Origin of the sequence: Candidatus Villigracilis proximus (assembly GCF_016717045.1) — a bacterium.
Lineage (GTDB): Bacteria > Chloroflexota > Anaerolineae > Anaerolineales > Villigracilaceae > Villigracilis > Villigracilis proximus.
Genome location: NZ_JADJUO010000019.1, coordinates 1 through 57,671, shown reverse-complemented (window position 1 = coordinate 57,671; position 57,671 = coordinate 1). Strand labels below are relative to the sequence as shown.

Annotated in this window: 57 protein-coding genes and 3 pseudogenes (1 of these 60 running past the window's edge); 23 read left to right on the top strand and 37 right to left on the bottom strand. The window is 49.1% G+C overall.

Features of this window, described 5'->3' with window-relative positions; genetic code table 11:
• Both IPL71_RS18905 and IPL71_RS18900 read right to left on the bottom strand, forming a co-directional pair.
• On the bottom strand, positions 1-124 hold the beginning of the coding sequence (locus IPL71_RS18905) for a hypothetical protein (RefSeq protein WP_345324318.1). Its footprint begins 614 nt before the window's first position; the window shows 124 of its 738 coding nt (coding positions 1-124); it begins with the start codon at positions 122-124; its stop codon lies off the left edge, out of view.
• A gap of 11 nt (positions 125-135) precedes the next feature.
• Positions 136-1,143 (bottom strand): hypothetical protein, encoded by a 1,008-nt coding sequence (locus IPL71_RS18900; RefSeq protein ID WP_345324317.1) that lies wholly within the window; start codon positions 1,141-1,143, stop codon positions 136-138.
• Positions 1,144-1,282: 139 nt separating this feature from the next.
• On the opposite strand from IPL71_RS18900, the gene manA reads away from it, so the two are divergent.
• A complete protein-coding gene (manA, locus tag IPL71_RS18895; protein ID WP_345324316.1) occupies positions 1,283-2,272 on the top strand; it encodes a mannose-6-phosphate isomerase, class I in 990 nt (329 codons plus the stop codon).
• Here manA and trhA read toward each other — a convergent pair whose 3' ends face one another.
• The 8 genes and pseudogenes from trhA to IPL71_RS18855 all read right to left on the bottom strand — a co-directional run bounded on the left by trhA (position 2,273) and on the right by IPL71_RS18855 (position 6,731).
• Positions 2,273-2,971 carry a PAQR family membrane homeostasis protein TrhA gene (gene trhA / locus IPL71_RS18890; protein WP_345324315.1) on the bottom strand — a complete coding sequence of 233 codons (699 nt, stop codon included), beginning with the start codon at positions 2,969-2,971 and terminating at the stop codon, positions 2,273-2,275.
• Positions 2,972-3,063: 92 nt separating this feature from the next.
• Positions 3,064-3,870: a TapB family protein gene (locus IPL71_RS18885; RefSeq protein WP_345324314.1), complete on the bottom strand. Its 807-nt coding sequence runs from the start codon at positions 3,868-3,870 to the stop codon at positions 3,064-3,066.
• A gap of 118 nt (positions 3,871-3,988) precedes the next feature.
• A complete protein-coding gene (locus IPL71_RS18880; protein WP_345324313.1) occupies positions 3,989-4,453 on the bottom strand; it encodes a hypothetical protein in 465 nt (154 codons plus the stop codon).
• An 18-nt stretch (positions 4,454-4,471) separates the two neighbouring features.
• A pseudogene (locus IPL71_RS18875) lies at positions 4,472-4,633 on the bottom strand (DUF6295 family protein); the annotation flags it as partial.
• 20 nt (positions 4,634-4,653) lie between these two features.
• Complete coding sequence (locus tag IPL71_RS18870) at positions 4,654-5,409, bottom strand: dienelactone hydrolase family protein (RefSeq protein WP_345324312.1); 756 nt, start codon at positions 5,407-5,409, stop codon at positions 4,654-4,656.
• A gap of 48 nt (positions 5,410-5,457) precedes the next feature.
• Positions 5,458-5,877 carry an SDR family NAD(P)-dependent oxidoreductase gene (locus tag IPL71_RS18865; RefSeq protein WP_345324311.1) on the bottom strand — a complete coding sequence of 140 codons (420 nt, stop codon included), beginning with the start codon at positions 5,875-5,877 and terminating at the stop codon, positions 5,458-5,460.
• Positions 5,878-5,932: 55 nt separating this feature from the next.
• Positions 5,933-6,298: pseudogene (locus IPL71_RS26140) on the bottom strand (SDR family NAD(P)-dependent oxidoreductase); the annotation flags it as partial.
• 280 nt (positions 6,299-6,578) lie between these two features.
• Positions 6,579-6,731, bottom strand: coding sequence for a DUF559 domain-containing protein (locus IPL71_RS18855; protein ID WP_514130815.1), 153 nt, complete (start codon positions 6,729-6,731; stop codon positions 6,579-6,581).
• A gap of 683 nt (positions 6,732-7,414) precedes the next feature.
• Here IPL71_RS18855 and alaS point away from each other — a divergent pair.
• Positions 7,415-9,058: an alanine--tRNA ligase gene (alaS, locus tag IPL71_RS18850; protein WP_345324307.1), complete on the top strand. Its 1,644-nt coding sequence runs from the start codon at positions 7,415-7,417 to the stop codon at positions 9,056-9,058.
• On the top strand, positions 9,055-10,146 hold the full coding sequence (locus IPL71_RS18845) for a DHHA1 domain-containing protein (RefSeq protein WP_345324305.1): 1,092 nt from the start codon (positions 9,055-9,057) through the stop codon (positions 10,144-10,146). The genes alaS and IPL71_RS18845 overlap by 4 nt, the downstream gene beginning before the upstream one ends.
• 66 nt (positions 10,147-10,212) lie before the next feature.
• Here the strand turns inward: IPL71_RS18845 and IPL71_RS18840 are convergent, their stop codons facing one another.
• The 3 genes from IPL71_RS18840 to IPL71_RS18830 all read right to left on the bottom strand — a co-directional run bounded on the left by IPL71_RS18840 (position 10,213) and on the right by IPL71_RS18830 (position 14,511).
• Complete coding sequence (locus IPL71_RS18840; protein WP_345324304.1) at positions 10,213-11,013, bottom strand: S-layer homology domain-containing protein; 801 nt, start codon at positions 11,011-11,013, stop codon at positions 10,213-10,215.
• A gap of 129 nt (positions 11,014-11,142) precedes the next feature.
• Positions 11,143-12,474 (bottom strand): hypothetical protein, encoded by a 1,332-nt coding sequence (locus IPL71_RS18835; RefSeq protein ID WP_345324302.1) that lies wholly within the window; start codon positions 12,472-12,474, stop codon positions 11,143-11,145.
• 438 nt (positions 12,475-12,912) lie between these two features.
• On the bottom strand, positions 12,913-14,511 hold the full coding sequence (locus tag IPL71_RS18830; protein ID WP_345324300.1) for a glycoside hydrolase family 13 protein: 1,599 nt from the start codon (positions 14,509-14,511) through the stop codon (positions 12,913-12,915).
• A gap of 235 nt (positions 14,512-14,746) precedes the next feature.
• Here IPL71_RS18830 and IPL71_RS18825 point away from each other — a divergent pair, with 235 nt between their 5' ends.
• Positions 14,747-16,204, top strand: coding sequence for a vWA domain-containing protein (locus IPL71_RS18825; RefSeq protein WP_345324298.1), 1,458 nt, complete (start codon positions 14,747-14,749; stop codon positions 16,202-16,204).
• The gene (locus IPL71_RS18820) at positions 16,177-16,344 is read left to right on the top strand and encodes a hypothetical protein (protein ID WP_345324296.1); all 168 of its coding nucleotides are present in this window, start codon (positions 16,177-16,179) and stop codon (positions 16,342-16,344) included. Before IPL71_RS18825 ends, IPL71_RS18820 begins: the two co-directional genes overlap by 28 nt.
• A gap of 108 nt (positions 16,345-16,452) precedes the next feature.
• On the opposite strand, the gene IPL71_RS18815 is transcribed toward IPL71_RS18820, so the two are convergent.
• The 3 genes from IPL71_RS18815 to IPL71_RS26135 all read right to left on the bottom strand — a co-directional run bounded on the left by IPL71_RS18815 (position 16,453) and on the right by IPL71_RS26135 (position 19,017).
• Positions 16,453-17,352, bottom strand: a complete 900-nt coding sequence (locus IPL71_RS18815) for an S-layer homology domain-containing protein (RefSeq protein WP_345324294.1) — start codon at positions 17,350-17,352, stop codon at positions 16,453-16,455.
• Between the two features lie 173 nt (positions 17,353-17,525).
• Positions 17,526-18,863, bottom strand: a complete 1,338-nt coding sequence (locus IPL71_RS18810; protein ID WP_345324293.1) for an amidohydrolase — start codon at positions 18,861-18,863, stop codon at positions 17,526-17,528.
• Entirely contained in the window at positions 18,814-19,017 is a 204-nt protein-coding gene (locus IPL71_RS26135; RefSeq protein ID WP_514130814.1) for an amidohydrolase family protein, read from the bottom strand. The genes IPL71_RS18810 and IPL71_RS26135 overlap by 50 nt, the downstream gene beginning before the upstream one ends.
• A gap of 271 nt (positions 19,018-19,288) precedes the next feature.
• On the opposite strand from IPL71_RS26135, the pseudogene IPL71_RS18800 reads away from it, so the two are divergent.
• From IPL71_RS18800 to IPL71_RS18775, 6 genes and pseudogenes are all read left to right on the top strand, one after another.
• A pseudogene (locus tag IPL71_RS18800) lies at positions 19,289-19,833 on the top strand (MnmA/TRMU family protein); the annotation flags it as partial.
• A gap of 102 nt (positions 19,834-19,935) precedes the next feature.
• The gene (locus IPL71_RS26130) at positions 19,936-20,355 is read left to right on the top strand and encodes an aminomethyltransferase beta-barrel domain-containing protein (protein WP_514130817.1); all 420 of its coding nucleotides are present in this window, start codon (positions 19,936-19,938) and stop codon (positions 20,353-20,355) included.
• Between the two features lie 99 nt (positions 20,356-20,454).
• On the top strand, positions 20,455-20,679 hold the full coding sequence (locus IPL71_RS18790; RefSeq protein WP_345324288.1) for a hypothetical protein: 225 nt from the start codon (positions 20,455-20,457) through the stop codon (positions 20,677-20,679).
• Positions 20,680-20,778: 99 nt separating this feature from the next.
• Entirely contained in the window at positions 20,779-21,423 is a 645-nt protein-coding gene (locus IPL71_RS18785; RefSeq protein WP_345324286.1) for a DedA family protein, read from the top strand.
• Positions 21,424-21,425: 2 nt separating this feature from the next.
• Positions 21,426-21,824, top strand: a complete 399-nt coding sequence (locus IPL71_RS18780) for a VanZ family protein (protein WP_345324284.1) — start codon at positions 21,426-21,428, stop codon at positions 21,822-21,824.
• Between the two features lie 38 nt (positions 21,825-21,862).
• Positions 21,863-22,222 carry a VanZ family protein gene (locus IPL71_RS18775; RefSeq protein ID WP_345324282.1) on the top strand — a complete coding sequence of 120 codons (360 nt, stop codon included), beginning with the start codon at positions 21,863-21,865 and terminating at the stop codon, positions 22,220-22,222.
• A gap of 1,065 nt (positions 22,223-23,287) precedes the next feature.
• Here IPL71_RS18775 and IPL71_RS18770 read toward each other — a convergent pair.
• The 15 genes from IPL71_RS18770 to IPL71_RS18700 form a co-directional block, all read right to left on the bottom strand.
• Positions 23,288-27,379: an InlB B-repeat-containing protein gene (locus IPL71_RS18770; RefSeq protein ID WP_345324280.1), complete on the bottom strand. Its 4,092-nt coding sequence runs from the start codon at positions 27,377-27,379 to the stop codon at positions 23,288-23,290.
• Between the two features lie 510 nt (positions 27,380-27,889).
• Positions 27,890-29,560, bottom strand: coding sequence for a penicillin acylase family protein (locus tag IPL71_RS18765; RefSeq protein ID WP_345324278.1), 1,671 nt, complete (start codon positions 29,558-29,560; stop codon positions 27,890-27,892).
• 11 nt (positions 29,561-29,571) lie between these two features.
• Complete coding sequence (locus IPL71_RS18760; protein WP_345324276.1) at positions 29,572-30,462, bottom strand: penicillin acylase family protein; 891 nt, start codon at positions 30,460-30,462, stop codon at positions 29,572-29,574.
• An 82-nt stretch (positions 30,463-30,544) separates the two neighbouring features.
• Positions 30,545-33,073, bottom strand: a complete 2,529-nt coding sequence (locus tag IPL71_RS18755) for a glycoside hydrolase family 113 (protein WP_345324274.1) — start codon at positions 33,071-33,073, stop codon at positions 30,545-30,547.
• 40 nt (positions 33,074-33,113) lie between these two features.
• Positions 33,114-33,608 (bottom strand): twin-arginine translocase subunit TatC, encoded by a 495-nt coding sequence (gene tatC, locus IPL71_RS18750; RefSeq protein ID WP_345324408.1) that lies wholly within the window; start codon positions 33,606-33,608, stop codon positions 33,114-33,116.
• Positions 33,577-34,101 carry a twin-arginine translocase subunit TatC gene (locus tag IPL71_RS18745; RefSeq protein ID WP_345324272.1) on the bottom strand — a complete coding sequence of 175 codons (525 nt, stop codon included), beginning with the start codon at positions 34,099-34,101 and terminating at the stop codon, positions 33,577-33,579. Before IPL71_RS18745 ends, tatC begins: the two co-directional genes overlap by 32 nt.
• Positions 34,094-34,507 carry a twin-arginine translocase TatA/TatE family subunit gene (locus tag IPL71_RS18740; RefSeq protein ID WP_345324270.1) on the bottom strand — a complete coding sequence of 138 codons (414 nt, stop codon included), beginning with the start codon at positions 34,505-34,507 and terminating at the stop codon, positions 34,094-34,096. The genes IPL71_RS18745 and IPL71_RS18740 overlap by 8 nt, the downstream gene beginning before the upstream one ends.
• Before the next feature lies 1 nt (position 34,508).
• A complete protein-coding gene (gene nusB, locus IPL71_RS18735; RefSeq protein WP_345324268.1) occupies positions 34,509-34,970 on the bottom strand; it encodes a transcription antitermination factor NusB in 462 nt (153 codons plus the stop codon).
• Between the two features lie 4 nt (positions 34,971-34,974).
• Positions 34,975-35,322, bottom strand: a complete 348-nt coding sequence (locus IPL71_RS18730) for an Asp23/Gls24 family envelope stress response protein (protein ID WP_345324266.1) — start codon at positions 35,320-35,322, stop codon at positions 34,975-34,977.
• A gap of 96 nt (positions 35,323-35,418) precedes the next feature.
• Positions 35,419-36,177: a 3-oxoacyl-[acyl-carrier-protein] reductase gene (gene fabG, locus IPL71_RS18725; RefSeq protein WP_345324264.1), complete on the bottom strand. Its 759-nt coding sequence runs from the start codon at positions 36,175-36,177 to the stop codon at positions 35,419-35,421.
• A 70-nt stretch (positions 36,178-36,247) separates the two neighbouring features.
• Entirely contained in the window at positions 36,248-36,931 is a 684-nt protein-coding gene (locus tag IPL71_RS18720; protein WP_345324262.1) for a TIGR01906 family membrane protein, read from the bottom strand.
• Between the two features lie 172 nt (positions 36,932-37,103).
• The gene (locus tag IPL71_RS18715) at positions 37,104-38,513 is read right to left on the bottom strand and encodes an alpha/beta fold hydrolase (protein WP_345324261.1); all 1,410 of its coding nucleotides are present in this window, start codon (positions 38,511-38,513) and stop codon (positions 37,104-37,106) included.
• Positions 38,514-38,599: 86 nt separating this feature from the next.
• Positions 38,600-40,039 (bottom strand): proline--tRNA ligase, encoded by a 1,440-nt coding sequence (gene proS / locus IPL71_RS18710; RefSeq protein ID WP_345324259.1) that lies wholly within the window; start codon positions 40,037-40,039, stop codon positions 38,600-38,602.
• A gap of 78 nt (positions 40,040-40,117) precedes the next feature.
• Positions 40,118-40,645 carry an LOG family protein gene (locus tag IPL71_RS18705; RefSeq protein WP_345324257.1) on the bottom strand — a complete coding sequence of 176 codons (528 nt, stop codon included), beginning with the start codon at positions 40,643-40,645 and terminating at the stop codon, positions 40,118-40,120.
• Positions 40,646-40,674: 29 nt separating this feature from the next.
• Positions 40,675-40,998: a nucleotide pyrophosphohydrolase gene (locus tag IPL71_RS18700; RefSeq protein ID WP_345324255.1), complete on the bottom strand. Its 324-nt coding sequence runs from the start codon at positions 40,996-40,998 to the stop codon at positions 40,675-40,677.
• A gap of 1,350 nt (positions 40,999-42,348) precedes the next feature.
• Between IPL71_RS18700 and IPL71_RS18695 the strand changes: the two genes are divergently transcribed.
• The 6 genes from IPL71_RS18695 to IPL71_RS18670 are packed head-to-tail and all read left to right on the top strand — an operon-like array spanning position 42,349 to position 47,012.
• A complete protein-coding gene (locus IPL71_RS18695) occupies positions 42,349-42,960 on the top strand; it encodes a nucleotidyltransferase family protein (protein ID WP_345324254.1) in 612 nt (203 codons plus the stop codon).
• Complete coding sequence (locus IPL71_RS18690) at positions 42,852-43,577, top strand: tRNA nucleotidyltransferase/poly(A) polymerase-related protein (protein ID WP_345324407.1); 726 nt, start codon at positions 42,852-42,854, stop codon at positions 43,575-43,577. The genes IPL71_RS18695 and IPL71_RS18690 overlap by 109 nt, the downstream gene beginning before the upstream one ends.
• A 44-nt stretch (positions 43,578-43,621) precedes the next feature.
• The gene (locus IPL71_RS18685; RefSeq protein ID WP_345324253.1) at positions 43,622-44,653 is read left to right on the top strand and encodes an SPFH domain-containing protein; all 1,032 of its coding nucleotides are present in this window, start codon (positions 43,622-43,624) and stop codon (positions 44,651-44,653) included.
• An 8-nt stretch (positions 44,654-44,661) separates the two neighbouring features.
• On the top strand, positions 44,662-45,600 hold the full coding sequence (locus IPL71_RS18680; protein ID WP_345324251.1) for a diacylglycerol kinase catalytic domain-containing protein: 939 nt from the start codon (positions 44,662-44,664) through the stop codon (positions 45,598-45,600).
• Positions 45,601-45,604: 4 nt separating this feature from the next.
• On the top strand, positions 45,605-46,372 hold the full coding sequence (locus tag IPL71_RS18675; RefSeq protein WP_345324249.1) for an inositol monophosphatase family protein: 768 nt from the start codon (positions 45,605-45,607) through the stop codon (positions 46,370-46,372).
• Positions 46,373-46,421: 49 nt separating this feature from the next.
• The gene (locus IPL71_RS18670) at positions 46,422-47,012 is read left to right on the top strand and encodes a DUF2726 domain-containing protein (protein ID WP_345324247.1); all 591 of its coding nucleotides are present in this window, start codon (positions 46,422-46,424) and stop codon (positions 47,010-47,012) included.
• A gap of 38 nt (positions 47,013-47,050) precedes the next feature.
• Here the strand turns inward: IPL71_RS18670 and IPL71_RS18665 are convergent, their stop codons facing one another.
• The 6 genes from IPL71_RS18665 to IPL71_RS18640 form a co-directional block, all read right to left on the bottom strand.
• Positions 47,051-47,953, bottom strand: a complete 903-nt coding sequence (locus IPL71_RS18665) for an SDR family oxidoreductase (protein WP_345324245.1) — start codon at positions 47,951-47,953, stop codon at positions 47,051-47,053.
• A gap of 9 nt (positions 47,954-47,962) precedes the next feature.
• Positions 47,963-48,493, bottom strand: a complete 531-nt coding sequence (locus IPL71_RS18660) for a GbsR/MarR family transcriptional regulator (RefSeq protein WP_345324243.1) — start codon at positions 48,491-48,493, stop codon at positions 47,963-47,965.
• A gap of 131 nt (positions 48,494-48,624) precedes the next feature.
• Positions 48,625-49,092, bottom strand: coding sequence for a hypothetical protein (locus IPL71_RS18655; protein WP_345324241.1), 468 nt, complete (start codon positions 49,090-49,092; stop codon positions 48,625-48,627).
• 118 nt (positions 49,093-49,210) lie between these two features.
• On the bottom strand, positions 49,211-50,401 hold the full coding sequence (locus IPL71_RS18650; protein ID WP_345324239.1) for a M20 metallopeptidase family protein: 1,191 nt from the start codon (positions 50,399-50,401) through the stop codon (positions 49,211-49,213).
• Between the two features lie 70 nt (positions 50,402-50,471).
• The gene (locus IPL71_RS18645; protein WP_345324405.1) at positions 50,472-51,125 is read right to left on the bottom strand and encodes a PIG-L deacetylase family protein; all 654 of its coding nucleotides are present in this window, start codon (positions 51,123-51,125) and stop codon (positions 50,472-50,474) included.
• A gap of 158 nt (positions 51,126-51,283) precedes the next feature.
• Complete coding sequence (locus IPL71_RS18640; RefSeq protein ID WP_345324237.1) at positions 51,284-52,213, bottom strand: PSP1 domain-containing protein; 930 nt, start codon at positions 52,211-52,213, stop codon at positions 51,284-51,286.
• Positions 52,214-52,317: 104 nt separating this feature from the next.
• Here IPL71_RS18640 and IPL71_RS18635 point away from each other — a divergent pair, with 104 nt between their 5' ends.
• The 6 genes from IPL71_RS18635 to IPL71_RS18610 form a co-directional block, all read left to right on the top strand.
• Positions 52,318-53,628, top strand: a complete 1,311-nt coding sequence (locus IPL71_RS18635; protein ID WP_345324235.1) for an efflux RND transporter periplasmic adaptor subunit — start codon at positions 52,318-52,320, stop codon at positions 53,626-53,628.
• 1 nt (position 53,629) lies between these two features.
• Positions 53,630-54,346 (top strand): ABC transporter ATP-binding protein, encoded by a 717-nt coding sequence (locus IPL71_RS18630; RefSeq protein ID WP_345324233.1) that lies wholly within the window; start codon positions 53,630-53,632, stop codon positions 54,344-54,346.
• Between the two features lie 123 nt (positions 54,347-54,469).
• Positions 54,470-55,711 carry an ABC transporter permease gene (locus IPL71_RS18625; protein ID WP_345324231.1) on the top strand — a complete coding sequence of 414 codons (1,242 nt, stop codon included), beginning with the start codon at positions 54,470-54,472 and terminating at the stop codon, positions 55,709-55,711.
• A 49-nt stretch (positions 55,712-55,760) separates the two neighbouring features.
• Entirely contained in the window at positions 55,761-56,474 is a 714-nt protein-coding gene (locus tag IPL71_RS18620; RefSeq protein WP_345324404.1) for a response regulator transcription factor, read from the top strand.
• Position 56,475: 1 nt separating this feature from the next.
• Complete coding sequence (locus IPL71_RS18615; protein ID WP_345324229.1) at positions 56,476-57,525, top strand: histidine kinase dimerization/phospho-acceptor domain-containing protein; 1,050 nt, start codon at positions 56,476-56,478, stop codon at positions 57,523-57,525.
• On the top strand, positions 57,479-57,671 hold a 193-nt coding region (locus IPL71_RS18610), incomplete at its 3' end, for an ATP-binding protein (RefSeq protein WP_345324227.1). The genes IPL71_RS18615 and IPL71_RS18610, both read left to right, overlap by 47 nt.

Here is a 57,671-nt window from a genome sequence, read left to right as displayed (position 1 = left end):
CGGGGAAGCGGTCTGTAAAATCTTCAAGCGCGGAATTTGCTGCCCAGGCCATTGTGCCTTTGTATTTGATCTGTGCCCATTCGATGCCGTTCTTTTGATCTTTTGCACCGGTAAATTCGACCACCGCGCCACGGTCTACTTTGAGAGTTTTTCTTCCAGCGGGAGCATCGGCAAATTCACCAGCTTTGACAACCCATTTTTTAAAGCCTGCCTCTGCCAGAGTGACAGGTTTTGCCTGCTTGCGTTTGATCCATAAACCTGTGTATGTGCCGCCGCCAAAGGAACTGATGAAACTTCTGTATGAATATTCCTGTCTGCGATTCGTGAATGGATTGTAAATCTCAACCCGGCCATATTCGGTATTATTCGAGAGACCTTATCCAGCACCACCCAATGGTTGGTCCAGTTAACCTTGGATGGCTCATCGGCGATCAACTTGCCGGTTGATTTATTGATGACAACATTGGCGATCAGATAATGTGTTTCAAGAAATTTTTGGAATCTGCCCGGCGTAATATTTTGGCCTTCAAAGATCGGCCCATTCAGTGAGTCTGTAAAATTAACCACATTGCCTTTGTCGGTGCCGAATCCATACGGGAAGAGCATGTTCTTTAAAACAGAGGCGTCCGTCGTTTTGTCACTGATCCCGCCCAATGTCCACTGATATAAACTGCCGGGGCTGTTCTTCCAGTCGCTTAAAAATTTCTTGATCCCCACTTCCATCACAAAGGCCACACAGATCTCGCCGCAAAGATTGTACTTAATGATATCTTCGCCGCGAGTGGTTTTTCCCAAAACCATATACTGTGCTGGATCATTTGGATTCGGGCTTGCGTATGGGAACGGGTCTGCGGGATCTGCGGGCGCATCGGGAATATCTACTTCGAGTTTTGTGAATGTTTCCATATAGTCATCAAATAAAGTTTCGCGCACCCAGCCAGTTTGTATCCCCCGGCTGTTTTTGTAAGTTACCTTCAGCCATTTCATGTCATGCATTTTGTTGTCATTCCCACGCATTAAAACATTTTGGCTTTCACCCGTGGCTTCCACTTGCGAGCCGATAAAAAGATCAAAAAGTTTGGGGCCGTTTGGAATTGCACAAAATGAGGCCTGATTTACAACACACCATTTTTGAGTTGCCATGTTTGCTCCTGCTATAAATTGGAAGGAATGTGTAATCTGTAATTGGAGAAAATCTTATACTATTATGTCATGAAATCAATACATGGGTCAACACCCAGTTTTTCCCGTTTAAGATAGAATTTTGAGAAAGGAAACTGCCATGACTTTTTTACCCAAACCCTATGTTCTGACTAACACCATTCAGCCGTACGCCTGGGGTGAGCGCGGATCTTCAGCCTTTATTCCGAAATTTTTGGGGATGAAAAATGCGGATGACGCTGCGCCCTTTGCCGAATTGTGGATGGGCACGCATCCACTCGGGACCTCAAGCCTGATCCACAACAACAAGCAGACTCTACTCTCTGAGCTGGTTCAGCGTTATCCGCTGGAGATTCTCGGTTCGCGGGTTGCATCTGCTTTTGAGAATCAACTTCCGTTTCTGTTGAAAATTCTTTCAGCTAATGAACCGCTCTCCATTCAACTGCATCCATCAAAGGTGCAGGCTGAAACGTTGCATGCAAAAGACCCGGCGAATTATCCCGATGCCAATCATAAACCTGAGATCGCCATCGCGCTCGAAGAATTGCGTGTAAAACTTAATAAGAAAACCAGCCTGACCTATCGTGAAAAACTATTTCTGGAAATGAGTCTCAAATATCCGGGTGACGTGGGTCTGCTTTCCATTTTCTTTTTGAAACTTCACAGCCTCAAAAAGGGACAGGCCATGTTTATCCCCGCTGGAATTCCGCACGCCTATCTAAAAGGCAACATCGTGGAATGTATGGCTTCGTCAGATAATGTCATCCGCGCCGGGCTGACAGGTAAATTCAAGGATATTCCCGCCTTGCTTGAAGTGTCGAATCAAAAATCCGTTGTTAAGTTTTCGCCCAAATCGGCCAACTATGTTTATTCCGCATCGGTGCGTGAGTTCCGCGTTACAAAAATGGATATGAAAGCCGGTAAAAAACAAACCGAGAAAAGTGATAGTGTGCGCATGTTACTGATCCTGCGCGGCAAACTCAAATTAACATGGCGCGGCGGCGCGCTAAACATTCAGCAGGGACAGTCTATTCTGCTGCCTGCAAATTTAAGCGAAGTTGGCATCGAATGTCTGGAGCCGGCTGAGCTCTATAAAGCGGACGTGCCTTAATTATCCGGTTGGGTAGGGCAACACATATAGATACATCACAAGAAACATGATCGCGTTGCCAGTCAGCACGCACAAGTGCCAGATTTCATGATTGCCAAAATATGGCGGGAAGGGATTTGGTTTTCCGTTTGCAAAGATCAACGCACCAACTGTGTAGAAAAGTCCGCCGGTGATGAGCAGGGAAATGGCGCCGATGCCGAGTTGATTGTAGATCGGGCCGATCAGAAAGACGATGATCCAGCCCATCAACAGAAAACTGATATTCGACATCAAGACCGAAATTTTGGCGAAGAAAATCGATTTGATCGTAATAAAGAAAACCGCCAGACTCCAGATGATTCCAAAAAGCAGCCAGCCGGTTGCACCGTTGAAGATCGTTAGGCAGAATGGGGTGTAGGTCCCTGCGATGAGCAGGTAAATGGCATTATGGTCGAGAATGCCGAAGATGCGCAGATACTTCCCAAAAAGCAAAAAGAAATGTAAAAGACAACTGAACAGCAGGGACAGAAACAGACTGGTGCCATAGATCGCGAATCCGATCACGTGCGCGGGCTTGTCATCCAACGCGGCCAACGTGACCAGCACCGCCAGCGCCGAAATGGACAATATCGCGCCGATCAAATGGCTGATGGAGTTGAAGTACTCATTGCTGTCTGGCGCAGAGATCAAAGGGTCAAGGTTTGGTTTTTGTATGCTCATGCGCGCGAGTATATCTTATTGAAGGTCATAAATCAAAATCGGGCAGTGCCGGTATTATGGCACTGCCCGATTTTGATTTACTGTTGTATGGTCTAGGGAATGTTATATGAAGTTAGCTCAATCGTGCTGTCAAACCCTTCGCCAGTGGTGGTGGTTTTTATCAGTCCGATGTTCTCCGCATGCCAGTTGATGCTGTTGATCGTGATCGTGGTCTCGATCGGATTATCCTGCATCGAAAGGGAGATGTTCATCACGGTTTGACAGTCAAAGCGCATCGCATCGAAGGTGCCGGCTTCCACGGTCACAGATTCGATTCCGATGGCTGTGCAGGTGGTGGAAAAATGATTTTTGACAGGAACTTGAGTTCCGCCGATATCCTGTATGCCTTCGAGGGTTGCAGTTTGATTCCAGGTATCACCGGGGTTAAGATTTGCCGGAAGGGTCACGCCGTTTAACTCGGTGGTTTGAAAATCAACAGACAAGCCTTCTGTGTTGATGCTGGACGATCCGCCGCCTGATGATGGATTGAGCGCGATCAAATTTCCGTTGTCGCATTTCCACTGGCTCTGACGGGTAACACCTGTGCCGAAAACATCCTGATCCGTATATTCATTTTCATTAACAGAAAGAATGCTGCGGACAAATGTATCAGGTGTCAGGCCGGTAAGTTTGTAATTCCATGAGGCGCCTGCGATGATCGGCTGGTAAGGATTTTCACATGCGCTCGTTGAAGCGGATGAATCTTCCGCGGGCGTTTCGGTGGCCGGTGCGCTTTCAACTGTCGCTTCTCCGGGCGGAAGGGGGATGGCGGGATCCGGGCTTTTTCCGAGATTACAAGCCAGTGTGGACAGAATAAGGAACCTCGCTGCGATCCAGTAAGATGTTTTGTTTCGTTTCATTTTTTTCTCTCTTCCTTTGTTTATAAATTTCATGCCAGATTTGAGTATAACGTCTGAAAAATGGAAAACTTCAAATTTAGGAAGAAAGAGGGATATGGCGATTTTTTATCTCATAAGTCTATTCTGAAGATCCTTGTTTAACTCTGATCTCCAGCGGATTAACTTCGATCTCAAGCGTGTCACCGTAGTGAATATCTGCGATCTCATACGCGATGACTTCGATCAATGATGAATTTTGGAAATGAGTTTTCTTGGTTTCAGGGTGCGGATAATATACCCAGCCTGCGTATTCCGTTCCTTTGAATTTAACTGTACATTTTGAAAATGAAAACGTCTCCGGCGGATGCAAGTCTGTCCACTCGACGAGGGGAAAAGTGAACTCTGGTTTCATCATTTCAAATTCAAGCGGCGCAATCGAAATATTTAACGTCCCGTTGAAATAAGGATATAGATCAAGACCGAGCGTCTTGAAATATGGCTTCTGCTTTTCAAGCGAGCTATATGGATATGCCGCCGAAGGCCGCGACGCCACTTGATGTCCGCGTATGAGGGTGCCTGTGAGGTGAGTCCATGAAGCGCTCATATTGTATTTCGCCTTTGTTTATAAATGTCCGCCCGCTTCGGCCTGATCGAGCACAGCCAGAATGGTGCGGACCAATTCGCGCGCGGCGGATTCGCTCAACTCCACGGCCACGCGTGCCGAAGGGCCTTGCGACTCGTTCACGAAGTCGATATTCAGAGCATGTTCGTAGGGAGCATTAAAAGGGTGGTCGTAGTCGTCTCCTACACCAGATTCTTTTCAAGAAAAGCGAAGACTTTCTTCCAGCCGTCCACGGCTTGCTCCTGCCGGTAATTGGGACAGTCGTAATAGAAGAAGCCGTGTCCAGCTTTTGGGTACATGTGGAACTCGTAATTTTTTCCGTGCTTCTTGAGTTCTTCCTCGTGCAACTTCACTTGTTCGGGGGTAGGGCTGGAATCGTCTTCGCCAAACAAACCTAAAATGGGGCAGGCCAGCTCACGGGTATAGTCCAGAGGCGAGACGGGGTATTTATCGTTCAATTGATCAGGAGTCATCACAACGCGTCCGCCCCAGCAATCGATGATCGCGTCAAATCCCGGGGTTCGGCAGGCGGTGAGATAGGCGTGACGTCCGCCGGAGCAGGTGCCGAAGATGCCGACCTTGCCGTTGACGTAGGGCAGCGCGCGCAGATGTTTCATCGCGCCTGCGAGATCGCCAACCGCCTGATCATCTGCCACGCCTCCATCCGCGCGGACTTTTGCCGCTACATCTTCGGGAGTTCCGTGGCCCGAGCGGAAGTACAAATTCGGGGTGATGGTCACGTAACCGTGTTGGGCGAATTTGTACGTCGCTTCGCGGTACCACTGATCCCAGCCGGGCATGTGATGTGCCAGCACCATTGCGGGGAATTTACCTTCGCCCAATGGCCGCGCCATATAGGCGTTAATCGAGTTTCCGTTCGCTCCTGTCATGGTGACGGTTTCAGCGAGCACACCTTCGTACATGTCTGTTGTATACATATAAAGTCTCCTTGATAGGATTGATTATATTCAATAAACGACAGAAAATTAACTTGTAGCGTTTTCGCTGAGTTCCCAAAGTTTTGCTGCGTTGCGGTCGTTATCAAAACTCTTGGTTCTGCGGACCTTGCGCCTTTGCCAATATTTTCCATTGCTGTTTTTTGCAGACGGGTCTTCCGCGAGAAATACGCCGGTGTCAGCACCCGCTTCTGAGTCGATGGTGAACAGGGCTTCCATCCAGCGCGGATAGAATGACCCCTGCGATTGCTGGCCGCGCGTTTGCTGGCCAAAATCCGAGCGGACGAATCCCGGATGATAGCAATGTGCGGTAATTCCTTTGCCGCCAACCCGATGGGCCAGTTCGCGTGTGAACAGGATGTTGGCAAGTTTGCTCTTGCTGTAGGCTTTGAATGATCTGTATGTACTTTTCTCGTCCATCCAATCGTCCCAGTTGAAAGTGCCCATCATGTGTGCGCCGGGAACTGGTGGTGATGATTCGGCCTTGAGTCTGCTCGATAAGCGGGAGCAGTTCACGGGTCAGTACGAACGGGGCGAGGTGGTTGATCGCCATCGTCATCTCCCATCCATCCACGCTGACTTTGCGCTCGTTCAGCATCAAGCCTGCGTTATTCCAGAGGACATCCAAAGTCTTCGTCTGCGCTTTGACCTGCTCCGCAAGTGACTTGACTTCGGCCATCGAAGAAACATCGCCGGTGACCAGTGAAAAATCCGCGTTCGGCGCGGCTTGCTTCAACTCAGCCAAAACGGGGTTTCCGCGTGCCTCTGAACGCGCATGGACAAAAACCTTCCATCCCCGCCGCCCCAACTCCAGCGCGCCCGCCTTGCCAATTCCCGTGGACGCGCCTGTGATTAATATTGTTTTGCTCATTGTGACTTCCTTTTGTGTTGTTGTGTGTGCAGGATATGGATTGTACGTGAGGAGATTGTCTTTCCCCGTTGTCTGATAGGTTTGTGAGAGTTTTTTGGAGAGAAGACACCCGCCGTTTGGGCAGGTGTTTGTTGGTTGGGTTATGTATTTAGCAGTTCTTGAATTCTATGCAAAACAGTAGGAGATTCTTGAATACTTCTTCATTCCAAAAGTGAATAATTTTCAGCTCCCATTTCTTTTAAAACATTCTCCCGTTCAATATCTATTCTTTTGCTCAGGTTCATTGTGAATCCCCATCAACTTCAATGACAAGGCTTGCTGAATGGCAATAAAAGTCAGCGATAAATCTTTCAATGACCTGCTGCCTGCGAAAGTGAACGCCGAGTTTGTTCCTTCGTAATTCTTCCCAGAGAATCTTTTCGGCAGGCGTCATGTCACGACGCAGTTCACGCGCCCGTTCGAGTTTGTATTCGGTGACATGTTGTCCGGTGACGATGTTTTTACGGGGGGGGCCCTCCCCCCGGCCTCCCCTGTGGGGGAGGGACTGTTCATTGCTAAGCGGTTTAGCTTTGTATAGTCAGTACGCCGCCCTTGGGGGAGTTCATTTTGCTAAAAAAACTGCTGGAGACTTTGTTGGATAATCGGAAACCCATAAAGCGTAAGCCCCCCTCTCCCTTGGGAGGGTGAGGGAGTGGTTCTCTGTGTTTAGGTAGGTCAAGGATAAGTAATTTGTGTAGACGTTTTCGGTTCAAAACCTGATATTTATTGGGGTTTTTAGGAACCCCCCCCCCCCCCCCCTTTCTTCCTTTTTTCTCTCCTTTCCCCCCCCTTTCGCCCTTTTCCTCCCTCCCCAAAATTCAATGTGACCTGTATAATCCCAGCCATGAAACAAAACCTCAAGCAAGCCGCAGCAACTCAAGCCGCCGCCGCTACATGCGCGACCTAGGAACCTGCCACGGCTTGAGACGGATGAAGAAATCCAGTCCCGAAACCAACAGGTTCGGGACTTTTCTTCCCTGACACCTGACTTTCGACTTTCCACCTCATAATTCTCTTCGTCATTCCGCATTCTGCATTTATAATTCGCCAGTCATTTCATCTTTTCGGAGCATTCTCATGAGCAAAAAACTAACAGGCAACCAGATCCGCCAGGACTTCATTGATTTCTTCGTCGAACACGGACATACTGCCGTGCCATCGATGTCCCTTGTGCCGGGCGGGGATGGCACGCTTCTTTTCACAAACTCAGGCATGGTCCAGTTCAAAGACGTATTCGTCGGGACGGATTCCCGCCCTTACTCCCGCGCCGTTGACTCACAAAAGTGTATGCGTGTGGCAGGCAAGCACAATGACCTCGAAGATGTAGGTCGCGATGACACGCATCACACCTTCTTTGAAATGCTCGGCAACTGGTCCTTTGGCGATTATTACAAAAAAGAGGCGCTCGCCTGGTCTTGGCAGCTATTAACCGAAGTCTGGGGTTTGCCGAAAGACAGACTCTACGCCACTTGTTTCAGAGATGACAAAGGCAATGTACCGCAGGATGATGAAGCGGCAAATATTTGGAAGGAACAGCCTGGCTTCGATCCCGAGCATGTTTTATTCTTTGGGCGCAAGGAAAACTTTTGGCAGATGGCAGAGTTTGGTCCATGCGGACCGTGCTCCGAAATCCACTATGATCTCGGCGAAGAACGCGATAATCTGCGCGGCACAGACCATGTCTGCGGCGTGAATGGCGAATGCACGCGCTTCCTCGAACTTTGGAACAACGTTTTCATTCAATACAATCTCTTTGAAGATGGCCGTCTCGAACCATTGCCCGCCAAGCACGTTGATACCGGCATGGGCTTTGAGCGCATCGTCTCCGTTTTGCAAGGCGTCGACTCCAACTACAAGACCGATCTTTTCGCGGGTTCGCTTGAAGTACTGCGCTCGCTCACGGGTCACAGCGAAAAAGAAATGCTCGCCGACTTCACGCCCTATCGCGTCATCTGCGACCATGTCCGCTCCGCCGCATTCCTCATCGCCGATGGCGTCGTCCCTGGCAACGCAGGCCGTAACTACGTCACCCGCATGATCATCCGCCGCGGCGCACGCTTTGGAACGAAGATCGGACTCACCGAACCCTTCCTCGCAAAAGTTGCCGAAGCGGTCATTGCGGAATACGGCGATTTTTATCCCGAACTCGAAAAGAACAAGGCGACCATTTTAGATCTTCTGACTCGTGAGGAAGTCCGCTTCGCTCGTACCGTTGAAGCTGGTACTGCTCACTTACAGAATCACCTCGACGAGATTCGCGCATCAAATAAAACCTCCCTCGATGGACACATCGCCTTCGACCTCTACGCCACCTACGGCCTGCCCTTCGAAATCAGCCGTGACATCGCCCGCGAGCAAGGTCTTGATATTGACGAAGCAGGTTTCACCCAAGCAAAAGAAGTCCACGCCAAAGCCTCCGGCGGCGGCAAGGCCATGGGCAAACTCGGCGGCGAAGATTCTGAATACTTCGCCAACATCCTGAAAGACCTGCAAGCCAAAAAGAAACTCGGCGCCGCTGGCGTTGAGTATGACCCATATAACAGTCCGCGTGTGGAAGGTGAAGTCCTCGCTCTGGTAGTCAACGGCGAATCAGTTTCCTCCGCTTCTCTCGATGATGTCGTCGAAGTCATCCTGCCTAAGACTGGTTTCTACATTGAGTCTGGTGGTCAGGTAAATGATGAAGGTTACATCCGCTCGGCAATGATTGGGAAATCGAAGTGACCTCCGTCCGCCGTGCTGCGGCTGGGACGATCACCCACATCGGGCAGGTCATCTCTGGTCAACCCAAAGTGGGTGACAAAGTTGTCGCCGAAGTGGACACCGTCCGCCGTCACAACATCATGCGCAATCACACCGCCACGCATTTGCTTCACAAGGCATTGCATGAAATTCTCGGCGACCATGCCCGTCAGGCAGGCTCACTCGTCTCTCCCAAATACCTGCGCTTCGACTTCACCCAACCCGACGGCATGACCCCCGAACAAATTGAACGCGTCGAGAAAATGGTCAACGAAGCCATTGCCGCGGATATGCCTGTGGTCAAAGTGACCAAGTCTCTTGACGAAGCCAAGAAGGAAGGCGCGATGGCTTTGTTTGGTGAAAAATACGGCGAGACAGTTCGTACGATCTCCATTCTGGACTCAGATAGTTCGCTTGCCGAAAATGCAGGAAAGCCAAAATACTCCTATGAACTCTGCGGCGGAACGCACATCGACCGCACTTCAGACATCGGCGCATTCATCATCGTCAGTGAAGGTTCTGCGGCGGCGGGCATTCGCCGCATCGAAGCGGTCACTGGCCGCGGCGCGTACGAACTCATCAACAAGCGCTTCAAGACATTGAAGCAAGCGGCGTCTATCTTGAAATCGAATGTAGATGAAGTGCCGCAGAAAGTGGAAAGTGGTCAAAGTGAAATAGCGGAATTGAAAAAGGAACTTGCCAACCTCCGCACGCAGGCCGCTCTTTCTACTTTCAACTCACTACTTTCCACTGTTCAAACCGTGAAGGATGTAAATGTTCTCGCGGTAGAAATTTCAAACGCTGACACAGACACCTTGCGTTCACTCGCCGACAAGTTCCGCGAGAAATATCCCAAAGCGGGAGCGGCTGTCCTCGTAACAGGAGCAACTGTCATCGCGGTGGTGACCGAAGACCTCGTCAAGCGCGGACTCAAGGCTGGCGATCTCATCACCGGCATCGGCGGCAAAGGCGGCGGACGTCCCAATTTGGCGCAAGGCAGTTTGCCTGAGGGAAATGTCGGCGAGGCGCTCGGTAAATTATCAAAGATTGTGGAAGAGAAGTTGAAGTAAGGTGCACATAAAAAAACATTCCCCAGATTTCTTTCTGGGGAATGTTTTTTTATGATTGGATGAAATTTAAGGAGCCGAAGTATCGAATTCTGGAGAGATTGGCTCCTCTTGACGATCTTGAATTGTTTGCGGCGCAGCAGGAGGGGCTGCAATCGTGGTCGTGGGTTCAAAGATAAAAGTAGTTCGCCCAATCGCGAATTGTGAAGCCGCTGCAGCCCAATTAACTTGAATATAGAAATTAACTCCATCGTCTGCGGTCAACACAATGGGAGAAGATAGTGTGTAGAGACGGCACTGGTTGCCGGTGCGAGTCGTGGGGTCTGAGAATCTGAGATTTCTCCCAATGGACCCGGTGGTATGCGAATAAGTATTGATCTCAACATAATTAAGCGATGTACTTGCAAATGTATCGAAACAAAATTCAACCCCCTTGAATTTCAGACTCTTTCCGTATAGCACAGTCGGAATATCTGGGTTGATGGATAAAAAGCTTGAGCCAATAGATGATCTGGATACCTGTGTTTGGCTTGAGAAATAAGTATATGACAAAGGGTCGGTTGAATTAAAGGGATGCCAGTTCCCAAAGCCAGCGCTGACCAGAATATTGCCTGTGGATAGGGCGCTATCGGTGTAATCTTTCGCTGCGACTAGGTTGGCTGCATCCGCTGCGTTGGCTTGGGCGATTGCAAGTTCATCCAGCTTTTGCATAAAAACGGCCATTTCTGCACGGGAGACGTTGTTATTTGGGCTATATGTTCCGCCTCCAGTGCCGGTGGTGATGCCGTTGTCTTTCATCCAGCAAATGAAGGTCTCAGCCGGTGAAACAACCAGTGGGCAAGTGTACATTGGTAGTAAGTTTATGTTCATATTTTAATGTTCTCCTTTGTTCTAGTTGATAAAAGTTAACCCTGACAGAAAATGAATTGTATAGGGAATTTGATAAATTGCAATTCACTCTTTTGGGGGATAAAACACGTGCTTGATTTTTTTTATTTATTACGGAAGGGGAAATTGGCGGAGAATGAATTTGATAAGTCCATCGTTTGTAGATAATGCAAGAAGTGTGCTAAGTAAAATGGACATGCCTGCAAGGACAACCCCGCCATTTGTGTATATCCTTTTCATTAAAGATCTGTGCGTTAATGCTTGATGTCCCTGCCAAAATCCAATAACGCTGAGAGTCATTAAAGAGGGGGTGACATCTCCCAGGTAGCGCATTCCAACCCAAAAGAACATCATTAAAAGAACAAGGGCGATTACAGAATATCCGCCTAAGCCGAGGGTAAGTAGATGCAGCGGCATGGGATTGTTACTTTCCACGGAGGTTTGATTTAATTTCTTTTTAAATCCATGGATAAGGAACGGCACAATTGCAAAGACTGCAAAGGGAAAGGTGCATAACAATCCGCTAACCGGCTGCGCATTATAAATTTCCGGCACAGTATAAAAAGGAAGGACTGGGATTTCGCTTCCGCGGGTCATAAAAACGAAAGGAAACGTTGATGTAAATTCAATCGGGTTGAAGAGGTAGTTCTGTATGTTTTGAAAAATATAGGTTGGAGAGAAAAGTTCGTCATAATGATCGCGGATATTCCAGCCGGCCAGTTGATAATATAAGCCGGTTTCTGTTACTGAGCCAAAGCGGGCCCAGTTGTACCACCCCAAACATACAAAGCCGAGCATTAAAGGCAGCCCGAGCGGAATCAATGTCAGCGCGGATTTTTTGAATGACCAGAGATTGGTTTTGAAAGCCCAATATATAAGCAGTAGAGTCATAAACCCAATGGGTACAGCTAAAATCTGTCGGGAGCCGATTGCCAGCGCCCAAAAAATTCCCGCACTGGCAAGTTTCCAGCCTGTGAAGGTGGAGCTTATCATGGCAAAAAATGCCATCAGCGCCCCTGCCATAAGAAACAATTGCCCGCCTGTTATTGCTGCTTCATAGATGACAGCGCTTTCGTAGTTATGCCTTAATAACATAAGCGGCCCTGCCAGTCCCATGACAGGAATGGAAATATGAAAAAGCCATGCTGGTAAATTACGAAAGTAATGTTTCCATACCGTAATGAGCAGCCAGACTTGTAATATAAATATCCCGCAGACAAAGATAAATGTCAAAGATAGATCGCCGATCTTGTCCGGAGAGAAGGCATAGATCGCCGTAAGGATCAAAGCCGGAGCCGGCCCCCAATACATGTAGAATTTTCCTTTGTATAGGGTAAGGTCCACCGGCACATCAATTCCCTTTCGTGCAACGGGGTCGTATGGATTCAGCAGCGCTAATAATTGGGGATCAGGCTCGATGGAGAGATGGAGATTTGCATTCAAAAACCCCCTTGCCAGACTGTCATAATAATGAGTATGTGATTTCCATATACTCCATCTGCCTGAACTGCCAAACCATGCGTATGTGATGAGGACGATCAGGACGATCGGAAAGGTAAGGTATTGAACAGGAACACTTTCAATTTTGCTCTGTATTTTTCGTGCAAAAGCGTGAATTTCATCCAAATAGCGATAATACAAGACGGAACACAATACAATTAAAATTCCAAAAAACAAGAGTTCAAATCGAGATTTGCTCCACCCAGGATTTTTATCTAACCCCAAACTGTTGGCAAAAATTGCAACGATTGCGATGCTCAAGCCAAGAAAAAACAAAATGATGGATAAGATCGAATTTTTTTTCATAGCGCCTACTATACCATAAAGAATTTTATGCAATTTTGGGGCACAATAAGTTCAATAGAAACAAACGTGAAAGCTTTATTTCAGTATCATTCCGCCAAAGCTGCTTAAATAGACGGATTTTTTGGCTGCTTTATCTTTGGGGAATAATTTGAAAATACAATGCGTATTTTCAAATTCAAATTGTTTTTCTTTTTTGTCAAAATTCAACAGAATAATAATTTTCTCATCCTCAAATTTTCTGATGTAGCCAAGCACACCATTTGGCAGGTCTGTGAGCATCTCAAGTGTGCCTTCCCGCAGGGACTTTTCTTCGACGCGGATTTTCATTACGGCGCGGATGGTGTTCAGCAGCGAGTTTTCATCTTCGCTTTCCGTTTCCACGTTGATCGTTTTGTAGTTTTTATGCACGGGCAGCCACGCTTTTTGCGCGGACGAAAAGCCGGCGTTCGCAGTTTCATCCCATTGCATCGGGGTGCGGACTTCGTCACGGTTTATGGTCAGGCCGATCATGTCGAAGAGGAGGGGCGGTATATGTTTGAATTTGCGCGGAATTGGGTCCAGTGCTGTGGCGAAGGATTGCTTTAAGTTGGTCATGCCGATCTCTTCGCCGTAGTACAGGCACGGCACACAACGGACTGTCAATTGCAGCATGTGGAGCAGTTTGGCTTTTTGCAAGTCGTTCCCGAGCCTGTCAATGCTTCTGCGCCGGTCGTGGTTGCCAAAGACATATACCGGCATAAATGGATCGGGGACATGCGCTTCAATTTTCTGTATCAACTCGCGGAAATATTCGGCTGTGAATTTGAAGGTCAGCATGTCAAAATCGAATGCAAGGGTTAGTCCGTCGTTTGTTTTTGTGCCGAGAAACTTTTGGGCCGTTTCACGGTCACCGCTGATCTCGCCCAGTAGTAATTTTTCGCCAAATTCATCGCAGACGGCACGTAATTCTTTTGCGAAGGCAAAACTTTCGGGCTGATTCAATGTGTACTTTGCTTCTTGAAAAAATCCAGATGGATTGGTTTCAGTGGGTGCAAGTTGAAAGGTGAAGGGATTATCGCGAAACTCTGCGTCTTTATAAATAACATTAAAGATGTCGAGCCGGAATCCGTCCACGCCTTTGCTAAGCCAAAAGCGGACTGCATCGAGCATGACCTTTTTTACTTCGGGGTTGCGATAATTCAAGTCTGGTTGAAATGGGAGGAAGCTTGACCAGAAATATTGACCGCGTTCTTTTGCGTAATGCCAGCCGCTGCCGCCGGTCATACTTTTCCAGTTGTTGGGTTTGTCGCGCCAGAGATACCAGTCCGCTTTGGGATTGGTGCGCGAGGAGCGTGATTCTTTGAACCATTCATGTTCGGTGGAGGTGTGGTTCATCACCATGTCGAAGACGATCTTCATGCCGCGTTTGTGTATCTCTTCGATCAAGAGCAGGGCATCGTCCATGCTGCCGTATTCGGGAGCGATGTCGGTATAGCTGCTGATATCGTAGCCAAGATCAGCTTGCGGTGAGGAGAAGAACGGGGAAATCCAAAGTGTCTCGAATCCCAATTCGGTCAGATAATCCAGTTTTGAGAGAATGCCTTTTAAGTCGCCGATCCCATCGTGGTTGCTATCATAAAATGAGCGCGGATAGATTTGATAGATGCTTGTTTTGTGATACCAGGATTTTGTCATGTCGATATTTTATCAGCAATGACTTATCAAAACTGCAGATTGTTTTCACTGGGGAACTTTCACCGCAAGCGATGCGTCATTCAAATATCTTTTAGAGCAACAGACTCGAAGTCATAAAAAAAGAGTCGAATTAGGATGGAGGGCTGATGAAATAATTTGTGTACATAAGACCTGGCGGGACGCCGCCCGCTTTGGTCTGCATCTACTGTCGTTAAAAAATCTTAGGAGAAGAAAAATGAAAACCTTACGCAAAGCCGTTGGCTTGAGTGTTCTATTTGTGCTGTTGTTTTTATCTGCTTGTGGGGGTGGGGCTGCCACCGAAGCACCGCTGTATACGAATGATTATGAAGAAGCTCCGGCTGCCACTGAAGCACCTGCAATGTCTGAGCCGTTCGTGAGTCAGAATCCTGCTGAGGTGCAAAATCCGGCCCTTTCGGGCGCACCCACCCAAACGTCAAATAATGAACCGTATGATATGTTCTTCGAAGACTATGGCGTGAATCCATCCATTGATACTGAAGATGATAATCTTTCCACTTTTGCGTTGGATGTGGATACGGGTTCATATACTGTTATGCGTAATTATTTGAACGACGGAAATTTACCGCCCGCAGATTCTGTGCGCGTGGAAGAGTATGTAAATTATTTTGAACAGGGATATGCCATTCCGCCCGCGCATCAGGCTTTCGGCATCAGCATGGATGCTGCGCCTTCGCCTTTTACTGAAACCGAACGTTACGATATGCTGCGTATCGGCATTCAGGGCTATGATGTTTCTGATGAAGACCGCAAGGATGCCGCGCTTACTTTTGTGATCGATGTTTCCGGCTCGATGGATATGGATAATCGACTCGAGCTCGTCAAGCGTTCATTGGAATTGCTGGTTGAACAACTGCATCGGAATGACACAGTCAGTATTGTTGTTTATGGATCAAGTGCGCGCGTCGTTCTCGACCCGACGCCTGGTTCTAACACGGGAGAGATTCTCAGGGCGATTCGGAATCTCGAGCCTGAAGGAGCCACCAATGCCGAAGAGGGGATTCGGCTCGGGTATCGCATGGCGATGCAGGCTTATAACCCAAATGGCATCAATCGTGTGATCCTGTGTTCTGACGGCGTTGCCAATGTGGGCAACACCGAAGCGGAAGTGATCCTCTCGGAGATCAAAGGGTATGTAGACGAAGGAATCACAATGGCGACCTTCGGCTTCGGCATGGACAATTACAACGATACATTAATGGAACAACTCGCGGACAATGGCGATGGTTTCTATGCTTATATTGATGATATGGATGAAGCCAAGCGACTCTTTGTCGATGAGTTGACTGGTACACTGCAAACCATCGCGATGGATGCCAAAGTGCAGGTGGATTTTAATCCGGCGGTTGTGATGCGCTACCGTCTGGTTGGTTTTGAAAATCGCGCTATTGCTGATGATGAATTCCGCGATAACACGGTAGATGCAGGTGAGATCGGTGCCGGGCATACGGTGACAGCCTTGTATGAGATCAAGTTGTATCCCGAAGCCTATGGCCGTGTGGCAACTGTCTACATGCGTTGGGAAGACCCGGATACACGCGCGGTGACTGAAATCTCAAAGATTTTGACGCGAGCGAGATCGCCTTTGATTTCCGTGAAACTGATCCTTATTTTCAACGTGCCGTGGTGGTTGCTGAATATGCCGAGATATTGAAGGATAGTTACTGGGCTGAAGAAGGTTCGCTTTCCGCAGTTTATAAAGAAGCTGAACGTATCAGTGAGTATCTTTATCGTGATGATGTCATGGATGAATTTGTGGATCTGGTGCGTCTGGCACGCAGGATACGAGAGTAACAAGAAAACGGCTTCCTGTTGATGTGAACAGGAAGCCGTTTTGTACGTTTTTAAAACAATGTCAGGAATTTAATTCTATGTGCCTGAACTTGTATGATAGAGCTTTTTCTATTTACCCTGCGTGCTTTCCGGGGATGATGGCTCTGGAGCTGCAGGAGGAATTGCCGGTGTAGTTCCGTCTCCGGCAAATGGGACGAATTGCACAGTAATGCCGCCAGACCATACCCCGGTTGATCCGCCAGAACCGGAACCATTAGCGACCTCAAGATAGATTGTATGAACGCCAGCAGCTACTGGAATATAGGCTGTATTGCTTGAATTCCATGCCGCGTCATTGGCACTGTTGTCACCTCCATCGACGGCATAGTACTGGCGGTTATATCTCGTTCCGTCTACATTTATGTAAGTACCGCCGTCACTTTGTAAGCATGTGCCAAATAGACCAAAGGAACAAAATAAGTTCAGTGAACCATTAACGAGTAGTGCACCCTGAGCCGGAGCCGTGATGGTTACAGTTGCAAAGGCTGCTGAACTGTCAACTGCGACTCCACTGCCCAAAAGTAACTCGAACTGCGTACCTGTTGCGCGGTTTAAAGCGGCTGTATTTTTCAGCATCACTGCCATTTCGGCGCGGGTAATGTAGCTGTCCGGGTGGTAGCCGCCGTCTGCGTAGCCTGAAGAAACGTTGTTGTCTTTCAGCCAGCAAATGAAGGTCTCAGCCCAATGACTGTTGGTGTCATTGAAACAGCCAGTGGAAGCCGAGGCTTTGCCAACTATAAAGGCAGACAATACCATGGCAATGGTCAAGGTGAGAAGCAGGATCGTTGATCTTTTTTTCATACTATTCTCCTTTAAAATTTGTGGGTTCCTGAATTTACTTTGCAGGGTTAATTCATTGTAAAGTTGCTTTTTGAAAACCCCAATCCCTCTATTGGGGGATGAAAAGACGCTGATCATAGGATAAATGGGCGATTGAGAATCAAAAACAGGAATGAATATAAGTCTCATTCCTGTTTTTGATTGATTAAATAATATTTTTTCATCACCTCCTTTATTTATATTTCCAATTCTGTGCGCCCCAACTCATGGAACCCCATGTGCTGAGAGTGTAGCGGTCTAAGGATTTGTAGATCCGTAATTATTCCGGAACAAATATAAATAAATCTGTGGAACGTCATCAATCATAGCCTAACCGATTTTAAGGGAGTTTCAAAAACAACTTTTCCATTCACCATGGTCAGCGCGGATTTGGCGGTCATAATATCTTCAGACTTCAACGCAAACAGATCGTGCGTGAACAAAACCAGATCCGCCAGATAGCCTTCCTTGATCTGACCTTTTTCATTTTCCTTAAATTCAGCATAGGCTGCATCACGTGTGTAACCGAGAATACATTCTTCCAAAGTTAAGCGCTGATCGGGGTCAGTGGGTGACCACAACTCACGATTCATCGCGACGTGTAAATTGATCATCGGGTCGAAGGGCGCCACGGTCCAGTCACTGCCGAGGGCCAGATGTGCGCCCGCATTTTTGATATCACGCCATGCAAAAGAGCGCGGCCAGCGTTCGCTGCCAGTGCGTGCCGGCCACACGTCACCTTCGGACATGCTAAAGGGTGCGTGACTGGTCTGCATGGACGCGATGACTCCCAACTCTTTAAAGCGCGGCAGATCATCAGGATGGATGACTTCGATATGCTCCACCCGATGACGGCTATCCCGCTTCCCATTTAACGTTTGAACTGCTTCGTATCCATCGAGCACCCGCCTCACCGCTCCATCTCCGCAGCAATGGACGAAGATCTGCAGTCCCAACTTGTCGCAGGCGGCAGCCATACGTGTGAAATGTTCGAGTGAGAAAATACCATCAGGCTGTGCTTCTGCATTATCCGCGTATGGATCGAGATTTAGCGCGGTATATGATTCCCAAACGCCATCCATAAAGAACTTGGCCGCACCGCCGCGGGCATATTCACCTTGTATCTTCGCCATTTCAGCGGCTTCTTTGAATACTTCTTTGCTCATACCCGGTTTGATCCAGAATGGAGTATAGACTCGCAGAGTCATCTCGCCCGCATCTTCAAGCGCGGCGTAGACCATCAACTCTTCCATATCTCCATTCATATTATGCACACTGGTGACGCCGGTTGCGTTGATCTTTGCAATCGCCATCTTGAGCAGTTCGCGTTTGCGGGCCTCACTTGGTTCAGGGAGCAGGTCAGAGACCAGATTCATGGCGGTTTCGCGCAACTCGCCGGTGGCAAGTCCATTCTCATCGCGGACCACCATGCCGACCCCTGATGCTTCCTTGCCGGGCTGCAAAATTCCGGCCATTTCAAGCGCTTTGGTGTTGGCCCATGAAGTATGTCCGTCATAAGCATTGATATAAACCGGACGGTCTGAAACGATCTCGTCCAATGCCTGACGTGAAGGGATGATGCCGTATTTAATTCCGCGTCCGTCTACCCATTCATTGGTTTGGTTTTGCGCTGCAAAAGTTTGCAGCGCTTTTTTCATCATCCATATTCCTGGCTTCGTAGAGTTGCGCGCTTCCTATCCAGATCGAGCCCCACAATAAATGGAAGTGCAGATCGATAAAGCCCGGGGTCACGGTGCGGCCTTCGCCGTCGATCACGCGGGTTCGACTCGCCCTGAAATTCACTCGCCCCGTCATTTGTCCCTACGAACACAATACGATTGCCTTTTACCGCAACCGCTTCGGCCTGCGGATTGGTTTCGTCGCTCGTAAAGATACGGGCATTTTTGATAATGAAGTCAGCCTTGGATGACATTTCACTCTCCTCTTGATTAAGATTTTTTATAATAAATATTTATAGACTTCAGAGAGGCTCCGAAGTCTATGTAGTTTGAATATATATGATAAAAGGGTGGAGGTCAAGACAATTCACAGATGACACAATTAAGAGTTTATAATCACTCAACTTATGAGTAAACAAAAAGTTGTTGTCGCCATGTCCGGCGGCGTGGATTCCTCAGTAGCGGCGGCTCTGCTCAAACAGCAGGGCCATGATGTTACAGGTATGATGCTGCGCCTTTGGTCCGAACCCGGCAAGGAAGAGTCCAATCGCTGCTGCACGCCAGATGCAATGGCGCAGGCGCGGCGCGTGGCCGGTCTATTGGATATCCCCTTTTATGTGATCGATGCGAAGGATGTTTTCAAGGAAACCGTTGTCCAATATTTTCTGGATGGATACGCACGCGGCGAAACGCCAAATCCGTGCCTGATGTGCAATCGTCAGATCCGCTGGACCTTTCTATTAAATCATGCACTGGCCCTCGGCGCTGAATTTATGGCAACCGGACACTACGTCGAAAGCAGACCCCGGACGATGGACGACACGAACTTCTGCGCGCTGTTGACCATTCAAAAGATCAATCCTATGTTTTACATGTCTTAAGACAGCATCAACTTGCTCATGCGCTTTTTCCTGTGGGTGAGTTTCCCAAGCCCGAGATTCGGCGCCTCGCCGCGGACTTTGGCCTGCCGACTGCTTCGAGAGCAGATTCTCAAGACTTGTGTTTTCTGGCTGGCGATGATTATCGTAATTTCCTGAATCGTAACGCATCAGAGATGCTCAAGCCCGGAGAGATTGTCACCACGGCTGGTAAATCCATCGGTCAGCATAGCGGACTTGCAAACTACACCATCGGTCAACGCAAGGGATTAAATCTTGCATCGCCGGTTCCGTTGTATGTCATCACGAAACAGGCCGCACAAAATACGCTGGTGGTTGGCACATTGGAAGAACTCGGCTTCACAGAGTTGATCGCACGCGATGTCAACTGGCTTTCGGGTGAAACTCCGCGCGAAACTTTCCGCGCGCTGGTGAAGATCCGCTATTCGGCGAAAGAGGTCGAGGCGCTGGTCAGCCCATTGGAAGGGGATCAGGCATCAGTTAAGTTTGATGCGCCGGCCCGGGATGTGACAGCGGGTCAGGCGGCGGTTTTCTATCAAGATGAGTTAATGCTCGGCGGCGGAATCATATCTTAATCCCTGCGCGTAGCCAGAATATCATAGTGCTTCATTTTGCAATGTATTCCTTAGATCGCAACCTCAATTTCTTTCATCTTTCATAATTCACCCTTTCCCATGACCATTCCAACTCTCATCCTCGCTTTGTTGATCTCTCTCCTGTGCGGCGCGCTGTATCATTTTGCGCGCGGTGGAAATGGCTGGCGGCTGCTCCTGTATTTTGGGGCGAGTGCGTTGGGGTTTGCAGTGGGGCAGTGGATTAGTTTGTGGCAAGGCTGGACTGTATATAAATTTGGTTCGCTGGAAATTGGCATGGGTGTGCTGGGTAGTTTTCTGTTTTGATGCTTGGTGAGTGGCTGAGCCGCATCGATGTGAAGCAGGAAAGCAGTGTATAATTTTATGCCGTTATAAAATAATAATTTAAAAGAGAGTAAATAAAACATGGAAATTTTGAAAAGTTTGATCGATCTGTTTTTGCATCTGGATGAATATCTGGCGAAGATCATTACCGATTACGGTACATGGACCTACGCTATTTTGTTCGGAGTGATCTTTGTGGAGACTGGGCTGGTTATCATGCCCTTCCTGCCCGGCGACTCGTTGTTATTCGCTGCCGGCACGTTTGCGGCGCTTGGCGCGTTGAATATCTGGTATCTGGTGGCGTTGTTGATGGCTGCCGCAGTTTTGGGCGACACGGTCAATTATTCCATTGGACATTATCTGGGCGAACGCGCCTATAACATCAAATGGATCAAGAAGGAATATTTCGATAAGACCCACGCCTTCTTTGAAAAGCACGGCGGCAAGACCATCTTCCTTGCGCGCTTTGTTCCGATCGTGCGCACCTTCGCTCCGTTCGTGGCGGGCATTGGCAAGATGACCTACGGGTATTTCATTACCTATAACATCGTGGGCGGCATTGTCTGGGTGCTGCTCTTTACCTTCTCTGGTTATTTCTTTGGCAACATTCCATTCATGCGCGATAACTTTGAATATGTGATCATCGTCATTATTCTGGTTTCTGTGCTGCCGATGGTCTACGAAGCCTGGAAGTCACGCAACGAAGCAAAGGCTGAAAAGAAATAGTTGTGATCTTGGTCACGGTTTTATTCACAATTTTCATTGTTGGCTTGATCGTGCTGGCCGATATGGGAAAAATGCGTTTTCTCTTATGGCTGTTGAGCCGGTTTCCGTATGGCGATAAGATCGTACATTTTGGTTTGATCGGCGGATTGAGTTTTCTGTTGAACACGACCGCGATGCAGTTACTTCCCAAACAAAGCCCAAGGCGTGTTTCTTTAATTGTGACTCTTTTCCTGCTTGTGGTTTTCACGCTTGAAGAAATTTCTCAAGGCCCCATTCGAGGCCGGGATGCTTCGCTTTCTGATCTGGCGGCAAACTATGCGGGCATTATTACTTTCGCCTTACTTGCATACTTGACACGGAAAAAGACGCAAGATACTTTGTCTGTGAAATCAGTGGATTAACAGGGTAGGCTGGGTTCTCAAGCCCGGCCTATTTTTTTATGAAAATCATCAGTGTGTTGTTTTTTATTTTTATCGTCGGTGTCATCGTTCTTGCAGATAATGGCGGTCTGCCGCGTTCGATACGCTCGCTCTATGATTTTCCGAATGGGGATAAGCTCGGACACTTCATCCTTTACGGCCTCTTGAATTTTTTTATCACTTACGCATTTCTCTCCGCGCGTCTTTCCCAATCTCGAAGCTGGATGACTCTTTCAGTGGGTTTTGTTTTGGCCCTATTGATCGGCGTGGAAGAATGGTCACAGCAATTCTTCTCCACGCGGACTTTCGACCTGATCGATCTGTCAGCGAGTTATCTGGGCGTTGTTGTTGGCGGATGGATGGCGTATAAGTGGAAGTAATTCAGGCTGTAGATATATGAATTACGGCAGCAGGTATGTTTGCTTTGTATAATGTAACTTAATCAGTGGAGCCCGCTACCAAGCTGGGGCAATGTTCACGGGGTATGGGTTCGATGGCCAACTCAGTTATCAGTCTGGTTTTGGACTGCGTATGGCGAAGATATAAAGAAAAATTTAGCTTTCATTACCAAGTGGTATTTTTAAGTAACTAGAAAAAAAACGGGATCATATTTAATATCACGAAATACCGAGTAAGAGTCAAATAATGAAAAATATTTTAAAATCGAATATCCTGCACAAGGTTACTATGCCAACATAGGGGAAGGTGAGGGCTACTACAAACCAAAGTGTGAACAATGTGGATATATTGAGTCAAAAGGCCTTTGTCAATTAATTTTATGGACTCTAGACCACTTGGGGATTTTAATTGGTTGACTGATATAGTAGTAACAGAAAAATGTAAAAAAATATTAGAACAACATGATCTAAACTTAATTTTTGGAAGACCGATAATAAGAGGTGCTCGTCAGGAAGATGTTTGGGGTTTAGAGATATTAGACAGATGTAAGTCGGCCCCAGAATGCGGGATAAAGCTTGTGTCTAAGTGTAATTTGTGTGAATATGAGATTTATTCGACCTGGAAAATGGACCAGAAATTGATGATAAATGTGTAGCAGATTTTTGTCTTTATGAATTTCCTGGAATAAAAATAATTAGCGAGCGCGTAAAAGAAATCATCCTAGAAGAAAAACTAACGAATATTGATCTCGTTCCAGTCGACAAGTTTGTTGATAAGTTTGCTTGGATGCGTCCATTTCCAAAAGAGTAGACTAAACTAAACACATAAGAGAGCTAGCTGCGGACTTTCGACCTGATCGATCTGTCAGTGAGTTATCTCGGCGTTCTGGTTGGTGGTTGGGCGGCATATAAAATAAAAAAAATGTAGCATTGCAAAAAGAATAGTGCCGTGAGACTCTAGTCTCACGGCACTATTGATTCTTACGTCCTGAGCGGAGCCGCCGATCTTGCTGCGAAGCCGAAGGATATCCAGAGTTTGTCGAATGGTTACGGCAGATTAAAGGTCTTCACTAAAAAGACTGCCATCTGCGCGCGGGTCAGCGGACTCTCGGGACAGTAGTTTCCGCCGCCGCATCCGCTGGTGATGCCTTCCGCGGCCAATTGTTCGATCCAGGCGGCCGCCCAGTAACTGGTGGGCACATCACTGAAAACACCGCTCGCTGCGGGGGGATTATAGCTCGCACCATATCTGGCTCTCAAGAGGAAGACCGCCATTTGCGCGCGGGTGGTCGCTGTCTGGTCGGGACAGAAATTCAGCGGGCTTGTGGTACAGCCAGAGGTGATGCCCTCCGCGTAGAAGCGTTCGATAAAGGCTGACGCCCAATAGCTGAGCGGCACATCGCCGAAGATCAGACCTGTCGCTGCGGGCGGGGTATAAGCTGGGCCATGGATGCCTTTCAAAAGGAAGACCGCCATTTGCGCACGGGTCACTTCGTTGTCTGGGCAGTAATTCAATGGAGTGGTTGTGCAGCCGCTGGTGATACCGGCCTGATACAGGCGTTCGATATAGTTGTTGGCCCAATGGACATAAGGCACATCAACAAAGATTGGAGTGAGAACAACATCCGTTGTCCACTTGGCGTAGACCGTGACATCCGCTGTCACCAGAGTGGCTGCCGTAAATTGTGTGCCGCCTCCATTGAGTGCTGTGTACCAGCCGCCAAAGGTGTTTCCTGCTTTGGTCGGAGCGCTCGGCAGAGTGACGGTCGCGTTGTAGGCGACGCCGGTGATCGGGTTCGTGGTTCCCGTTCCGCCGTCTTTGTCGAAGGTTACGGTGTAGGTGCCTGCTGTCCACTTGGCGTGGATCGTGGTGCTCAGTCCCATTGTGCTGAAGGTATAAGCGCTCAGGAAAGTTCCATCATCGTTGAACCAGCCCGCGAAGGTATAGCCCGCACGGGTCGGATTTGTCGGAGCGCTGACCGCAGTTCCAAAGTTCTGGGTGATGGCTGTGACCGCCGTACCGCCATTACTGTTGAAGGTCAACGTCTGGCTGTCTGCTGTCCACTTGGCGTAGACTGTGATGTCCGCGGTCACTGGAGTGGACGCGGTAAATTGTGTGCCACCGCCGTTGAGCGCCGTGTACCAGCCGCCAAAGGTATTGCCTGCTTTGGTTGGAGCGCTCGGCAGGGTGACGGTCGCATTGTTGGCAACACCCGTGATCGGGTTCGTGGTTCCCGTGCCGCCGTCTTTGTCAAAGGTCACGGTGTAGGTGACCGGCGCAGGGAATTCTTCGCATAATGCTCCAGCGACGGTTGGTGCGCTGGTCTGCCATTCGCCTGTGGGCGGATTCCCCGTGCTCGACAAATTCACATCGACCAGAATGTTCCCGCTGACCGTATCGCCATTGCCGTTGATCGTGTCACCGTTGCTGAGTGCGCTTCCGCCGCCTGCTGCCGTGATGTGGGGACCCCAATTGGTCCCCCACCAGTTGGAATTCGCCACATTCCCGCCGCCCGTCGCATCAATCGTTCCGGCATCACTGCTATCGAATATGGCGGTCGCGCTATTGCTGGTGATGCACGAATTGCGTATCGTTGACACGCCGGTTGTTGCTTCGTTGTAAATGGCAGAACCATTTACAGTCGCGCTGTTTGAGATAATACGGCTGCCGCTGAGATTAATCGTTCCAGTATCAATGGAAATCGCCCCACCAAAGCTCCCCGACGTGTTGCCGCTGAATAGGCTGTTACTGATGGATACAACCGGGCTACCGCCAACCAGCGCAAGAGCGCCGCCGTAGGCTGCACTTGACGACGATGTCACCGAGTTACCCGTGAAGGTGCTGTTCGAAATCGTGTAAGTGCCGGGCTGCTCGATAGTCATCGCAGCGCCATAGGATGGCCCTCCGGGGTTGCTGGCAGAATTGTTGCTAAAGGTTGAGCCGGTGACAGACAACGTGCAACTGTTGCAATACACGCCCGCAGCGCCATTTACAGCGAAGGATTGGTTAACGACATTGTTGCTGATGGTTGTGCCGGTAATGGTTAAACTGCACGTTGAGCAATAAATTCCAGCGCCAGTGAATACGGTTTTATTGCCGCTAATTGTGCTGTTCGTCAGCGTGATATTCGACCCAGTGTTCGCATAAACGCCACCGCCGCTGCTGCCAGCGTAACAATTCTGGATGCTGCTATTCTGTACCATCAGCGTACCACCACCACCATTCACGAATATGCAGGCACCCAACGTTGGCGTGCTGCCATTTCCCCCGTTCTGCACGGTGACATTATCCAGCGTAAGGTTGCTTGGTGTGGCAACGGAAAAGATACGATACGCAGCAGTATCAGCGGCGGCATTTGCCTGAATAATTGTATTGGCGGTGCCATTCCCGGTGATGGTCAAAGTGCCGTTATTGGCGATGCTGGGAAGACTGCTTGTCACTGTGAACGCACCATTCAACGCAAAGGTGATGGTGTCATTGGATACGGCGGCATTTGCCGCTGTGATCGCTTCACGCAGCGAACAATCGGCATCGCAAACGCCGTCATTGGTATCGGCGGTCTTTGTAACGATAAAGCTGGCGGCTGTTGGCGCAAAGATATAGGCCGCGCCAGCGTTCCCTGCCAGGTTGTTGCTGCCATCACCATCCACGCCAGTGGCATTGCTGTCTTCCAGCCACGCGCCAAGGATGACGGTATCGCCATCGATGCCGATTTGTGTCTGGCTGAAATCGTCACCGGGGCTGGTATTGTATGCTTTTAGATATTGCTGCTGAGTCCATGTGACGCCGCTGCGGGTAAAGAGATAGCCCGCCCCGGAGTTTAATGCCGTATTGTTGGTTTGATCTCCGTTGATACCGGTGGCGTTTCCGTCTTCGCCGGGTGCGCTGACCAATGCGCTGTCGCCAGAAATTGCAACGGCCACACCAAACCCATCGCCCTGGGAATCGCCAAAGGTGGTGTTGGCGGCTTTAAGGTAAGCCTGCTGGCTCCAGGTGATGCCGCTGCGGGTGAATACATACGCCGCCCCTGCGCTGGTGACTGAATTATCAGCCTGACCGGCCCCGTTGCTGTCTTCACCGGGTGCGCCGACCACAATCGTATCGCCATCAATGCCCACCGATTGGCCGAACCAGTCATTGCTTTCGGTGTTGGATGCTTTAAGGTAAGCCTGCTGGCTCCAGGTCACACCACTGCGGGTAAAGACAAAGGCCGCCCCTGAATCTGTCACCGTGTTATCGGCGGAATTGCCATTGACGCCGGTTGCGTTGCTGTCTTCATTTTTGGCCGAGACCACGGCTGTATCACCAGAGATGTCAATCCCAACGCCAAAATAATCAACCAAATCTGGGTTGGGCGATTTCACATAAGCTTGCTGGCTCCAGGTGACACCGCTGCGGGTGAAGACATATGCCGCTCCGGCGTTGGATACGGAATCATCGGACTGGCTTGACCCGTTGCTGTCTTCATAGGGTGCGCCAATCAGCACTGTATCGCCATCAATGGCAACGTGCTCACCAAAGCCATCGCCGCCATCGGTATTGGATGCTTTCAGATAGGCTTGCTGACTCCAGGTGCTGCCGTTGCGAGTAAAGATATACGCGGCCCCGGAATTACCGGCTGAATCATCTGTGGCATTTCCGTTAATGCCAGTTGCGTTGCTGTCTTCATTAGGTACACCCACTACAATTGTATCGCCTGAGATTTCCACCGAATAGCCGAAATAATCATCCCCATCAGGGGCGGCTGATTTCAGGTAGGCTTGCTGGCTCCATGTATTGCCATTGCGCACAAAGACATACACAGCCCCGGCGCGAGGGATCGAATCATCGGTCTGATTACCATTCACGCCGGTGGCATTGCTGCCTTCGCCAATGGCCCCTACCACGGCGGTATTTCCGTCCACCGCCACGGATATGCCAAACCAATCGTTTAGACCGGTGTTGGATGCTTTCAGGTAAGCTTGCTGTCCGCCGGGTAGTAAGAGTGCAGGCAGCAGCATCGGTTTGATCTGCGCCCAATCGGCAGTGCTGAGCCCGTCAGGAACCGCACTGGCCGCAACCGGTGTGGGTGTTGCTCCAAAGGTCAGCACTAGCAGACTCAGCAGCACAATCATCGAACTTAAAGATTTATATTTCATAATACATTCTCCGTTTGATGTTTTTTACGTTACAAGAAACTTATGACTGCAGCCAGATATTATCCGCGCGGTGGCTGTCACATGGCTTGTTTTTAAATGCAAAATACCCGATTCCGCGCAGGAATTGGGTATTGAATACAAACGATAAAAATTTTGGGATTGTGGTCTCATATAAAAAGTGAAGTCTCCATGGCTGTATGATTACCGATCAGTGCCATTTTTTGGTGTTGCCATCAGCCATTTCTTCTTCTTTATTTAAAAGAAACTCCAACGTTGTAGAGTAGTATTTTACAAGCGGGGAGAGGGATTTGTCAATATAGCCAATCCGGCCTTTTTTGTCTGGTTTTGAAAAATAAATAATATTGAGATTAAAAACGCAAGGCGCTTGCGCGAGATCTTGGTCAACGCGCAGACAATCTGGCCTGATTCGTATTAATTAAATGTAATGCCCCTAAGGTTTTCGCGAAAACCTTAGGGGCTAACTTTTTAACGTGTAATCTTTAAACAGTTTTACGGCACTAACTGTAAATGGCCTTCGCTGTCTTTCTGAACGGAATCCTGTTCCCACCACATGGGATAGTATTTCACGTTTGCCCAGAGCGGAGCCATGTCGTCGTAATGTTCGCTAAAGGCGTGGCCCGATTGGCCGGTGGTGTGGACTGTCCATGAGTTGTTGAGGTTGCTGAAATCCACGATCATGCGCATGGACGGGAGCCAGTTGGTCTCGTAGCCGTCGTTCACCGACCAGCCGGTAGCGTTGACAATCGCGTCGCCGCCGCCGGTGGGGATGGGTCCGCGGTTGAAGAGGGATTCGATTAATGAAACTCCCGATTCGCCCAGCGTGGAATTGCGGAAGGTGGCGGCGTGCATGTCACCCCAAACCCATTTGGACATGTCTTTGCCGAACATTTCCTGCAATTCGGCAACACCTTCTGCGAAGGAGGCCTTGAGCATATCGTCCATGGTCTCGGTCACATCGGCTGTGGATTTATTATCCCAGAACGGGTCGTTGGGATTCTTTGCCATCGTGCGCATGACTTCATTCCAGCGTGAACCGCCGTCTGCCCAGTAGCGTTCGGGGAGTTCGTCGTTGAATGTGTTTTGCAGCAAGTTGCGCCAGAAGGCATTGAACACTGCTGCGGAGGTGGAATCTATCCGGTCCTGGAAATCCCAACTCTTTAGCGTATCAAGCGCAGGGTTAAGGTCAGATGCGAGTTCTACATCCAAAAGAATCGGTACGAACGTTTCCGCGTTGGCGTCGAATGAGTCGCCGTGCATTTGTTGAATGTAGGCGATGTCAATTTTGGCGGGCGCATTTTCGATCATGCTGACGATGCGATCGGCGCGGAAGCCGTAATCCCAATCTTGGGTGATCAGGTAAGGATAATCATTTGGCGGCACCTGCTTATTGGCGGTGACGATATAGCCTTCGGCGGGATTGACCGTGTAAGGCTGTTCCTCGAACGGAATAAAACCTGTCCATGAATATTCATCTGTCCAGCCGGGGACGGGGAGGGTGCCATCACCCTTGGAGCGGATCGGCACATCACCGGGCATTTGATACCCGATGTTGCCTTCGACATCTGCATACAAAAGATTTTGCGCAGGCACATGGAAACCAGATGCGGCAGCGCGGAACTCTTCCCAGTTTTGCGCTTTGTCAAATCCCCAGATCGCTTCAAACGGAGTGGACGGAGTGAGCGCAGTCCACGCGAGTGCGATGACATATTGCTCGGGCAGTTCAACGCCGGCGCGATCTTTGAAGGCTTCAAATTCTGTATCTTTTGGATCGCCTGAATCTTTAAGCGGACCGTAAGCCTCTGAGATGACCGGACCATGACGCGTACTGCGGACTGTGATCTCAACCGCTTCGCCGCCGACGACCGAAATTGATTCCGTCCGAGTGATGAAATCTACCCATTCGCCGTTCACTTCATATTGATTCGGATTTTTAGGATTCACTTTCTCGATGTATAAGTCCATCACATCGGGGCCGGTGTTGGTGAAACCCCAAGCGATCTTTGCGTTGTGGCCGATGATCACGCCGGGCACGCCTGCGAATGAGAAGCCCGCCACTTCAAACGGACAGTCCGCATTGACCGGCATACAGCGCAGATCCACTTGATACCAAATGGACGGCATTTGAATCCCAAGATGCGGGTCATTGGCGAGCAAAGGCATTCCGGTGTCTGTTAATTTGCCAGAAACTGCCCATGAGTTTGAGCCGATGCCATCATTCCACGGGCCAGTGAATCATCAAGCAGTGATGTGTTGTAGGCGAGTGTGTCGAGGGGGAGTGCTGAGTAATCAAACGTTTGACTTTCGACGTTTGACGTGTGTGTTGATGTAGAAGCTGTGCCATCTCCGATTTTGTTCACGATCGCAGGATGATCTGCCGGATAACCGGGGAAGAGTTGTGCAACTTGTTCTGGTGTGAAAGTCTTGAGCAGAACAGCGCGCTCGATCTCATCGCCCATGTTGCCGCGCAAGTCCCAGGCCATGGCTTTGCCCCACGTCAATGAATGAATGGGAGTCCAATCTTCGATGGTGTAATCCGGGCTGAGTAATCCCAGCACCGCATATTCAAGGCTTAGGGCAGTGCCTTTATGATCTTTGAGATAGGCATTCACGCCGGCTGTGTAGGCTTCGAGAATGGCGCGAGATTCAGGGCCGAGTTGTTCCCATTCCGCTTCGGCGGTTTGGCGCCAGCCGAGTGTGCGCAGAAAGGTATCGGTCTCCACTTGTCCGCTGCCGAACATTTTCGAGAGTTCACCCGAACCGATATGTCGCCACGAATCCATTTGCCAGAAACGATCCTGCGCGTGAGTGTATCCCTGTGCAAAAAAGAGATCGTGTGTGGTCGTCGCATAAATGTGCGGAATCCCCATGCTGTCGCGGTAGATATCCACCACGCCATCCAGCCCGTCCACTTTGATCTCTCCATCCGTCTGCGGAAAAGACTGCTTCGCAACGGTGTTTGGAAGATAGCTCTTGAAATAGAACATTCCGCCCGCGCCCACGATCAGCGCCAGAATAAGAATGCCAAGAACGATCCGTCCAATGACTTTACCTGCTTTTTTCATTCATCCTCCAAAGATGTTAATTAATTAACGTGGCGACATAAGATAAACATCTTGTACCGCCACGCTTTTTCCTTTGATTTTTCTATTTTACTGCGCCTGTAAAACGCGGGTACCAATACCATAATATATCGGCAACGGGTTTGCTGTGAATCGATGCTGACTTATCCTGTAAAGCAGCGGGCAGATAATATCCGCGACTGACGAAGCCGGATATCCAGGGACGGGTGTTAACCGCATTTAACATTGCTTCATAGATTTCTGCTTGTGTTTGTAAACTTAAACTTACCGAACTTAGGTCGGCATTGGGACGGCTGAGCGCGGTCCAATCGAGGCAGCCGCCTGCGCCATCGGCTACACATCCACTGGCGGCGCCGGCGGCGGAGGGATAGGCAACGGCGAGGATAAGCGGTTTTTTCAGTAGAGAGGCGAGCGGGAAAACTTCATTATCTAATAATCTTCCGGCTTCATTGGCGTAGTCTGTTTTGGTTGCGCTTGGATTTGTGGAAAGCGAAGCAGACCATAATAGATAGATGCCATCAACATCTTGCAGGAAGTTCAGCGGGGTTTCAAGTGTGGCTTTGGTGTATGGCAACGCCCATAAAATTTGACCTTTGAAATGTGTGCGTACTTCAGCAATGATCGACTTCCATTGCGCTTCCACATCTGCGGGTGCGTTGGATGGCGTGCCATCGGGGAGTTTCCCGCCGGGCAGGGAGGGTGTTACCCAGTCACCGCCGAGGATGAGAGTCTGTGCGCCGGTTTGGTTGGCGAGATCTGCGTAGTTGACAGCGAATGCGCGGTAGCGGGTAAACCACGTCTGCCACCACTGTGCATCTCGTGGCGCACCCAGCCAAAAGCTTGTGCTGAGCGGCGTCGAAGCAGTTGAGGAGGATGCGGGAAAATTCGGGGTGGGGAAAATTGAAACGTTGAGTCCCAGTGCGCGGGCTTGAGAAATCATGATGGCAGAGTCGATCCACAAGGGGTCTTTTCCGGGGACTGGTGCAAACTGTAACGGGTTGACTGTGGTATATGTCCACGTGGGGGTGAGAATGGCGATGTTTGCGCCAAGTCCCTGCACGTTGGCGAATGCCTGCGGCGCGTAGTATGACCAGTTGGGGCGATACGTGGATTGGAACTCAATACCGGCGATAAATCCGCTGGCGCGCGGAGCGATGTTCGCGCCGACCAGTGTAACAGGCTCCGGATTCTCAAACCATTTCCAGGCGCTGACCGTGTCTTGAAGGTCTTGGCTCAAGACACTGGTCTGAGCGGAACGTCCGCCTGAGGCTGTGCCTGCTGTTTGTGCGTCGTCTACACTGCCGCATTGACCATTACGGCAATACCGATAGCTAAAAGTGCCAAGTACATTTAGCGGCCCATATAATTTGTATGCCCATTTATTATTGCCAAGCGGCCACATGGGAATGGGTTCCATCCAGCCAAAGGTATTGAATTGAATATAAATAATATCGCCGGGCGGTGTGACCGATGGCACAGTGACTTCAAATAAGATCGGCGCAGAGTCACCGGCAGACCAGGATGCTACATTATCCTGAATTATCATATCCTGTGACGGTACGATAAATTCATGAATGATCCATTGACTATCCGCCTTGCGTTCGGCATTCCAGAAGCCATCACCTAATGTATATTTATATTGAATAAACGTGCCAACCGGCAAACTCAATGTGACTGAGTACCGCCCGTCTGGCTGCAAACTCATAATGGGCATTCGGTCTGTGCTGGTGCTGACTCCGCCCTGTAGATCAGCGAAGGTGTTGCCAAGCTGCAAAATATTTCCCGCGATGCGTACCGGCACGCCCGGCACAGTTGTGGATGGAATCCCAACGGAAAATGTCACATTGACCAACCGTGACGGTTTTACCCGCAGGTCAACCACTGTTGTGTTTCCCTGTGCCACGGTGGCGCCTTGTTGAAAGGGTTGATACAAACCATCAAGACTGTACACAATAAGATTTTGTGTGCCGGTAGGGAGCCCGTTTAATTCAAAACGTCCGACAGAGTCGGTGATAAATTGTTCTCCGCCAGCGCTGACCAGTAAATTTGGCAGCGGGGAACCAGTATCTGCGTTGAAGACCTGTCCCATGATCGTGCCTGTTGGGCGCGCAAAAGATTTATCCCCCCAGTCTGCGACAATATCCTGCACTTCAGCCGGGCCTGCCACAAAATGCATTCGATAGCGGATGGCCGTATTAAAATTTGTATCTTCCAAAACCTGCGTCGCACCGCGCCGCACATAACGATATTTCACAACAGAATTAAAAGGCAGCGGCAATGACGCAGTATAGGTCTGCGAGTCGCGTGCGCTCATGGGATATTGTGTGGCGCTGACAGACAGGCCGGTCACTTCGTCCATAATGGCAATCGCGAGTGACTCGTTGGGCTGCAATGGTTCAGGCAAAGTGACCACAAAATTAGTCTGCGCCACAGGCTGCGGCGTTGGCGATGCGACGATAATAGATGGTGTTTGTGTGGATGTGCCCGAATTGGTTGGTTTCTCAAATAACGATAACGTGCATGCCTGCCCAACCAAAGCAAGCAAAATCACCACACTAATCATGCGGCGGGCTGATGACGACAGCTTGTTCATTCTTTCTCCTCGGATAAAACCCACCGCATCACGCGGCGCTCTAGCCTGCTTCTTCTTTATGTTCTTTTTCTTGTTCCTGGGCTTGATTCCGCTTTCGCCCGGCGTAGGCGATGTAGCTCAGACCGATGCTAATAAAGTATAACAAAATCATGGGAGCCATGACCAGCCCCTGATTTACGGGGTCAATCGTCGGTGTGACGATTGCGGCCATGATGGCAATGATCACGATTGCCAGCCGCCATTGTTGGGCGAGCACTTTCGGTTGGATCACCCCAATTGCAGACAGCACATAGATCACCAACGGAAATTCAAAAGAGATGCCGATCCAAAACATTAATCCGGTCACAAAGGAAAAATAAGATTGCGGACGCAGCTCTGTTTTGATTCCCATAAAATTATTAAGGAAAGGCAAAGCCGTGGGAAGCATGAGGAAAAAAGTGAAGGCCGCGCCGCCGATGAAAAAAATGGAGGCCAGCGGAATGCCGACCAGTCCCATCTTGCGTTCACGTGGGCGTAATCCCGGCGCGGCGAACAGCCAAAGCTCGAATGCAATATAGGGTATCGCCAGTGCAATGCCTGAAAAAGAGCGCCACTTTCATAAATACACTGATCGTTTCAGTGACTTCAATGGCGATCAACTTATCAATGCCGCCTACTGGCTGGGCAAGAAAGTTGATAATTTTTTGCGTAAAAAGAAAGGAAACGCCCACTGTGAGAATCAGCGACAACAGCGCGCGCAAAATATGCATCCGCAGCGCTTCCACTTGATCCCACATCATTTGGCGTGTATCTTTGTTGGTGGTCAGATCGATAAATACTTCCGAGATCGGGTGTTCTTCGGGCTCTGTGTTTAGAAACCTGTTGAAGCTTTGAAGCATCCGAAAGGGGAATGCGAGAATATTGAAGACAAGGCGGAAGGGAAACGAGACAATGCGCCACAGACCATTAAAGAATTTTGGAAACAGGTTGTAAATGGCATGAAATGGAAAGGTAACAATCCGCCATAACCCCAAGAATAAATTACTCATCTTTTTTTGAATCGCTTTCGATTGCTTTTGTATTCGCTGGAGTTTGCGGCGCGATTTTATTTTCTGTCGCCGCAGGTGTAGGGATGATAGGTTGAGAACGCGCAGGTATGTTTAGACCACCACCCGGACGCTTTATGCCCATGCCGGTTGAATTATTTATGTCTTTCCCAATTTCATTTCCGATCTGATTCATTTCATCATTCGCTTCGCGCATCAGGCGGTTGGGTAATGTCCGCAGTTCGCGCGAAGTTTGCTGGAACATCTTCCATCCGTCTGATGTGACAATATTTCGCAAAAATTTACCGATGGTCTTGCCAGCTTTTTGCATATCCTTTGGGCCAAGGATGATCAGTGCAATGATGACAATGAAAATAAGTTCAGATGGTCCAACGCCGAGAATTTCCATTTTATGATTCCAGTTTTGTATCGTGCTCGATTCGTGTTTTGATGATCTGATGGATCTCATGTTCGTGATCCACCAAAGTGCCCAGCACGCCGTTCACAAAGCGCGGAGCAGAATCGGAGCCGTAAAGTTTTGCCAGTTCCACCGCTTCATTGATGGCAACCTTAACCGGTGTTTCGCGATACACAGCGAATTCCCATAAGGCGATACGCAGGATGTTACGGTCGATGGCGGCGATCTGGTCCAGTGGCCATTCGGGAGCATATCTTGCGATCAATTGGTCGAGGTCCTGGGCGAGGGGCAGTACACCAAAGATGATCAGGCTTGCAAATTCTGCAAGATCATCGGCAAGCGGAACTTCTTCCAGGCGGGTCTTCAATACGTCGCCTGGAAGATGGTTATTTGCTATATCAGTTTCGTAAAGTACTTGCAGAGCAATGGCACGCGCTCTGGATCGGGGTTTCATGCTTTCAGGCCTCATTATCCTCGTAATCAATATCTTCAATGTGTATGTTGACGTGACCGACTTCCATGCCGACCATTTCCTGAATGGCGCGCGCAACATTTTGTTGAACGTTGCGGCTGACCTCGCGGATATTTACATTTTCCTGGAGGACGAGATGCAAGTCGGCGTAGACTGTATTCTCTTCCGTTTCGATCCGGACCCCGTCGCCTGCTCCCCGTTTAAAGAAGCGATTCACACCCCCGGAGACGGGAGCGAGTCTGCTGACACCGGGCACACTTAATGCTGCAAGACGTGCAATGGTGGTGAGAACGTCTGGAGAGACGGTGGTTTTGCCTTGCGTGTTTTCTGTCATTTTTACTCCTTTCAATTTTCGATCTGCATCCTGATTTCGATCTCTACTTCCTTAGCGGAGCCGCATGTTTTTGCGGCACAGCCGAAGGATAGGGGATTACATCATTGCCATGCCGCCATCCACACCGAGAACCTGGCCGGTGATGTAAGCGGCTTCATCTGAAGCGAGAAATGCGGCGGCGTAAGCAATCTCTTCGGGTTTGCCTTTGCGAGCCAGTGGAACCATCTTGAGCGCGGCTGCCAGTGTTTCGGGAGTCATATCCGCGAGGATCTCAGTATCCACAAAGCCCGGCGCAATCGCGTTGACCGTGATATTGCGTGATGCGACTTCGCGCGCGAGGGCTTTGGTGAAGGCGATCTGTCCGCCTTTGGAAGCGGAATAATTCGTCTGCCCGGGATTTCCCATTTGACCGGCAACCGATGCCATGTTGATGATGCGTCCGATACGTTTGCGCATCATGTGTTTGACGGCGGCTTTCGAACAGTTGAAGGTGCTCTTCAAATTGGTGTTGATGACCGCGTCCCAATCGGCTTCAGGCATCATCATAATTAATTGGTCACGGGTGATACCCGCGTTGTTGACGAGGATGCTTAAGTCACCAAATGTTTCCACTGCGAATTTCACCAGAGCTTCAGCTTCCTTGAAATTTGAAACATCGGCCTGATGAGCGGCAGCTTTCCCGCCCGCAGCCTGGATTTGTTTTACCACTTCTTCAGCGGATTCAGGGGATTTATTGTAATTGACCACAACTGCCGCACCGCGTGCTGCAAATTCGAGGGCGATCGCCCTGCCGATTCCGCGTGAACCACCGGTGATGAGCGCTACTTTATTTTCTAAAGGGAATGTGAGTGACATGACTATAAACTCCTGTGTTGAAATTATACATCATGTGCAATAACCCACTGTTCCCTCTTTGGAAACGCGATTAGCTCTTTGCAGAGCGTATTCCAAAGGCTAGAGCAAGCCCGCCACCCAGGGCGAGGATTGCTGCCCAGAGGAAGGCGTCCTGCCAGAAGCGGATCGGGAAGAGTCGAATCAGGGTGTCTGAATAATAGAAGAGCCAGGAATCGCCAGTGAAGAATACCTGATGGAAGAGGGTGAAAAACTGCCAGAATACATCGGGATTAAGAACAATTCCCACGCCGGCGATCAGTCCGAGCGCCGTAGCCAGCCCGATCATCCACATGCCGCCGCGCCGCAGCCCGAGGATGTAGTCCGGCATCCATTTTTGGCGGTAGGCGAGGACTGCGATCAGAATTAAGCCCACGAGAGAGATCATCCAGGCTTGCAATGCGCCGCGCACCACGTTCTTTACATCTGCCATGTGACTGAGTTCCCGCTCATTATAGAGCGGAGTGCCGTTATCGAATTTTAAGTCGCCGAGATAGGAAATATCCGCGCTGTTGACGAGATATTCCAAAGCGAAGGGCGCCCATTGCAGGCGATCCTGCTGCGTGAAACCAAATTCATCGGCGGGGAAATAGGGCATTCGATATTCAACATTGATAAAGATCGGGCTGAGTAAAATGCGCAAGGCTGTGCCGATCAAGGCCAATGGAACAAGAAGGGAGGTGAGATAGGATAGAACGATTTGTGTGTTAAGTTTCATTGTCTCTCTAGTATAAAAAATATGGGTAATGTTTAAGTTGAAGTGGCAGGCCTAAACGCGAATTTCTCGAATGAGGCGAATGGCGAAAAAAACTAATGATATGGGAATAACTTTAAAAGAGTGAGGAGATTCTTCTCTTCGGAGTACGGAATTCAGTTTGACTCTATGCCGCTTATGCCAAAATCTCTTCCCAGTTTAATTCTTCAAACGCTTTGTGTAAGCGATGACCGTCGTTCACAACATGATAAGTTAAGTTTGTGAATAACTTCTCTGCCAGTTCGCGCACGGGTTCGAGCGGAACAACATCATCTTCCGTCCCGTGGACAATGACTGTTGGAACAGAAACAGTTTCCAGATTAAGGTAGGAACCGAATGGGTCACGCAGCAGAGCAGGAGCGAGCAGGATCAACTTCCGCACTTGCGATGGATGTTTGCAGGTGAAGACAGTCCCCATTAATCCGCCGAAGGATGACCCGATAATGACCCAGTTTTTTTTGCGTCCGAGGATCGGTTTGAGTTGGGCCATGCGCTCTTCGAACTCGCCGGTGAAATCGGGGGTGACCATGCCGGGGAATTTTTCTGCGAACTGGCGCGCTTTGCCGCTTTGGCTGGAGCTTTCGAGACCATGCAGATAGATGACTCTTGAATAGTCCATTTCTGTTTTTTTCTTTCTTCTGGTGATGGTTTTTTTATCGATGCTTGCGGATTCTTCTTTGGGCTTGTATATTTCATCAACGATAAAGTCATCTATATCTTCGGCGCTTTCAATTTTCGGCGCGGATAATGGTTTTGCGCGCAGTAGTTCGCGCAATTCAGTTTGCAGGGGCGGCGGGAAGGATGGGGCAATACGGCGCATGGTGACCACGGTCATTTGATTTTCGGTGGTGGTCAAAATATGTTTGAGCAGAAAAATGGTTTCGTTGGATGATGCGCGATATAAGGCGACGATGAGATCTGTCAGATCGTTTTGCAAAGTGGACGGTGCCTCTTCGATGATCGGTTCGACCATGTCGAAGATCGGCGGGAGGTTTGTATTGTCTGTATCCGCGATCATAGGGATCAGGGCCTGGATGCCGTTTGACCATGTGCGCATACGAGCAGGATGTAAATATTCACGGATTAAATTAAAGAATTGACCGGGGGTTTCCTTGCGCATGCGTGTAAGGCTGGTTGAAAGCAAGGCCGAGCGCACATCTGCATCGCGGACTTGCTGTGTCCACGCGGTGAGACGGGGTAATAGGCGTTCTTCCTGCGGTGGGATGCGCCCCAGTAAAAATGCGGCGAGTAGATGCGTTTCAAGTGAGCCTTCGTCCCAAAGAATATCGGCAAGTTCAAGTGCGAATTCGGGATTGGCTTCGGCGACTGCACGCAGTTCATTCTCGATCTGCGTGAGCACGGCAGATGGTGTGCGGTAGGTTTTTAAGTTGGAGCCGGGGGCGACGTTTTCTTTTGTTCTTAATGTATGGTTGACATAAAACTCAAGCATCTCGCGCAAATGCTTCAAGAATTCATCCGGCAGAAAAAAGAAATCTGCAAGACGGTTGGCTTGTTTACGGAGACGTGCGAGGTCAATGGCAGGCATAAGGACAGTGGACAGTGGACAGTGGATAGTGGACAGTGGACAGTCATCATTGCTGACAACTACTCACCATCCACTACCAACTGTTTTTAATACGCTTTTGCGAAATACACTTTTCTCTTGGAAGGCTTACCGCAGACGATGCAGGTGCCTTCGGTCTCAGGTTGTTCGAAAGGAATGTTGCGTGTGGTGGCTTTGCAATCTTCCTTGACCTTGCCTTCACATTCCCGTGATTCACACCAGTAGGAGAAGGCCCAGCCATTTTCAAGCACCTTCTTCATTTCATCATAATCCTTGGGATCGTGAATATTGGCATCACGGAACTCGGTGGCGCGCTGGAGGAGTGAAGCCTGTATTTCGACCAGAAGCAGGCTGACGGTTGAGTCGAGACCCGCTTGTGGGACGAAGGATTTGCCTTCACGGCCTGGGCGGTCACGTCGGGCGAGAGCAACGGTTCCCTTTTCCACATCCTTGGGTCCGACTTCAATGCGGACGGGAACGCCGCGCATTTCCCAGTCGTTGAATTTGAATCCGCTGCTGACGTTGTCGCGGTCGTCCATTTTGAGGCGGATGCCCGCGGCTTTGAGCTCTTTGAAAAGACGGTCGGCCACTTCCATCACTTTGGCTTTCTCTTCATCACTTTTGAAGATAGGCACGATCACGGCTTGAATGGGGGCCAGACGTGGAGGAAGTACAAGTCCCTGATCATCACCGTGAGTCATGATGATGGCGCCGATCATGCGCGTGGAGAGTCCCCACGAAGTTGTTTCGCAGAATTGCAATGTGTTATTTTGATCAAGGAATTGAATTTCAAAAGCCTTGGCAAAGTTTGTGCCGAAGTAATGTGAGGTGGCAGACTGCAATGCTTTTTTATCCTGCATCATGCCTTCGATGGAGGTGGTGATCTGCGCGCCCGCGAATCTTTCGGTGTTGCTTTTCTCGCCTTTGATAACAGGCAGCGCGGCTTCGTTGATGGCGAAGTTGGCATAGATATCGAGGATGCGGAACATCTCTTCTTTCGCTTCTTCTGAGGTGGCGTGGGCGGTGTGACCTTCCTGCCAGTAGAACTCGGCGGTACGCAGGAAGAGTTTGGTGCGCAGTTCCCAGCGCATAACGCTGCCCCATTGATTAATTAAGATGGGCAGGTCTCGCCATGATTTGATCCACTTGGCATACATGTAGCCAATGATGGTTTCAGAGGTGGGGCGTACCACCAAAGGTTCTTCGAGTAATTCGCCGCCGCCGTGTGTGACCACTGCCAATTCAGGTGCAAAACCTTCGACGTGTTCTTTTTCTTTTTCGAAAAATGACATGGGGATCAACATGGGGAATGCCGCGTTGACGTGGCCTGTTGCTTTGAATTCCTTATCGAGGGCGGCAGTCATGTTTTCCCACAACGTCCAGCCATAAGGTTTGACGACCATACATCCGCGCACAGGGGCGTAATCGGCGAGGTCTGATTTCAATACGAGTTGGTTGTACCATTCAGAAAAATCATCAGCACGTTTTGTTAATTTATCTTCAGCCATTTTGTCCTCTTTGTGTGTTTTCGTAGGGGCGACCCTTGTGGTCGCCCTAGGCAGGGACAAAAGCCCTGCCCCTACGTATTATTTTATTTTTTCAACAGCAGTTTTTACATCATCTGCAAAGTATAACAACTCTCGTTGATGTGTGGGCATATAAGTATGAAACTCGTTGAAGAACTGATCAAAAGTGGACTGCCAACCGCTCCCGATCAGTATTAGCGGCCTCGGGGGCAGAGATTCTACGATCATCAAATTCCACATCAACGAAATTTCAGCCAATGTGCCTGCTCCGCCCGGGAGGGCAATCGCTGCGTCACAGCCTTCGATCAAAGCCTGTAGTCTTTCGGTCAACGACTTCTTTCGTCTTTCCTCTTTCACCCATTGATTCGGGCTTGTCTTTCTCCACTCTTCAATATCAATACAAGTTACACCGATCACATGTCCGCCCGCTTCACTTGCCCCGCGTGAGACAGCCTCCATCGTGCCCATGTACCCGCCAGTCAACACGGCATGTCCGCTCTGGGCAAGGAGCGCGCCAAGAGTCCGCGCCTCTTCATAGGCTGATGTTCCTTCCTTGGGTTGTGCGCCGCCAAAAACAGTTATATTCATTGTTTACCTGTCTACGTGTTTACCTTTTACTATTTTTCAACATCCCAACTTCTCGTCTTATTCACTTCAATTTTCTTCAACACCGCTTCTTCAAGGTCAATGCCTGAAACCGAAGCCAGTTGCAAAAGATATAACATTACATCTGCCAGTTCACTTCCCAACTCGTCTTTATCTTTTATCTCTTCACCAAATTGAAAATGCTCTAAAATTTCAGCCGCTTCAATTGAAAGTGAAACAGCCAAATTGCGCGGAGTCTGCGGGCGTTTGCTGTCCTTCTCGTACCAGCCCTTCGACTTGACCAACTTGTGCATTTTTTCTGTTAGTTCTTTGATCGTTAATCTTTTATTGTCCACGGTCTACCGTCCATCGTCTAATAAAAAAACGGCTCGCCAAGTCTGGGAGCCGTTTGAACGCACGAAAGCGAACCTAGCCAGACCTGGTAGATTTATACATAATAGGGGACGGGTTCGGGTTCATTAACATGTTGCGGATTATACAACAAAATAGCCCCCCAAAAAACCCCAAAACCCCACCCCCCCCACCCCAAAAAAAAAAACCCAAAACCCAGCCAAACACAAGGGCCAAAAAAAAAAAAAAAAAAAAAAAAAAAACCCCAAAAAAAAAAAACCCAGAACAAAGAAAAACCCCCCCAAAAAAAGAAAAAAAAAAAACCCCCCCCCCCCCCCAAAAAAAACCCCGGGGGGGGAAGGCCAACGAAGCGAAAAACAACCCGAAAAAAAAGGGGGGGGGAAGCCCAACCAACAACGGGGGCCGGCCAAAACCCGGCCCAAAACCCCCCCCCCCACCCAAACCCGGAAAAAAAAGGACAAAGCCCCCCCAAAACCACGGGCCCCCCCCCGCCCAAAGAAAAGGGAAAAACGAAACAAAACAAACGGGGCCCCCCACAAAAAAAAAAAAAAAACAAACCAACAAAAAAAACAAACCCGGGCCAAAAAAAACCCCCCCCCCCCCCCCGGAAAAAAAAAAAACCCCAAAACACCCCCCCCCCCACAAAAACCCCAGCCAAAACCCAAAAAAAAAAAAACCCCCCCCCGCCGCCCGGGGGAAAAAAAAAAAAAAAAGGGAAAAAACCCGGGGGGCCAAACAGGGGAACAAAAAAAACACCAAAAAAAAAAACAAAAAAAAAAAAAAAAAAAAAAAGACCCCCCCCCCCCCCCCCAAAAACCCCCCCAAAACCCAAACAAACCCAAAAAAAACCCAACAAACCAAAAAAGCCCCCCCCGGGAACCCCCCCAACCCGGCCCAACCACCAACAAACCCAACAAAGGGGGGGCCGGGCCCCCCCCCCCCCCCCCGGGGCCCCAAAAAAAAACCCCCCCCCCCCCCAAAACCCCCCCAAAACCCCCCCCCCAAGGGCCCCCCCCCCCCCCCCCCAAAAACCCCCCCCGCCAAACCCGGAAAAACCAAACCCAAAACAACCCCCGGGCCAAAACACCCCCCCACCCCAGGAACCTTTGGCACCCCCACAAAAAACCCCCCCCCCCCCCCCCCCCCCCCCCCAGGAAAACCCCCCACCCCCCCAAAAAAAAAACCAACAACCCCCCGCCCCGGGAAAAAAAAGAAAGGAAAAAAAAAAGAAAACCCCCCCCCCAAAAAAAAAAAAAAAAAAAAAAAACAACACAAAAACAAAACCAACAAGGAAAGGGTAAAAATTGATTTTATAAAAGGACAATCTCCCCCTCATGCGTGACCCAAACCTGATTCTGTCCGAAAAGCAGACTCTACTCTCACGCATCGCCGACCAAGCCGCCGCAATGAATATGCCCTGTTACATCGTCGGCGGTTTCGTGCGTGACCTGTTGCTAGGCAGGCCAGTCAACGACCTTGATGTCATTGTCGAAGGCGATGCAATAAAACTTGGTAATGAACTCGTCCGAAAATTTGGCGGCAAACTCACCCCGCATCAAAAATTCTACACTGCCATCTGGCACTTGCCTTCATCCTTCACCCTTCATCCTTCATCCTTGGATCTCATCACCGCCCGCACTGAAACTTATAAACACCCTGGCGCACTACCAACCGTCACCCCATCCACCATCGACGATGACCTTCGCCGCCGCGATTTTACTATCAACGCCATGGCAGTCCGCTTGGACGGTGACCACTTCGGGGAATTGCTCGACCCTCTCAATGGGCAGACCGATCTTGAAAACAAAATAGTTCGAGTTTTGCATCAAGTTCTTTCATCGATGACCCAACTAGAATCTTCCGCGCCGTCCGCTATGAACAGCGTTATAACTTCTCTCTGGAATCCTCATCCCTCAACTCGATCAACTCTGCTTCTCTTTCAGTAATTTCAGCACTGAGCGGTGAGCGCATCCGCCACGAATTTGATTTGATCTTTGAAGAGGAAAATTCCCTGCAAATGATCTTGCGCGCCAGCAGCCTCGACATCTTCAAATGGATTCATCCCGAATTACCGGCATTTAATTCTGAGTATGCAGAATTTCTTGATATGCCTTCAATATTGGGTATTCCTGCCAGCCGTACAACGATGGGCTATATGCTTTGGTTTTTGGATTTATCAGAAGACGCGATCATGTCCATCGAAAGGCGTTTGGATTTCTCATCCGATCTGACTCACGCTGTTTGGGCGGCCTCTTTATTAAAGAAAAGTATCGTATTCCTTGCCAATTCAAAACCCAGCGAGTGGACTTTCGCTCTTGAAAAATTACCCTTGCTTTCAATTTATGCGGTCTACCTCGTCTCTCGTGAAAACGCACTTTTGGATTATCTCTCCATCTGGCGCCATGTAAAACCTCACACCACCGGTGATGATCTCAAAACCCGCGGACTTCCGCCCGGCCCGCGCTATGGCGAAATCTTAACCCAGCTCCGCGCCGCTTGGCTGGATGGAGCTTTGCATTCCTATGAAGATGAATTGCGGCTGCTTGAATCATTAATAAAGTAATTCTGGTAGTTTGGTAAAATCACCTGGTAAAGGAGGTAATTACTATGTTTGGAATTCAATATATCAAGGTAAACCCTACTCATTATGTTCTTCATTACGCGGGCGGAAAAAAGAAACGTGCAGGAGCGGGCCTGTCCTTTTTCTACTATAAACCAACATCCTCCATTGTAGTTGTCCCGGTTAATAGCGCAGATGTCCCATTTATATTCAATGAGCTAAGTCAGGATTATCAGCCTTTAACTGTTCAAGGTGAATTGACCTATCGAATTTTAACCGAGTTGGTTGCTTCTCTGCTCAATTACGCAGTGGATAACCTCCCGACTCGTTATATCTCCGAAGATCCCCAGAAGCTTTCACAGCGTTTGATCAATCTGCTTCAAGTGTTGGTTCGGGCGGAGATACAAATTCTTCCGCTGCGGGATGTGATCAAGGCTTCTGAGTCTGTAGCTTCACAGGTACTGGAAAAGCTACGGGCAAGTGACTCACTAAAATCCCTTGGCGTGGAAGTGATGTCTCTGGCGATCCAGGCGATTCGTCCGGTGCCGGAAGTTGCCCGGGCGCTTGAATCTGAAGCGCGTGAAGAATTCATGCGCCGCGCCGATCAGGCTATTTATGACCGAAGAAATGCGTCAGTTGAGCAGGAGCGGCGCATTAAAGAAAATGAGTTGAACACTGAAATTACCGTTGAAGAGAAAAAACGTCAGATCCGCGAAACAAAAGTGGAAGCAGATCTGGTGGTGGAGAAGAAGCAACAGGAGGTTCGCGAGGCACAACTTTCCGGACAGATCGCTCTGGAAACAGAACGTAAGCAACTGGTGTCAGTCCGCACGGAAAATGCGCGGGTGGAAGCAGACGTTCAAGCCTATGCAATGGAAGTTTCATTGCGTTCCTTCAAAGAAGTTGACTCTGCAGTTTTGCAAATGCTGGCTGCCCAAACCACTGATCCACGTGTGATGATCAGCCTTGCCATGAAGGAATTTGCTCAAAATGCGGCCAAGATCGGCAACTTGAATATCTCTCCTGAGTTAATGCAAATGCTTATGGAGAAAGAATCGAATCAACCCAAAGATAAGTAGAGATTACTTTGGATTTTGAAAAGATCGTTTTAGTCACGCGTAAGACGCGTCTTGAAGGCCTGGTCGAGAGGTTTAACACCCTCGGTCAGGCCAGATTCTATCTTGAGCATAGCGGTGGTGACTTCAGCCTGTATCAACGTGAACATGATGTATATTATGCTGCTGTGTCAGAACTGCGTTCCAGATTGCAGCAACTTTTAAAGCTTCAGGAAATTGAGCGCGGACTGCTGCCAAATTTTCTTTTTAACGAGACCAATATTGTTGTCACGATCGGGATCGATGGACTTGTTGCCAACACTGCAAAATATTTGAATGGTCAGCCCCTTATTGCAGTAAATCCTGACCCTGTCAACATAGACGGCATATTATTGCCTTTCGATGTGCAGAAGGCAATTGTTGCCACAAAGGGCGTGATTAAGAATCAGATGTCCACACGAAAGATCAGCATGGCAAATGTTCAATTAAATGACGGGCAGAATCTGCTGGCTTTTAATGATTTTTTTGTCGGAGTGAAGAGTCATGTTTCGGCACGTTATTCAGTTGAGATAAATGGACGGCAGGAAAGACAATCTTCCAGCGGAATCATTGTGTCCACTGGAGTTGGGTCAACAGGTTGGTTGAGTAGTATGTTTAACATGGCAAATGGATTATTGGCCGGAGAAAAAACTACCGACCCTATACGCAGATCCATGCCAACTTCGCGGTTTGACTGGGAATCGGAAAAACTTGCGTTCGTGGTCCGTGAGCCGTTTATGAGCAAAACATCCTCTGCGGATCTGGTGTTTGGGTATATTACGCCGGGTTCGCCTTTGATTGTTCGTTCAGAAATTCCTGAAAGCGGCGTTATTTTTAGTGATGGTGTTGAATCTGACTTTCTATCATTTAATTCTGGTGCTATAGCTACAATATCACTTGCGGATAAAAAGACAAATCTTGTCGTGGGATAACTAAATGAACCTCCAGCCTTATCTTGATTTTACAACTTCCCTCGCATATTACGCAGGGAAGATTACTTTAAGATATTTCAATACAGGCGTTCAACCTGAATTGAAGGAAAATAATGACCCCGTCACCATCGCGGACCGTGAAGCGGAGGCGTTTATCCGCTCGGAGATCGAGCGTGTGTATCCCACTCATTCCATTGTGGGGGAAGAGTATGGAGAAAACGGAAAGAACGGTAGTTCATTTCGCTGGATCATTGATCCTATAGACGGGACGATTTCATTTATCCGCGGTGTGCCTTTGTATGGTGTGCTGATCGGTTTGGAGATCGATGGAGTGGCACGCGTGGGTGCGGCATATTTCCCGCCTTTGGATGAGATGTTGTGCGCCGCAGATGGACTCGGCTGTATGTGGAATGGACGCCGGGCAAGGGTTTCGCAGGTGAATAAACTTTCAAATGCCTGTGTAGTGAGCTCTGATTTTCAAAACCTGGCAGCCAAGATGCCGGATGTTGTTGAACGTTTTCAAGCAAAAAAAGCATTGATGCGCACCTGGGCTGATGCGTATGGATATTTACTTGTCGCTACAGGCCGGGCTGAAGTTGCGCTGGACCCGCGTTTGGATGTTTATGATTGTGCGCCATATCCCGTGATCATGAAAGAGGCTGGTGGATCCTTTGGTTCGTGGAGCGGCGAAGAGGGTCACACTTACGGGGAGGGAATTGCCTGTAACGCCGCACTCAAGCCCGAGGTTATGGAATTGATGCGCGGATCTTAATCCAATAAATTTCCTGTACTGAGTTTCAATCCTACTTTATAATAGTATTATGACAGAGAACAAGGCGGATATTCAACGATTGCCCTACCGACTCAAAGAGCCGTTCCTAACAACCACGGAACTGGCTCTTTTTCGTGTACTGACCGAGATGATGGGCAGCCGTTACGTGATCTGCCCGAAAGTTTCTTTGAATGATGTGTTTTATATTGTGCGTCCGAATGAGAATGTGCATTTCTTTAATAAGTTTTTCCGCAAGCATGTTGACTTTTTATTGTGTGATCCAAAAACGCTGGCACCTGCCTTTGGCGTGGAGATCGTGAGACCGATCTCAAAAGATACCACGCGCGAATCAGATAAATTTTTGGATGAGCTATTTACCGGTGCGGGGATTCCGTTGGTGCATGTTTCTTCCAGTGAAAAATATGATGCAGGGGATATTGTGGCGTTGTTTCAATTGGCAATGGCGAAGATCGGGCAGACGGGTTCCTTGCGAATTGAGCGCCCGACCGACCATGTGCCAAATTGCCCGGTGTGCGGAAAAATGATGGTACTGCGCATCCATCGCAATGGCTCAAGTGGCAAGGAATATTACGGTTGCATGGATAGTCCGCGCTGCGCGGGTGTGGTTGCAATCGATTGATGAAAACAAGACCCGCTCACGAGCGGGTCTTGTTTTTATTAGAAATGTCTTGCCAATTCAGATGCGTATTGTTTTCCAACTGTGACTTTATTTTCTTCAAGCCAGGTGCGCAGGCTGGTCTTACAGCGCGGGGCTTCTTTGGAGATCAGCAGATTTGCCATCAGTCCATCTACTTCTTCGGGAGTGAGCATGACATCCTTGACAAAGATGCTCATGAATTGCGCGGCCCATAAAGCGAGCAAGGGTGGAAATGGAATTAACGGCTTGCTGGCATTGGCAGACTTCCCGATCAGCTGTACCATTTCCTTGAAAGTAAATTCATCAGGTCCGACTGCGTCCCATACATAATTTTCATTTTTATAAACTGCGTCCACGGCGAGTGCTGCGAGATCGTCCACATAAACGGGGGAGAGTTTATAAGAGCCGTCACCGGGCAGGCCAAAGATGGGAAGCCGGCGCAACAGCCAGGCGATATTGTTAATCAAAATATCTTCCTTGCCAAACAACACCGTCGGACGCAGGATCGCGTAACTCATGCCGGAATCGGTCACGGCTTTTTCGTTGGCGGCCTTGCCCCAAAAATAAGGCAGATGTGAATCAGCGGATGGATTGGTGATGCTGATATGTACAATGCGTTTGACTCCCGCTTTCACAGCCGCGTTGACCAGAATGGCCGTGTTCTTTACCGCCTGAGGCTGTGTATTGTGATCTTTGTCGAAGCGAATCCAGTAGGTGTTGACCAGAACATCCGCGCCGCGCAGGGATGAGATCAACTCCTCTTCGTTTTGGAAATTAAGCGGAAAAGCTTTTACCTTCCCTGCAAACGGATCGGGACGGTTCGGGTGATTGGTGAGGGTAATTACTTCTTCACCGCGTGCGAGCAAACGGCTGGTGATGTATTTGCCTGAATACGAGAATGCGCCTGTCACTGCTATTTTCATTTTGTCTCCTTATTTCAATACCGATAGAATTGTTTTAACGTTTTTGAATCCCAGACTTTCCAGTTTGATGACTGCGCTGGTGAGCGTGTCTATGGCGTCGAAGAATTCCTGTAATGCTTTGATTCGTTCGTGGATGAATTTCACTTCCGCTTCATCGCCGGACACAGAGCCTGCTTCCAGTTCTTTTAGAGTTTCCTGCACCGAGCGCAAAGCACGGTCGAATTCGCTGTTTTGTCTTTCCTTCAAGATCGAGCGAATCGACTTGTAGAAATCGTTTTCCGCTTCGTAGTAATCTTTGCGGTCTGCAAGTTTGGACGAGCGATGTACAAGTCCCATGCGCGCCAGCGTGCGCACTTCGGTGCTGATCGCGCCTTTGGTCAGGCCAGTCTGCTCGACGATCTCATCCAGCGAAAGCGGAATAGGGGAGATGTAAAGCACAGCGAAGATCGCGCCCATGCCTTTTGGGAAACCCCAAAAACGGCTGATCTGGCTTAAGCCTTCTGTAAAATCCTGCTTGACTTGGGATAGTTTTTTTGCCATGGCTTCTTCCTTTAGAACGTTTAGTAATTACTAAACGTAATATACGACAAAGTATATTGCGTGTCAAGGCAAAAAAGCCACCATTTTGGCGGCTGAGAATATTTTTATTTGGATATTTGAAATTTATGGAGTTACGTAAAGCAGGCGGAACAACTCTGCGCCTGCTTTATAACGTCTACTTCAAGAAATCTTGAAATTTTTGGCCTGATATATAAAGATTCCCCGTTACTGTTTTCAAACCAAAACTCAACCATGCCGTAACCGCCAGGAAATTCATCTTCAGGAATTTGAACGATCAAAGGCAGTGCTTGTGCCATCCAATTTCCAAGTGCTTCTTCATTGGTCAGGTCATCAACGATGGTGTGGATATACACATCCGTTTCCATTGCGCCGAATGTAGCTCGTCCATCAGCGTAGACACAATTTTCTCCGAATGCCTGCACCCTGATCATTGCATCAGGGTTTAGCGCATGGACTCCCGATTCAACTTTTACCAGCAACTCGGGCACCTCCTGATACGCCCACATGTATCCACAAGGTTCGTAGGTGGGTGTTGTTGTGGGCGTGTCAGTGCTGGTGATGGGGGAGCGGAGACTCAATTGACCTCATTTAACGAAGGCGCGAGTCCATTTTGAATCGCGACAGCTCCCGCGGTTGCCGCTATAACAAGTGCAATGATCCAATTTCTGTATCGTTTCATTTTACAGCCAACAATTTTTATATCAGTATGTCTGCGGCGGCTGCTGCCATAAGCGCTGCTCCGCTGATTAACGCCTGCTCATCAAAATCAAATTTCGGGTGATGATGACCGTAATCCAAATGTTTTTCTGTATTCGCTGAACCAATAAAGAAGTAACAGCCATCCACTTTGGATTGGATGTAAGCCATGTCTTCCGCGCCCATGGTGAGATAGGGTGTGTTATCGTGATTCGCCTGCGGAAGCACACGCCGCGCGGATTCCTGCACTGTGGCTGTGACATGCTCCGCGTTGATCAGCGCGGGCGTAAGCTGTTTCACATTGACTTCAGCCTGGCATCCCATGGCAGATGCAACACCTTTTACAATTTCTTCGAAGCGATTGACAACTTTATTTCTTACCAGCGGATCAAAAGTGCGGATCGTGCCTTCCATCATTACTTCCTGCGGAATGACGTTGAAAGCCGTGCCGCCTTTGACGATCGTAAAACTGACCACCGCGGTTTCCAGCGGCCCGACATTGCGCGAGACAATACTTTGCGCGGCAGAAATAATTTGCGCGGCACACACCACAGGGTCAATTGCCAGATTGGGAATTGCGCCGTGGCCGCCCTTGCCGATGATCTTTATTTTAAATTCTTCCGCGCCTGCCATCACTGGACCTTTGGCAACATGCACCCAGCCGAGCGGTTTTTCATTCCATAAATGCATCGAGAGGGTCATGTCCACTTTCGGGCCTTCGAGTACGCCGTCTTTCATCATCATTTCCGCGCCGCCGATCTCTTCGCCGTTGCTGCCTTCTTCTGAAGGTTGAAAGCAAAATTTGATGGTGCCAGCCAGTTCATTCTTGTGCGCGTTTAATATTTTTGCAACCGTCAACCCAATGGACGTGTGACCGTCATGTCCGCAGGCGTGCATGACCCCTTGATTCAAGGATGCATATTCTGCACCGGTTTCCTCATGAATGGGAAGTGCGTCCATATCGAAACGCAATAGCAGGGTGGGGCCGGGCTTTGCACCTTCAAGCAGACCAACCACGCCAGTTTTGCCAACGCCCTTTGTCACTTCCAAACCGAGCGCTTCAAGTTCTTTTGCCACAATGCCGCCCGTGCGGATTTCGTTGAATCCAAGCTCAGGGTGCATGTGAAAATCGCGGCGCAGGGTTTGGGTGTAGGGGAAGAGTTCGGTTGCTTGTTTGAGAAAGTCGGTCATGTAGTGGCTCCTTGTCGAAAAGTCAAAGGTCGAAGGTCAACAGACCTTCGACCTTTGACTATGTTTTGAACTATGAATATTTTACAACTCTAAATTTTTCTTCGTATCGTGGGTTTTCATCCGTGCTGTCTTCGGTGCGGCGGGATTTGAAGCGTTCGATCAGTTTTTCAACATCCTGCACCTGCGTTTTATGTTCAAGGATGGCGCTAAGTTTGATATCCCATGTGTCGGTGACATCTACCGTGGTGTTCGGTTGATTGGTCAACGAGCACCAGACTTCTTTTGGCATGTGCGGCTGGTGGCCTTCAACTATTAGTTCAGGGAAGTAGGCGAGGTTGCCCGCTGCGGGGAATACCGCGTCCAACACGACTTGTCCGCAGTAACGGTGGTCGGGATGGTTAATGCCGTAGAGTGCGAAGAGATTTTGCGGGTCACAGGTGACGAGAATATCAGGCTGGTGCCTGCGGATCTCGCGCACAATGTCACGGCGCAGATTAAGGTCTGGGACGAGGTACCCATCCGGCAGGTCCATAAAATGAACCGCCTGAGCGCCGATGATTTTTGCTGCGTTGTTTTGTTCCACGTGTCTTAATCCGCATAACTTTTCGGGGGTCATTTCCGGGTGGGTGGTGGGATTGTAGCCCTTGTCACCGCAGGTCAGGAGCAGGTATGTGATTTGGTGTCCGGCACGCGCCCAACGTGCAAGCGTCGCACCGCAAAAAATTCAGGGTCGTCGGGGTGAGCCAGAATGACGAGTATGTTTTGTGGGGTAGACCAATTGTCGGGTTGTTCCATGGGATGTGATTAGGGATTAGGTAATTAGGAATTAGGTGATTAGGTGTTGGAATTAGGCAGTGTCTGTTTACCCGATTCCCTGTTTACCTAATTCCTGTTTTCCTGTTTTTTTGCTTTACCGCAGGTGCATCCGCCGCCTTCGTGACGGTCGCATGGCGCCTGAGATTTGCGCTTCAAGGCTTCGAGTTCATCCCACGGTTCGATCTCTTCGCGTGAGAAGGTCATGTGCTGCGGGCGGTCTGTGCCGCTTTCGATCAGCACCACGACTTTATCGCTCATCGGGATCAGATCGATCACTTTGCCTTCGCCCTTGGGAGTCACCACGCGCTTGTTGCGCTTGGGCAGACTCTTGCGCGCTTCGACATATTGTTCGTATTCATAGATCAGGCAGCAGCGTAAACGTCCGCACATGCCGGTGATTTCATTGGGCGTGAGTGAGATGCCTTGTTCCTTCGCCATTTTGATTGAGATCGGGGAGAAGTCGGTCAGGAATTGCGAACAGCAGCGGGTTTCAATTCCGCACGCGCCCATGCCGCCGAGGAATTTTGCCACGTCACGCGGACCGATCTGGCGCATTTCGATTTGCGTGCTCGGGTAAATTTGCTGCATATCCTTTTTTAAGGATTTGAGGTCCACTTTTTCTTCACTCTCTGTACTAAAGAGGAAGGCCAGACGTGAACCGTCATAGTTATATTCTGCTGTGACGATCTTCACTTCTTTCAGGCGAAGTTCAGAGGCGCGGGCGCGGCAGTTGATCATGGCTTCGGTTTGCTTGGCCTGCCAGGATTGTTGGAGCAGCAAGTCGCGCGGAGTGGCGCGTCGCTCCACAGATTTCCATCCACCTTCGGGTTGAGGGGGAGCCTCTTCCAGAACCTGGATAACCTCACCAAGATGCTTGCCGCGTGCGGTATCCACAATGACATGCTCGCCCTTTTGTACATCTGGAAGGGTTTTTGAGTCAAAGTGGTAGATTTTGCCTATTTTTGTAAATCGGACACCGATAATGTTTGAGTTCATGGGCGCAATTATACCGTAACCCCTCCACAACCATCCCATGTTTCTGCACAAATTCTGCACATTTGCCGTGTATCCTACAGAAAATAACAAAGGAGACACGAAACATGAACTTTCTTAAAGATAAAAAAATTAGAAATTGGGGAATTGCTGCGGTCGTTGTCATTGTTGCAGTTTTGGTTGGTTTTAACCTCACATCTACAAAAACTGCGAACGCGGCAGTGGAAACTGAAGCCACGGTAGTGGCGCTCGATGTGGCCGAAACGATTGAGGCCTCTGGCTCACTGGAAGCCCAACCCTTTGCAAGCCTGACCTGGAAAACGGGCGGCATTGTAGAGGAAGTTAACGTGAAGCCCGGTGACTTTGTAAAGGCTGGCGACATTCTTTTGACTTTGCAGCCCGCAAGCACATCCGCCTCAATAGCCTCGGCTCAAGCGGACCTGATCACTGCTCAAAAAAATCTGGAAGATTTACTCACTTCAGGCACCGACCTCGCACAGGCCTCCATTGATCTGAAAGATGCTGAAGAAGAGTTTAAAAGCAAAGATGAATACATGACCTATCTGCAAAATGATAAAAATATTCCGCTTTCAGATACTCAGGTTTATGTGCAGAAAAATCAGCGCGGCGGATATGAATATGTATATAAGACCAGAGATTATCGTGGTCCGGCCACCGAAGCCATGCTGACCGAAGCTGCCGATAATCTGGCTCTGGCAAAAGGCCAATTGGAAGATGCACAACGGGCTTATGATCGTTTGAAGGCCGGCGCTGACTCTCAGGATGTGATCGCAGCCCGCGCCAAAGTGGATGCCGCTCAGGCTACGGTCAATACATTAAGTATCATTGCTCCGTTTGATGGCGAGGTACTTTCAGCCGATGGTCAGGCCGGTGATGTGGTAAATACGGGCGACCTCTCTGTCAACATGGCGGATATGAGTCATCTTTATGTTGAGACACAGGTGGATGAATCAGATATAGCGAATATCAAATTGGGCAATCAGGCTCAGGTCACGTTGGATGCGGTGTCTGGAGTCACGCTCACAGGTCAGGTGGCGGCAATTAATCCGGTAGGTGAGGTTATCTCCGGGTTGGTGAAATATACAATCCGTGTTGATCTGGATCAAGTGGACGGCGATATCTTCCTGCCTTTGGGAACGACTGCCAATGTTGTGATTACGGTCAAAGAGGCTGCTGCGACAATAGCAGTGCCGATCGCTGCCATTAAAAACGATACTCAGGGTGAATATGTTTGGGTGTTTCAAGCGGATGGTTCATCTGTGCGCGTGGATGTTATCAGCAGCTCCATTGTTGGTGATCTTGTAGTAGTAACTGGTGATCTGAAGGAAGGCGACCGATTACGACTCATAGCTGACGGAGGTTTTCAAGCACCGAATCCGATGCAGGGAGGAGAGTAGTATGATCCAAACTGAAAACCTGACAAAGGTCTATCAGATGGGTGATGCCGAAGTGCGGGCTTTGGACGGCGCCAGCTTTAATGTTGACAAAGGCGAGATGGTTGCCATCATGGGACCATCGGGGTCGGGCAAGAGCACGTTGATGTCTATTATTGGCTGTCTGGATGCGCCGACCAGCGGTAAATATATTTTGGATGGTTTATCGGTTGAGAATATGAGTGAAACCGAACTCGCTACTGTCCGCGGGCGTAAGATCGGTTTTGTGTTTCAGCAATTTAATTTATTGGCGCGTACTAGCGCCCTGGAAAATGTAATGCTCCCGTTGACCTATGCCGGATTTTCAGGCAAGGATCGTAATGATCGTGCGCTGAAAGCGTTGGATCGCGTGGGTTTAGGGAAGAGGACTCATCATACTCCTAGCGAGCTTTCTGGTGGACAGCAGCAACGTGTGGCGATAGCCCGAGCATTAGTCAACGAACCTGCCATTATTCTGGCTGACGAGCCGACCGGCGCATTAGATAGCAAGACCGGCGTGGAGATCATGGAATTATTCCAGAGCCTGCACAAGGAGCACGGGCAGACCGTGATCCTGGTGACGCATGATGCATATGTGGCACGTCACACCGACCGGATTATCAAACTCTCCGATGGAAAAATTGTTTCGGATGAAGTGAATAAAAATCCGATCAAAGCGGGTACAAAACGTGAAGAGGAATAAGAGCAGTTAAACACAAAGGACACAAAGGTCACCAAGGTTTAAAACCTTAAGATAGAAAACTTTCCTTCCTTTGTGTGCTTCGTGCCCTTCGTGTTTAATGGTTTTAAGAATTGGAGAATTAAAATGTTATTTTCAGAAAATTTTAAGATCGCGATCCGCGCTCTACGCGCAAACAAACTACGATCTATTCTTACGATGTTGGGAATTGTGATCGGCGTTGCGACAGTAGTTGCCTTGCTTTCGATCGGTAAGGGCGTTACGGCCAACATCACAAGTTCAATTCAAAGTAATGGTTCCAACCTGCTGACTGTATCACCGGGCAGGCAGCAAACAGGCCCGGGCGGTGGCGGATCGCAGCAGGCCAGCTATTTATATTATGCAGATTATCAATTACTTCAGCGTTCATTAAAGGATGACATTGCCGCTATTGTGCCCAGCTACCAGTCTTCTTATTTGGTGGATCATGGGAATGATAGTTTTACTGTAAATGTCACCGGGACTACGAAGGATTATCAAAAGACCAATTCTTATGAAGTGGCGGAAGGTCGTTTTATTTCAGATGGTGATAACAAAGCAGAGTCTCGAGTGGCTGTACTCGGAGCGGAAACCGCGAAGGATCTGTTTGGTGGTTTGACTGCTGTTGGCAAAACGATCTCGATCAAAGGTGTCAAGTTTGAAGTGGTGGGTGTGCTTGAAGCCAAGGGATCATCCGGGTTTGGCGGCTCATCTGATGATGCGGTCTTCATTCCACTGGAAACAGGGTATGGCAAGTTGTTCGGGTCAAATGCCACATACAATGACAAGAAGATCGTTAATAGCATTTCCGTCTCTGTCGCCAGCACCGAAGCCATGGATAATGTCTCGGCGCAGATTGAGTTTTTGATCCGCCGTGCGCATAAACTGACATCCTCGGATGAATTGGATTTTAATGTTTTGAGCCAATCTGATCTATTAAGTACATTGACTTCAGTTACTCAAACACTCACAATTTTCCTTGGAGCCATCGCAGGGATTTCACTTCTCGTGGGCGGAATTGGTATTATGAATATTATGCTGGTTTCAGTAACTGAGCGCACGAAAGAAATCGGACTTCGAAAAGCTGTTGGCGCGACAAAGAATCAAATCCTCACGCAATTCCTGATCGAAACTGTGACACTTAGTTTGCTGGGCGGCATCATTGGAATTCTGCTTGGTGTTGGTCTGGCTCTGCTTGTTACATTGAGCGGCGCATTTACTGCTGTCATCACAGCCGATTCAATCCTGCTGGCATTTACTTTTGCTTTGGCAATTGGCGTGTTCTTCGGAATTTATCCCGCCTACCGCGCGGCGAATTTGCATCCGATGGTGGCGTTGAGGTATGAATAGACGGTAGACCACAGACAATGGACGGTAGTCACGGTCTACGGTCCATCGTCTGTCGTCGGAAGATATAATAAACCATGCCAAAAAAATCCTCATCGTAGATGATGAACCTCAGATCGTTGAAATCTGCCGGGACTATCTTAAAGCGGCGGGTTACGAAACGGTCACGGCAAATAATGGCACGCAGGGACTTTCCCTTGCGCGCCGTGAAAAGCCTGATCTGATTGTGCTCGATCTGATGATGCCCGAAATGGATGGGTTTGAAGTCACACGCGAAATTCGCCGCGAAAGTGATGTGCCGATCATCATGCTTACTGCCCGTGTCGAAGAGACCGATAAATTAATTGGCCTTGAAATCGGCGCAGATGATTACATCACCAAACCTTTCAGTCCGCGTGAATTGGTGGCGCGCATCCGCGTGGTGCTGCGGCGTGTGGTAAGTTCACCTGATAACGAAACCATCCGAGCAGGCAATGTTGAGCTTGACCGCGCACATTATGAAGTCCATCTACCTGATAAAACCATTCCACTTACATCCACCGAGTTTGAAATCCTCGCCACGTTAATGAGTCAACCCGGCAGGATTTTTTCGCGCGCTCAATTACTGACTGCCACACACGGCATCACATTTGAAAGTCTTGAACGCGCCATTGATTCCCACATCCGCAATCTGCGCCGCAAATTGGAACCCGCCGAGTTGATCGTCACCGTGCATGGCGTGGGGTATAAATTTTACGCAGAGCCAGGTCGAAACGTTGAGGGTTAATATGCATTCATCCGTTCGTGAGATCCGTATCCGCTTGTTATCTCTGTTGGTCAGAGTATTTGTCTTTGTTATATTGTTAACTTTGTTTTTCTTTCTTTTTGTGGTGAGCTACTTTCTGACCTCGCAAACCTCACCGATTTCCGTGCCCTTTATTGGTTCATTTGAAGGATACTACATTGGGCACGGGAGCTGGGATGGAATTGAAGCCGCTTTTAATTCCGTTGCAGATGATCAATTGAATTCCATGCCTACTATTTTGCTGGATGAAAACCAGCGCATCGTACTTGACCGTGATGCTGATCCTGTTACGACGAAAGGTTCCAGCTACGAGCTTTTGCCAAATGATTTCTCTTTTAATTTGGAGGTCGACGGACAAAAAGTGGGAACACTTGTCGTTGTTTCTGCCAGTCCCTGGAGCAGGCTTGGCATTGCGCGTGCGGTTATTTTTCCTGTGGGCATAATTTCCTTTCTGCTTTCCATATTTCTTGTCACGATTGCAACCCTGCTTGTTCGGCGTTTCATTAACCCTTTGGCTGATGTGATCTATGCAGCTCGAGAAGTAACAGACGGAAAACTCAATACGCGTATCTCAAGTGAAGGCCCGCAGGACATGCGCAGTCTTTCAGAGAGTTTTAATGAAATGGCATCCTCGCTCGAACGCAATGACCGTGAACGGCGTGACCTGCTCGCCGATATTGCCCACGAACTGCGCACTCCGCTCACTGTCATCCGCGGGCGGTTGGAAGGAATTGTAGATGGCGTCGATTCTACGGATGATGGACAGGTAATCTCTCTTGCGCTTGAACAAACCTATCTTCTTGAACGCCTGGTGGATGATCTGCGTCTGTTGACACTGGCCGAGACGCGCCAGTTGCATTTTGAAAAAAACTCTGTAGATCTTGCTCAATTATCTCAGCATACGATCGAGATGTTCTCCGCTGAAGCGCAGGAGAAAAATATAATGCTATCGCTTGAAAAGGGGAGCGGAAATTACAAGTCCGAACTTGACCCGCAGCGCATGGAACAAGTCATCGGCAACCTTGATCGGTAATTCATTGCGCTATATTCCTGACGACAGCAAAATATGGCTCACGCTCGAAGAGACTTCTGATGAAGTGAAACTTACTATCAGCGATAATGGCCCCGGCGTTGCAGAAGATGAATTGTCATTCCTGTTTGACCGCTTCTGGCGCAAAG

Excerpts from the sequence above, each read along its gene's own strand:
- proS (WP_345324259.1), bottom strand. The coding sequence starts at position 40,039 with ATGGCTGAAGATAAATTAACAAAACGTGCTGATGATTTTTCTGAATGG.
- IPL71_RS18855 (WP_514130815.1), bottom strand. The coding sequence starts at position 6,731 with ATGACGCCTGCCGAAAAGATTCTCTGGGAAGAATTACGAAGGAACAAA.
- alaS (WP_345324307.1), top strand. The coding sequence starts at position 7,415 with ATGAGCAAAAAACTAACAGGCAACCAGATCCGCCAGGACTTCATTGAT.
- IPL71_RS18685 (WP_345324253.1), top strand. The coding sequence starts at position 43,622 with ATGTTTGGAATTCAATATATCAAGGTAAACCCTACTCATTATGTTCTT.
- nusB (WP_345324268.1), bottom strand. The coding sequence starts at position 34,970 with ATGAAACCCCGATCCAGAGCGCGTGCCATTGCTCTGCAAGTACTTTAC.
- IPL71_RS18660 (WP_345324243.1), bottom strand. The coding sequence starts at position 48,493 with ATGGCAAAAAAACTATCCCAAGTCAAGCAGGATTTTACAGAAGGCTTA.
- IPL71_RS18870 (WP_345324312.1), bottom strand. The coding sequence starts at position 5,409 with ATGTATACAACAGACATGTACGAAGGTGTGCTCGCTGAAACCGTCACC.
- IPL71_RS18865 (WP_345324311.1), bottom strand. The coding sequence starts at position 5,877 with ATGATGGGCACTTTCAACTGGGACGATTGGATGGACGAGAAAAGTACA.
- IPL71_RS18640 (WP_345324237.1), bottom strand. The coding sequence starts at position 52,213 with ATGAACTCAAACATTATCGGTGTCCGATTTACAAAAATAGGCAAAATC.
- IPL71_RS26135 (WP_514130814.1), bottom strand. The coding sequence starts at position 19,017 with ATGACGGGGCGAGTGAATTTCAGGGCGAGTCGAACCCGCGTGATCGAC.
- IPL71_RS18840 (WP_345324304.1), bottom strand. The coding sequence starts at position 11,013 with ATGAACATAAACTTACTACCAATGTACACTTGCCCACTGGTTGTTTCA.
- IPL71_RS18715 (WP_345324261.1), bottom strand. The coding sequence starts at position 38,513 with ATGCCTGCCATTGACCTCGCACGTCTCCGTAAACAAGCCAACCGTCTT.
- IPL71_RS18755 (WP_345324274.1), bottom strand. The coding sequence starts at position 33,073 with ATGAACAAGCTGTCGTCATCAGCCCGCCGCATGATTAGTGTGGTGATT.
- IPL71_RS18790 (WP_345324288.1), top strand. The coding sequence starts at position 20,455 with ATGACCATTCCAACTCTCATCCTCGCTTTGTTGATCTCTCTCCTGTGC.
- IPL71_RS18650 (WP_345324239.1), bottom strand. The coding sequence starts at position 50,401 with ATGACCGACTTTCTCAAACAAGCAACCGAACTCTTCCCCTACACCCAA.
- IPL71_RS18635 (WP_345324235.1), top strand. The coding sequence starts at position 52,318 with ATGAACTTTCTTAAAGATAAAAAAATTAGAAATTGGGGAATTGCTGCG.
- IPL71_RS18740 (WP_345324270.1), bottom strand. The coding sequence starts at position 34,507 with ATGGAAATTCTCGGCGTTGGACCATCTGAACTTATTTTCATTGTCATC.
- IPL71_RS18775 (WP_345324282.1), top strand. The coding sequence starts at position 21,863 with ATGAAAATCATCAGTGTGTTGTTTTTTATTTTTATCGTCGGTGTCATC.
- IPL71_RS18730 (WP_345324266.1), bottom strand. The coding sequence starts at position 35,322 with ATGACAGAAAACACGCAAGGCAAAACCACCGTCTCTCCAGACGTTCTC.
- fabG (WP_345324264.1), bottom strand. The coding sequence starts at position 36,177 with ATGTCACTCACATTCCCTTTAGAAAATAAAGTAGCGCTCATCACCGGT.
- IPL71_RS18830 (WP_345324300.1), bottom strand. The coding sequence starts at position 14,511 with ATGACAAAATCCTGGTATCACAAAACAAGCATCTATCAAATCTATCCG.
- IPL71_RS18665 (WP_345324245.1), bottom strand. The coding sequence starts at position 47,953 with ATGAAAATAGCAGTGACAGGCGCATTCTCGTATTCAGGCAAATACATC.
- IPL71_RS18745 (WP_345324272.1), bottom strand. The coding sequence starts at position 34,101 with ATGAGTAATTTATTCTTGGGGTTATGGCGGATTGTTACCTTTCCATTT.
- IPL71_RS18670 (WP_345324247.1), top strand. The coding sequence starts at position 46,422 with ATGACAGAGAACAAGGCGGATATTCAACGATTGCCCTACCGACTCAAA.
- IPL71_RS18885 (WP_345324314.1), bottom strand. The coding sequence starts at position 3,870 with ATGAAACGAAACAAAACATCTTACTGGATCGCAGCGAGGTTCCTTATT.
- IPL71_RS18825 (WP_345324298.1), top strand. The coding sequence starts at position 14,747 with ATGAAAACCTTACGCAAAGCCGTTGGCTTGAGTGTTCTATTTGTGCTG.
- IPL71_RS18675 (WP_345324249.1), top strand. The coding sequence starts at position 45,605 with ATGAACCTCCAGCCTTATCTTGATTTTACAACTTCCCTCGCATATTAC.
- IPL71_RS18770 (WP_345324280.1), bottom strand. The coding sequence starts at position 27,379 with ATGAAATATAAATCTTTAAGTTCGATGATTGTGCTGCTGAGTCTGCTA.
- IPL71_RS18695 (WP_345324254.1), top strand. The coding sequence starts at position 42,349 with ATGCGTGACCCAAACCTGATTCTGTCCGAAAAGCAGACTCTACTCTCA.
- IPL71_RS18815 (WP_345324294.1), bottom strand. The coding sequence starts at position 17,352 with ATGAGACTTATATTCATTCCTGTTTTTGATTCTCAATCGCCCATTTAT.
- IPL71_RS18810 (WP_345324293.1), bottom strand. The coding sequence starts at position 18,863 with ATGATGAAAAAAGCGCTGCAAACTTTTGCAGCGCAAAACCAAACCAAT.
- trhA (WP_345324315.1), bottom strand. The coding sequence starts at position 2,971 with ATGAGCATACAAAAACCAAACCTTGACCCTTTGATCTCTGCGCCAGAC.
- IPL71_RS26130 (WP_514130817.1), top strand. The coding sequence starts at position 19,936 with ATGCTCAAGCCCGGAGAGATTGTCACCACGGCTGGTAAATCCATCGGT.
- IPL71_RS18630 (WP_345324233.1), top strand. The coding sequence starts at position 53,630 with ATGATCCAAACTGAAAACCTGACAAAGGTCTATCAGATGGGTGATGCC.
- IPL71_RS18900 (WP_345324317.1), bottom strand. The coding sequence starts at position 1,143 with ATGGCAACTCAAAAATGGTGTGTTGTAAATCAGGCCTCATTTTGTGCA.
- IPL71_RS18615 (WP_345324229.1), top strand. The coding sequence starts at position 56,476 with ATGCATTCATCCGTTCGTGAGATCCGTATCCGCTTGTTATCTCTGTTG.
- IPL71_RS18765 (WP_345324278.1), bottom strand. The coding sequence starts at position 29,560 with ATGCCTTTGCTCGCCAATGACCCGCATCTTGGGATTCAAATGCCGTCC.
- IPL71_RS18760 (WP_345324276.1), bottom strand. The coding sequence starts at position 30,462 with ATGAAAAAAGCAGGTAAAGTCATTGGACGGATCGTTCTTGGCATTCTT.
- IPL71_RS18720 (WP_345324262.1), bottom strand. The coding sequence starts at position 36,931 with ATGAAACTTAACACACAAATCGTTCTATCCTATCTCACCTCCCTTCTT.
- IPL71_RS18625 (WP_345324231.1), top strand. The coding sequence starts at position 54,470 with ATGTTATTTTCAGAAAATTTTAAGATCGCGATCCGCGCTCTACGCGCA.
- IPL71_RS18705 (WP_345324257.1), bottom strand. The coding sequence starts at position 40,645 with ATGAATATAACTGTTTTTGGCGGCGCACAACCCAAGGAAGGAACATCA.
- IPL71_RS18880 (WP_345324313.1), bottom strand. The coding sequence starts at position 4,453 with ATGAGCGCTTCATGGACTCACCTCACAGGCACCCTCATACGCGGACAT.
- IPL71_RS18785 (WP_345324286.1), top strand. The coding sequence starts at position 20,779 with ATGGAAATTTTGAAAAGTTTGATCGATCTGTTTTTGCATCTGGATGAA.
- manA (WP_345324316.1), top strand. The coding sequence starts at position 1,283 with ATGACTTTTTTACCCAAACCCTATGTTCTGACTAACACCATTCAGCCG.